This window comes from Microcoleus sp. F4-D5, assembly GCF_036704885.1.
In the GTDB taxonomy this organism is placed as follows: Bacteria; Cyanobacteriota; Cyanobacteriia; order Cyanobacteriales; family Microcoleaceae; genus Microcoleus.
Map to the genome: position 1 here is coordinate 115,344 of NZ_JAUBSX010000005.1, position 54,354 is coordinate 169,697.

At 47.3% G+C, this 54,354-nt stretch carries 42 protein-coding genes, 1 other RNA gene and 2 pseudogenes (1 of these 45 cut by a window edge); 32 read left to right on the forward strand and 13 right to left on the reverse strand.

The genetic code is table 11. The features are described 5' to 3' along the window. A protein-coding gene (locus QUA80_RS04180; RefSeq protein ID WP_333421695.1) for an MAPEG family protein crosses the window boundary here: on the reverse strand, positions 1–318 show its 5' portion. The gene continues 99 nt to the left of window position 1, outside the view; 318 of the gene's 417 nt are visible here — the first part of the coding sequence; it begins with the start codon at positions 316–318; its stop codon lies beyond the left edge, outside the window. Positions 319–349: 31 nt separating this feature from the next. Between QUA80_RS04180 and QUA80_RS04185 the strand changes: the two genes are divergently transcribed. From QUA80_RS04185 to QUA80_RS04195, 3 genes are all read left to right on the forward strand, one after another. Then, positions 350–529 carry a hypothetical protein gene (locus tag QUA80_RS04185; RefSeq protein WP_333421697.1) on the forward strand — a complete coding sequence of 60 codons (180 nt, stop codon included), beginning with the start codon at positions 350–352 and terminating at the stop codon, positions 527–529. Between the two features lie 319 nt (positions 530–848). Continuing rightward, positions 849–1,871, forward strand: a complete 1,023-nt coding sequence (locus QUA80_RS04190) for a DUF389 domain-containing protein (protein ID WP_333421699.1) — start codon at positions 849–851, stop codon at positions 1,869–1,871. Between the two features lie 19 nt (positions 1,872–1,890). Next, entirely contained in the window at positions 1,891–3,456 is a 1,566-nt protein-coding gene (locus tag QUA80_RS04195; protein WP_333421701.1) for a sodium:proton antiporter, read from the forward strand. 38 nt (positions 3,457–3,494) lie between these two features. On the opposite strand, the gene QUA80_RS04200 is transcribed toward QUA80_RS04195, so the two are convergent. Then, on the reverse strand, positions 3,495–5,243 hold the full coding sequence (locus tag QUA80_RS04200) for an ABC transporter ATP-binding protein (RefSeq protein WP_333421703.1): 1,749 nt from the start codon (positions 5,241–5,243) through the stop codon (positions 3,495–3,497). 333 nt (positions 5,244–5,576) lie between these two features. Between QUA80_RS04200 and QUA80_RS04205 the strand changes: the two genes are divergently transcribed. From QUA80_RS04205 to QUA80_RS04235, 7 genes are all read left to right on the forward strand, one after another. Then, a complete protein-coding gene (locus tag QUA80_RS04205) occupies positions 5,577–5,735 on the forward strand; it encodes a hypothetical protein (protein ID WP_333421705.1) in 159 nt (52 codons plus the stop codon). A 30-nt stretch (positions 5,736–5,765) separates the two neighbouring features. Beyond that, the gene (gene groL, locus QUA80_RS04210) at positions 5,766–7,448 is read left to right on the forward strand and encodes a chaperonin GroEL (protein WP_333421707.1); all 1,683 of its coding nucleotides are present in this window, start codon (positions 5,766–5,768) and stop codon (positions 7,446–7,448) included. A gap of 420 nt (positions 7,449–7,868) precedes the next feature. Next, on the forward strand, positions 7,869–12,101 hold the full coding sequence (locus tag QUA80_RS04215) for a PAS domain S-box protein (protein ID WP_333421708.1): 4,233 nt from the start codon (positions 7,869–7,871) through the stop codon (positions 12,099–12,101). 95 nt (positions 12,102–12,196) lie between these two features. Further along, a complete protein-coding gene (gene corA / locus QUA80_RS04220; RefSeq protein ID WP_333421710.1) occupies positions 12,197–13,372 on the forward strand; it encodes a magnesium/cobalt transporter CorA in 1,176 nt (391 codons plus the stop codon). 418 nt (positions 13,373–13,790) lie between these two features. Further along, an RNA gene (gene rnpB / locus QUA80_RS04225) (RNase P RNA component class A) lies at positions 13,791–14,217 on the forward strand. Positions 14,218–14,567: 350 nt separating this feature from the next. Further along, positions 14,568–15,290 carry a ribonuclease III gene (gene rnc / locus QUA80_RS04230; protein ID WP_333421712.1) on the forward strand — a complete coding sequence of 241 codons (723 nt, stop codon included), beginning with the start codon at positions 14,568–14,570 and terminating at the stop codon, positions 15,288–15,290. Positions 15,291–15,553: 263 nt separating this feature from the next. Next, positions 15,554–16,732 (forward strand): Gfo/Idh/MocA family oxidoreductase, encoded by a 1,179-nt coding sequence (locus QUA80_RS04235; protein ID WP_333421714.1) that lies wholly within the window; start codon positions 15,554–15,556, stop codon positions 16,730–16,732. A 31-nt stretch (positions 16,733–16,763) separates the two neighbouring features. Here QUA80_RS04235 and QUA80_RS04240 read toward each other — a convergent pair whose 3' ends face one another. After that, positions 16,764–18,797, reverse strand: coding sequence for an ATP-binding protein (locus QUA80_RS04240; RefSeq protein WP_333421716.1), 2,034 nt, complete (start codon positions 18,795–18,797; stop codon positions 16,764–16,766). A gap of 755 nt (positions 18,798–19,552) precedes the next feature. Between QUA80_RS04240 and QUA80_RS04245 the strand changes: the two genes are divergently transcribed. From QUA80_RS04245 to hemG, 5 genes are all read left to right on the forward strand, one after another. Beyond that, positions 19,553–19,828, forward strand: coding sequence for a class I SAM-dependent methyltransferase (locus tag QUA80_RS04245; RefSeq protein WP_333421718.1), 276 nt, complete (start codon positions 19,553–19,555; stop codon positions 19,826–19,828). A gap of 363 nt (positions 19,829–20,191) precedes the next feature. Then, entirely contained in the window at positions 20,192–21,694 is a 1,503-nt protein-coding gene (locus QUA80_RS04250) for a cryptochrome/photolyase family protein (RefSeq protein WP_333421720.1), read from the forward strand. Positions 21,695–22,193: 499 nt separating this feature from the next. Then, positions 22,194–22,451, forward strand: coding sequence for a DUF2811 domain-containing protein (locus tag QUA80_RS04255; protein ID WP_050813024.1), 258 nt, complete (start codon positions 22,194–22,196; stop codon positions 22,449–22,451). A gap of 73 nt (positions 22,452–22,524) precedes the next feature. Beyond that, the gene (locus QUA80_RS04260; protein ID WP_333421722.1) at positions 22,525–22,650 is read left to right on the forward strand and encodes a hypothetical protein; all 126 of its coding nucleotides are present in this window, start codon (positions 22,525–22,527) and stop codon (positions 22,648–22,650) included. A gap of 25 nt (positions 22,651–22,675) precedes the next feature. Next, the gene (hemG, locus tag QUA80_RS04265; RefSeq protein WP_333421724.1) at positions 22,676–24,136 is read left to right on the forward strand and encodes a protoporphyrinogen oxidase; all 1,461 of its coding nucleotides are present in this window, start codon (positions 22,676–22,678) and stop codon (positions 24,134–24,136) included. A gap of 114 nt (positions 24,137–24,250) precedes the next feature. Here hemG and QUA80_RS04270 read toward each other — a convergent pair whose 3' ends face one another. The 5 genes from QUA80_RS04270 to QUA80_RS04290 all read right to left on the reverse strand — a co-directional run bounded on the left by QUA80_RS04270 (position 24,251) and on the right by QUA80_RS04290 (position 29,565). Then, on the reverse strand, positions 24,251–24,943 hold the full coding sequence (locus QUA80_RS04270; RefSeq protein ID WP_333421726.1) for a response regulator transcription factor: 693 nt from the start codon (positions 24,941–24,943) through the stop codon (positions 24,251–24,253). Positions 24,944–25,048: 105 nt separating this feature from the next. Continuing rightward, positions 25,049–27,388 carry a hypothetical protein gene (locus QUA80_RS04275; RefSeq protein WP_333421728.1) on the reverse strand — a complete coding sequence of 780 codons (2,340 nt, stop codon included), beginning with the start codon at positions 27,386–27,388 and terminating at the stop codon, positions 25,049–25,051. Between the two features lie 406 nt (positions 27,389–27,794). Next, positions 27,795–27,962: a photosystem II assembly protein Psb34 gene (gene psb34 / locus QUA80_RS04280; protein ID WP_333421729.1), complete on the reverse strand. Its 168-nt coding sequence runs from the start codon at positions 27,960–27,962 to the stop codon at positions 27,795–27,797. 78 nt (positions 27,963–28,040) lie between these two features. Further along, positions 28,041–28,847 (reverse strand): thiazole synthase, encoded by an 807-nt coding sequence (locus QUA80_RS04285; protein WP_333421777.1) that lies wholly within the window; start codon positions 28,845–28,847, stop codon positions 28,041–28,043. A gap of 307 nt (positions 28,848–29,154) precedes the next feature. Further along, the gene (locus QUA80_RS04290) at positions 29,155–29,565 is read right to left on the reverse strand and encodes a CdiA C-terminal domain-containing protein (protein ID WP_333421731.1); all 411 of its coding nucleotides are present in this window, start codon (positions 29,563–29,565) and stop codon (positions 29,155–29,157) included. A 208-nt stretch (positions 29,566–29,773) separates the two neighbouring features. Between QUA80_RS04290 and QUA80_RS04295 the strand changes: the two genes are divergently transcribed. From QUA80_RS04295 to QUA80_RS04305, 3 genes are all read left to right on the forward strand, one after another. Beyond that, a complete protein-coding gene (locus tag QUA80_RS04295; protein WP_333421733.1) occupies positions 29,774–30,127 on the forward strand; it encodes a Crp/Fnr family transcriptional regulator in 354 nt (117 codons plus the stop codon). After that, a complete protein-coding gene (locus QUA80_RS04300; RefSeq protein WP_333421735.1) occupies positions 30,117–30,239 on the forward strand; it encodes a hypothetical protein in 123 nt (40 codons plus the stop codon). The genes QUA80_RS04295 and QUA80_RS04300 overlap by 11 nt, the downstream gene beginning before the upstream one ends. 331 nt (positions 30,240–30,570) lie before the next feature. Further along, entirely contained in the window at positions 30,571–31,032 is a 462-nt protein-coding gene (locus QUA80_RS04305; protein ID WP_333421737.1) for a hypothetical protein, read from the forward strand. 85 nt (positions 31,033–31,117) lie between these two features. Here the strand turns inward: QUA80_RS04305 and thiO are convergent, their stop codons facing one another. Continuing rightward, entirely contained in the window at positions 31,118–32,215 is a 1,098-nt protein-coding gene (gene thiO, locus QUA80_RS04310; protein ID WP_333421739.1) for a glycine oxidase ThiO, read from the reverse strand. Between the two features lie 151 nt (positions 32,216–32,366). Beyond that, positions 32,367–32,705, reverse strand: coding sequence for a 2Fe-2S iron-sulfur cluster-binding protein (locus QUA80_RS04315; protein ID WP_333421741.1), 339 nt, complete (start codon positions 32,703–32,705; stop codon positions 32,367–32,369). Positions 32,706–32,822: 117 nt separating this feature from the next. Between QUA80_RS04315 and cimA the strand changes: the two genes are divergently transcribed. The 4 genes from cimA to QUA80_RS04335 all read left to right on the forward strand — a co-directional run bounded on the left by cimA (position 32,823) and on the right by QUA80_RS04335 (position 35,829). Beyond that, on the forward strand, positions 32,823–34,475 hold the full coding sequence (cimA, locus tag QUA80_RS04320; protein WP_333421742.1) for a citramalate synthase: 1,653 nt from the start codon (positions 32,823–32,825) through the stop codon (positions 34,473–34,475). A gap of 192 nt (positions 34,476–34,667) precedes the next feature. Next, positions 34,668–35,048 carry a DUF1016 N-terminal domain-containing protein gene (locus tag QUA80_RS04325; protein ID WP_333421744.1) on the forward strand — a complete coding sequence of 127 codons (381 nt, stop codon included), beginning with the start codon at positions 34,668–34,670 and terminating at the stop codon, positions 35,046–35,048. A gap of 39 nt (positions 35,049–35,087) precedes the next feature. Continuing rightward, positions 35,088–35,351 carry a PDDEXK nuclease domain-containing protein gene (locus tag QUA80_RS04330; RefSeq protein ID WP_333421746.1) on the forward strand — a complete coding sequence of 88 codons (264 nt, stop codon included), beginning with the start codon at positions 35,088–35,090 and terminating at the stop codon, positions 35,349–35,351. Positions 35,352–35,460: 109 nt separating this feature from the next. Next, positions 35,461–35,829, forward strand: a complete 369-nt coding sequence (locus tag QUA80_RS04335) for a PDDEXK nuclease domain-containing protein (protein WP_333421748.1) — start codon at positions 35,461–35,463, stop codon at positions 35,827–35,829. A gap of 177 nt (positions 35,830–36,006) precedes the next feature. On the opposite strand, the gene QUA80_RS04340 is transcribed toward QUA80_RS04335, so the two are convergent. Beyond that, positions 36,007–38,217, reverse strand: a complete 2,211-nt coding sequence (locus QUA80_RS04340; RefSeq protein WP_333421750.1) for a peptidase domain-containing ABC transporter — start codon at positions 38,215–38,217, stop codon at positions 36,007–36,009. 170 nt (positions 38,218–38,387) lie between these two features. Between QUA80_RS04340 and QUA80_RS04345 the strand changes: the two are divergent. Then, positions 38,388–38,543: pseudogene (locus QUA80_RS04345) on the forward strand (transposase); the annotation flags it as partial. An 8-nt stretch (positions 38,544–38,551) separates the two neighbouring features. On the opposite strand, the gene tnpA reads toward QUA80_RS04345, so the two are convergent. Beyond that, the gene (tnpA, locus tag QUA80_RS04350; RefSeq protein WP_333421752.1) at positions 38,552–38,962 is read right to left on the reverse strand and encodes an IS200/IS605 family transposase; all 411 of its coding nucleotides are present in this window, start codon (positions 38,960–38,962) and stop codon (positions 38,552–38,554) included. 625 nt (positions 38,963–39,587) lie between these two features. On the opposite strand from tnpA, the gene QUA80_RS04355 reads away from it, so the two are divergent. The 9 genes from QUA80_RS04355 to QUA80_RS04395 all read left to right on the forward strand — a co-directional run bounded on the left by QUA80_RS04355 (position 39,588) and on the right by QUA80_RS04395 (position 53,684). Next, entirely contained in the window at positions 39,588–41,588 is a 2,001-nt protein-coding gene (locus QUA80_RS04355) for a PatA/PatG family cyanobactin maturation protease (RefSeq protein WP_333421754.1), read from the forward strand. A gap of 96 nt (positions 41,589–41,684) precedes the next feature. Continuing rightward, positions 41,685–41,936: a cyanobactin biosynthesis system PatB/AcyB/McaB family protein gene (locus QUA80_RS04360; RefSeq protein WP_333421756.1), complete on the forward strand. Its 252-nt coding sequence runs from the start codon at positions 41,685–41,687 to the stop codon at positions 41,934–41,936. Between the two features lie 27 nt (positions 41,937–41,963). Next, positions 41,964–42,728, forward strand: a complete 765-nt coding sequence (locus QUA80_RS04365; RefSeq protein WP_333421758.1) for a cyanobactin biosynthesis PatC/TenC/TruC family protein — start codon at positions 41,964–41,966, stop codon at positions 42,726–42,728. A gap of 49 nt (positions 42,729–42,777) precedes the next feature. Beyond that, positions 42,778–45,108 (forward strand): TOMM precursor leader peptide-binding protein, encoded by a 2,331-nt coding sequence (locus tag QUA80_RS04370; protein WP_333421760.1) that lies wholly within the window; start codon positions 42,778–42,780, stop codon positions 45,106–45,108. A gap of 135 nt (positions 45,109–45,243) precedes the next feature. Next, positions 45,244–45,495, forward strand: a complete 252-nt coding sequence (locus QUA80_RS04375; protein WP_333421762.1) for a DUF5837 family cyanobactin class RiPP — start codon at positions 45,244–45,246, stop codon at positions 45,493–45,495. 263 nt (positions 45,496–45,758) lie between these two features. Further along, positions 45,759–47,465, forward strand: a complete 1,707-nt coding sequence (locus QUA80_RS04380) for a DUF5838 family protein (protein ID WP_333421764.1) — start codon at positions 45,759–45,761, stop codon at positions 47,463–47,465. 69 nt (positions 47,466–47,534) lie between these two features. Further along, positions 47,535–48,515, forward strand: a complete 981-nt coding sequence (locus QUA80_RS04385) for a LynF/TruF/PatF family peptide O-prenyltransferase (protein WP_333421766.1) — start codon at positions 47,535–47,537, stop codon at positions 48,513–48,515. Between the two features lie 128 nt (positions 48,516–48,643). Further along, a complete protein-coding gene (locus tag QUA80_RS04390; protein WP_333421769.1) occupies positions 48,644–52,558 on the forward strand; it encodes a PatA/PatG family cyanobactin maturation protease in 3,915 nt (1,304 codons plus the stop codon). A gap of 328 nt (positions 52,559–52,886) precedes the next feature. After that, on the forward strand, positions 52,887–53,684 hold the full coding sequence (locus tag QUA80_RS04395) for a DUF5829 family protein (protein WP_333421771.1): 798 nt from the start codon (positions 52,887–52,889) through the stop codon (positions 53,682–53,684). Between the two features lie 130 nt (positions 53,685–53,814). Here the strand turns inward: QUA80_RS04395 and QUA80_RS04400 are convergent. Continuing rightward, positions 53,815–54,354 (reverse strand): annotated as a pseudogene (locus QUA80_RS04400) (IS630 family transposase); the annotation flags it as partial.

Genomic DNA, 54,354 nt, shown 5'->3' on the forward strand with positions numbered 1-54,354 from the left:
TTTTTCGGCAGCTTGATAGTAACCCCAAGCAAACAAAATGCGTCCAACTATCCAGACTGCGCCGATACCGGCGCCCCAAATTGGGCTGATAAATTGCGAGAACAGCCACAGCGAGGGCAAAAATAGAATCATTTGCTCTAAGGTATTTTGCTGAACTCGCACCACTCGCTCAAAGTCTGGGTTTCCTGTCATCTGCGGGGGAGAAACTTTGTATTTGAATCTAGCTCTGCCGACGTTGATGGTAACAACGAAGTAGAGAATTAATGCTGAAACAGTAATTAGACTAGGCCAAAGTGTCGCGTTTGCTTCTGCGAGCATGATTCGGTATTATTGGGGTGGAGTATATATCTTGATTATAAATCAATTATTGCCGATCGCGTTATTCATCGCCATCCCGTCATTCAAGGCAGGGGATTTTATGCAACTGCTGGGTATTAGTGGCGCGGCAATTGCTTTCGGATTCTGGGACATCCTCGAAAACTGGCTGGCTGGGATTTTGATTCTTTTGCTCGCACCTGCATGCGGATAGCAGCCCCCGACTATTGTCGTGAGTAGCCCAAATTTTAGACTCTTATTCAACCTCCCAGATTCATCTGTGGAGTAAATTGAAAATATCGACTCTAAAATATCGAGTCTAAAATCTAAAATCTAGAATCTAAAATCTAAAATCTAAAATCTAAAATCTAGAATCTAAAATCTAAAATCTAAAATCTAAAATCTAGAATCTAGAATCTAAAATCTAAAATCTAAAATCTAGAATCTAAAATCTAAAATCTAAAATCTAGAATCTAAAATCTAAAATCTAAAATCGTATGACGGATACAAGCCCCTGACTTAAGGAGATTATTTTGCTCAACAATATTCGAGACCGTCTTAAATATTTCACGAGGAGCAGGATTGCTCAAGAGCATTTAAAGCAAATACGAGTTGACTTGTTGGCAGAATCAACCCTAGATATTGACTATATTGTCTTAATTCTCGGTTCCTGTATAATCGCCACCTTTGGACTGCTTGCCAACAGTGCAGCCGTAATTATCGGTGCTATGATTATTGCGCCTCTGATGTTGCCAATCCGAGGGCTAGCATTTGGAGCGGTAGAAGGTAACGTTCTCCTCTTCCGCAAAGGTTTAATTGCATTAGCAGTCGGGACGGTGCTAGCAATTTTTCTAGCTTGTTTTTTGGGCGCTTTGGTACAAATTCCCGACTTTGGGAGCGAAGTTCTAGCTCGTTCTAAACCTACATTACTAGACTTGGGAATTGCGATCGCCGCTGGGGGAATCAGCGGCTATGCGAAAGTTCAGCCCAAAGTTTCTGCTACTCTGGCGGGAACTGCGATCGCCGTGGCTCTCATGCCGCCAATTTGTGTTATTGGTTTAGGCTTATCTCAAGCTAATTGGTCGCTCAGCCTGGGAGCAAGCCTGCTGTATCTTACTAATTTGCTGGGGATTACTCTCTCCTGTATGCTAACCTCTTTAATGGCCGGCTATACGCCCCTGCATCGCGCCGGTAAAGCCCTATTGTGGGCGCTAGCATTGACGACTGTACTTGTGATTCCTTTGGGGGTGAGTTTTGCGGAATTGATCGAGCAAGCGCAACTAGAAGCCAGTCTGAAGCGGGCGTTGCTTAACCGAACTATCACTTTTCAACGAGTGGAACTGATTAAAACTGATACTAACTGGTTGACAAAACCGCCGGAGGTTCGTCTGATTGTTCGCAGCAGCGAAGCTTTGACGCCCAAACAAGTCCAGCTTTTAGAAGCATTTGTCGAAAAAGAAATGGGTCAACCTTTTACCCTAATTTTTCAAGTCAGTCAAGTTGAAGAAGTGCGGCGATCGACGCTGAATAAGTCCCGATCTAAACCGAATCCTTAACTATTTTATTCCTAATTATATGACCCCAGAAACTCTAATTAACGAAGCGACTATTGAGGGAAATCTGAAGAAATTTCTTTTAGTGCTATTAGTTTCCTTAAGTGTGGCGATTCTGCCGCAACTGTGGGGCTGGTTGCGCCAAATTCCCTACACGCTGCTTTTAGTAATTGTCGGGTTGGGTTTGGCTTTTATAGATGTGCGCTTGGTGTCGCTCTCGCCCGAACTGATTCTGTTGATTTTTCTGCCGCCTCTTTTGTTTGAAGCTGCTTGGAATCTGGAATGGTCTAAACTCAAGCGGGATTTAGTGCCGATCGCTCTTTATGCGGTTTTGGGTGTTGTTATTTCCGTTGCTGGCGTGGCTTTTGCTCTCAACCAAATAGCTGGAGTTTCTTTAGGAATCGCCCTGTTGGTAGGAGCTAGTATATCTGCTACAGATCCTGTTTCAGTTATTGCATTGTTCCGGGAACTGGGAGTTGAAAAACGCCTGGCTTTGCTGGTGGAGGGAGAGAGTTTATTTAATGATGGCATTGCTGTTGTTGCCTTTAGTTTTTTGGTGGGATTCTCTTTAGGGACGGATGAAGTTGGCATCCCATTTCTGGTGGGGCGTTTCTTAGCTTTTGTGGGAATTGGGATTACTGTCGGGAGTGCGATCGGTTTTGGTATCTCCTATCTCACCCAGCGGTTTGATTTACCTTTGGTGGAGCAATCGTTAACCTTAGTTTCAGCCTACGGCACTTATATAATTGTTGAGGAATTGGGTGGTTCTGGGGTGATTGGTGTGGTGGTGATGGGCTTGATATTTGGAAATTTCGGCTCTCGTATCGGTATGCAACCCAGTACCAGACTGGCGGTAACACAATTTTGGGATTTTGTGGCGTTTTTTGTAAATTCGATCATGTTCCTGCTGATTGGCGATCGAATTAGTTTTGCTGGTTTGGGAGCGAATTTAGGAATCATTGGCATAACTGTGGCGGCGATGTTTGTGACGCGAGCGATCGCTATTTTTGGTTTAGGATGGTTGAGCAATTGGTTGGCAAAATCTGAAATTTCATTAGCCGATAGAACAGTGATTTGGTGGGGAGGATTGCGGGGTTCTGTATCGATTGCTTTAGCTTTGAGCGTGCCGGATGTTTTTCCAGAACGGGAAAAAATTATTGCGATCGTGTTTGGCGTAGTTTTATTTACGCTGCTAGTACAAGGTTTAACCACCAAGGCGCTGCTGGAAAAATTGGGGTTGTTGAGCAACCAGGAGTTGCGCCAGCAGTATCTGGAGGCGATCGCCCAACGTGTTGCTCTCAATCGGGTTCTCAAGCATCTATCTGAAGTATCGGGCGATCGTAGAATCGAGCCTGAGTTTTCCAATCATCTCGCGAGTCAGCTTCAAGAAAAATTAAACTTGCTGCAAACAGAAATCAATCAAATGTACGATCGCTCTCCTGAACTGCGGCAGATGACTATTGACAAACTCGAAGGGGATTTGGAGGCAATAGAGGCTGATACTTATGCTGAATTTGTGCGATCGGGTCAATTGAATGAGCTCCCTACTTCCGTGTTGCAGGATTTTTTTAAAGCTGGGAAGGACTAAAGTCCTTACTACAAAACTGTTTGATACGATCGCACAAGTCAATGCAGCAATTCCTCTAGTTTTTGCTGGTTCCACAAATACTGATAAAGCCCTGTTTGACCTACCAATTCTGCATGAGTTCCGCTCTGAACTATTTCTCCGTTATCCATCACAAAAATGCGATCGGCACTGGCCGCAGCCGACATTTGATGCGAGATAAAGATGACCGTTTTGCGATCGGTTCCCGTTGCCAAGTTTTGCAAAATATCGGTAGCAGTTTGATTGTCAACGCTGGAAAGAGCATCATCCAAAATGAGGACGGGGGCATCAACTAACAAAGCGCGAGCAAGTGCCGTCCGCTGGCGCTGTCCGCCGGATAAAGTAATGCCGCGCTCGCCGACAACTGTTTTGTACTGTTGCGGAAAGTTGAGGATTTCGGCGTGAATTTGCGCTTGTTTTGCCGCAGCTTCAATCTCGGGCTGTTCGGCTAAAGGATTCCCGTAACGGATGTTATTTTTGATGGTAGTGCCGAACAGAAAACTTTCTTGGGGAACGTAGGCGATCGCCCCGCGCAATTGCGTTAGTTTCACCTCAGTAATATCCTGTCCGTCTACAAATAACTGACCCGGATCGATATCTAGCAAGCGTGGCAGCGCATTAGCTAAAGTTGATTTTCCCGAGCCGATCGCCCCGACAATTGCGATAGTTTCGCCCGGTTTTATGGTAAAATTAACATCTTTAAGTGCGGGTGTCTTAGCACCCGGATAAGTAAAATTTAGATGGCGAGCCGCAATTTCGCCTTTGACTGGAGTTGGCAGTTCAACTGCACCGGCAGCATCTTTAATTTGCGGTTCCACAGTCAGAATTGATTCGATGCGATCGACACTCACTTCTCCCCGCTGGTAAGCAGTAATTGTGAAACCCAACAGCGCCGTCGGAAACACCAAACGCTCGACATAAATCAGCAACGCCACAAAATCGCCAATGCTAATTTCACCCTGAGCAATTGCCCCGCCACCGGCTGAAAGCAGCACCAACAAACTGATGCTTGCCAAACCGCCCAGCAGTGGAAAAATAAAGTTTCTTGTTTTTGCTAAGAGCAAGTTTGCTGATAGCAACTTTTCGTTGGAATTGCGAAAAGCTCGGCGTTCGTTTTCTTCTTGAGCGTAGATTTTAATTACGGAAATCCCGCTCATATCTTCCTGAATTAAATCGCTCATCGCTGACAGTTCCTCTTGCACGGCTAACTGTTGGATGCGAAGTTTGTCGCTAAATAACTGCACCAAAACTAGCATTAAAGGATAAACTGCGATCGCCAACAGCGTCAGCTTTAGATTAATCCCCAGCATCACAGGCAAAGTCAAAGCATAGGCAAATGCCGTATTCGCCAAACTCAACACTGCAAACCCCACCAAGCGGCGAATATTGTCCAAGTCGGAAGTAGCGCGGTTAATTAAATCTCCTACCGTATTGGCAGCAAAATAAGACGGTTCTAAAGTTAATAAATGATTAAATATTTGCTGTTTGAGGTCAAATTCGACTTGGCGTCCCACGCCAAACAGCAAAATCCGCGACGCCATCCGAATCACCCACATGATTGAGGCGAGTACCAGAATCAGCAGCACGTAGTTGAAAACTTGGTCAAATTTAATCGCAACTTGCAGAGTGTCAACTGCATTCCGAATCAGCAGGGGAATGTAAACGCCCACAGCATTGACAACTAATAGCGAAAAAACGCCCCAGAAGGTTGGTTTCCAGTGCGGGCGCATATAAGAGCCGAGTTTTTGCAGTCGAGAATAACGAGCCATGTGTTAGTAGGTAATTTGAGATTGATTGAGGAAAGGAAGAAGGTTCGGCAACGCGCAGTGAATCGGGATTTAACGGATGGATGCTGAAGGAAGAAGGAGTCTTCCCCAAGGTTTTTAGCAATTAAGAACGTCCTAATAGTCTTGGCGGTTGCTATAAAAGGTAGAAGGTCGAAAAAAAAATAATAGAAGTTCTATCGAAAGGTAGATGACGGAAAACACAAGTTAAGAAAATTTTAATAAAATTTCTGCTTTGGGATAACGCGCCATCAAAATTAGGTTTTGGCCTCAACCAAAACCTGATTATATCGATATGTAACAAACCACATTATATCTGTGGCGACACGAGATATGTGGGGACACGGCATTGCCCTGTCCTCAGCCACCCGGAACGATCGCCCACATCTCCAATCCGCCCCCGCAACCCCCCGCACCGTTGGGGCGCGCTACAATCAAAAATCGATCGGTTTAGCACTCAGACTCAGAGAGTGCTAAATTTGCTAATGTAAGCGACAGGAGACAAACATGACCAAAATAGTTGCATTTAGCGACAAATCTCGGCGGGCACTAGAACGCGGCGTCAATCAACTCGCCGATGCAGTCCGCATCACCTTGGGCCCGAAAGGCCGGAACGTCCTATTGGAAAAGAAATACGGCACTCCCCAAATCGTTAACGACGGTATCACCGTTGCTAGGGAGATCGAACTCGAAGACCCCCTGGAAAATGCCGGCGCTCGCTTAATTCAAGAAGTAGCCTCCAAAACTAAAGATATCGCAGGCGACGGCACAACAACCGCAACGGTCATAGCTCAATCCCTGATTCGCGAAGGTTTGAAGAATGTCGCCGCTGGCGCGAATCCAGTTGCGCTGCGCCGGGGTATTGAAAAAACGATCGCCCACTTGGTGCTGGAAATCGAGAAATTGGCGAAACCCGTCGAAGGAAGCGCCATTGCTCAGGTCGCCACTGTCTCCGCCGGTAACGACGAAGAAGTTGGCGCCATGATTTCCCAAGCGATGGAAAAAGTCACGAAAGACGGCGTAATTACTGTAGAAGAGTCGAAATCTCTGACAACAGAATTGGAAGTCGTTGAAGGGATGCAGTACGATCGCGGATATCTTTCTCCGTATTTCGTCACCAACACCGATCGCATGGAAGTTGATTACGAAAACGCTCGCATCCTGATTACCGACAAAAAAATTAGCTCTATTCAAGAACTAATTCCAGTTCTCGAAAAAATCGCCCGCACCGGTCAACCGTTCCTAATTATCGCCGAAGATATTGAAGGCGAAGCTTTGGCAACTCTGGTAGTCAACAAAGCCCGCGGCGTGTTGAATATTGCAGCTACCAAAGCTCCTGGTTTTGGCGATCGGCGCAAAGCTATGCTTCAAGATATCGCCGTGCTCACCGGCGGTCAACTGATTTCCGAAGAAGTCGGACTCAGCATCGATACGGCAACTCTAGAAATGCTCGGTACCGCCCGCAAAATTACGATCGACAAAGAAAACACGATCATTGTTGCTGGCGACGAACACAAAGCAGACGTGCAAAAACGGATCGAACAAATCCGCAAGCAGCTAGAAGCGACGGATTCCGAGTACGACAAGGAAAAATTGACCGAACGCATCGCCAAACTCGCCGGCGGCATCGCTGTAATTAAAGTCGGCGCAGCTACCGAAACCGAGCTCAAAGACCGTAAACTGCGTATTGAAGACGCTCTGAACGCTACTAAAGCTGCTGTGGAAGAAGGTATCGTTGCCGGAGGCGGCACGACGCTAATTCACTTGATTACAAAAATAGATGCGATCGCCAAAACTTTAGACACCGAAGAACAAGTAGGCGCTGACTTGGTGAAGAAAGCTTTGGAAGCACCTTTGCGTCAAATCGCTGATAATGCCGGCGTTGAAGGTTCGATCGTCATCGAACGAGTGCGGGCGAGCGAGTTCAACATTGGCTACAACGCTCTCACCGACGTGTACGAGGATATGATTGGCGCCGGGATTATTGACCCGGCTAAGGTGGTGCGATCGGCTTTGCAGAATGCCGGTTCCATTGCTGGTATGGTGCTGACCACTGAAGCTGTGATTGTCGAAAAACCCGAGAAGAAAAAACCCGGCGGCGACATGGGCGACATGGGCGGCATGGGCGGCATGGGCGGCATGGGCGGCATGGGCGGCATGGGCGGCATGGGCGGCATGGGCATGATGTAGTCTTCCGTCACGAGTCAGCAGTTTTCACCTAAAAACTGCCGGCTGACTGCTGGCTGTTGAGGCAAAAAACCAGTCTGTAGCTTCTGTAGGGTGCGCAGTGCGCACCTTACCCTATCGATCGACTAAAATTTTTCCCAGAAACCGGGTTTCTAAGCGTCTCTTCCCCTCTCCCCATCTCGCTTTTGCCTTGTCTATCCGCTACGTCTCGTTCAAAAAAAGAGCATCTGCTCTCTCTAATTAAGTTATATTCCAAAAAATACTATGTCCTTAAAATTTTTGTATTATAGGGAATTGCACCGAAACTTGTACCAAAAATTGCACCGGGAACCGCCGCAGTAAAGTGTGCAAAAATATTTGAGTGAGTTAAACTAACTTTAGGAAAATTTTAGAGCTTAACTTGCAAGCGATCGAAAAATACCCATGCAGGAAGTTATCAACTCGTTACAGTCTTTTTTCTCTAACTCGGTTGATGCTTTCCTAGAGTGCGATCGACAGCAAAAGTACCTATCGCTCAATCCTGTCGCTGCTGCTTGGATGGGATTGGAACCTGCTGAAATAGTCAACAAAACTCATCAAGAATTATTAAAATTATATCCCAATAATGCTCCTCTCAAAAAGATAATCTCGCAGATCGATCCCTGCCTGCAACAAGTATTTATCACAGGGAAAAAAAGGCTGGCAATTCACGAGGTGACGGCGGCAGACGGCGGGATAAAAATTTACGAAACGGCTTACACGCCAGCGGTAGATGCCTCTAGCAACCAGATGCGGGTTTTCGGCGTTGGTAGAGATATCACCAGGCACTACCGCTGGCAGCAGCAGAAAACTCAAGAGTTGCGAAGATCCAACCATTTACTGTGGTTGAATGCAGCTAACAGTCCCCTGGCAATGGTGGGCTGGGATGAAGATTTTCGCATCGTTCAGTGGTCGAAACGCGCTGAAGAAATCTTGGGCTGGACATCCGATGATATGATGGGCAAGCAGTTCGGCGATTTAGATTTGGTTTGCGAAGAAGATAGAGAGGCTGTAAGCGCGATCGAACTCGAACTAGCCACAGGCAGAGGCAATACTTCAATTAACCGCAACTATACTAAAAGCGGACAGGTAATTTGGTGTCGCTGGTTCAACTCAATTATTCGCAGCGGCGACACTTTTACCGTGCTGTCTTTGGTGGAAGACATCACGGATCGCAAACGGTTGGAAGCGGAAAAAGCCCAAGCTTCTCGCCTCACAGCAATGGTAGCCGATGTCGGTATTGCCCTCACCAAACACCCTCAAGATATCCTGCTTCCCTGCTGCGAGGCAATGGTGCAAAATCTCGATGTCGCCTCTGCTGAAATTTGGATTTTTAACTCTCAACAGAATGTTTGGGAATTGCAAGCCGTCTCGGGAATCTACAGCCGCACAGCCGATCGGGCTAGCTTTATTGAACGTAAAGTTAACTCGATCGCCAAACAGCAAAAAGCGCAATTCGACTGCGGATTTGAACTGAATAATTTTGAACTCCTACAGGAAGAATCCCAAGCAACAGCGGCACACAGTTCCGAATTAGCCACGATCGACAGCCGTCAAAAGCCGGCAAATTGCCCAATCCCCAAGCAAATTTTCACCTTCGCCGGCTACCCTTTAATTGTCGAAGAACGGCTGGTGGGAGTTATGGTAATTATCAGCAGCCAGCCGCTGACACCACCCTTTCAAGAAACTTTAGCATCGGTTGCCGATGTCATCGCTTTAGGCATCGAACGCAAGCGTGCAGAAGCCGAATTAAAATCAGCTAGAGGGTTCCTCAATTCCGTAGTAGAAAATCTGCCGGTGGGTGTTTTTGCTAAAGATGCTTCCTCCCTGAAATTTGTGCTGTGGAATAAAGCGGGAGAAACGATCGCAGGTGTTACCTCTCAAGAGGCGATCGGCAAAAATGACTACGATATTTACCCCAAAGAACAAGCTGATGTTTTCACCGCTCAAGACAGGGAAATACTGACCGGCAATCGCAACCAATCTACTGTTAAAGACATAGCCGAAGAGCCGATTCAAACTCGCCACAAAGGTATGAGAATACTGCACACCCGCAAAGTGCCCATTCTCGACGCCGCAGGCCGTCCCCAGTACGTTTTAGGTATTACTGAAGATATCACCGAACGCAGGCAGGTGGACGAAAGCGTGCGCCTCTACGACCAAATTGTCGAGAATATGCAAATTGGTTTGTACGTCTACCATTTAGAAAATATAGACGATGACAGCACTCTCAGGGCGATCGCCTCTAATCCCGCTGCTACCCTGTTTACCGGATTAGAAATGGCCGACGTTTTGGGCATGACAATCGACGAGATTTTTCCCCACCTGCGATCGAAAAACATTCCCCAGGCATTTGTTTCGGTAATTCGCAGTCAGAAAGCCGTAGAAATTGAAGATATTGACTGCGATGAAAGTGGCAGAATAACTCGCGCTTTTTCTATTAAAGCTTTTCCATTACCCAACAACTGCGTCGGCGTTGCTTTTGAAAACATTACTGCTCGCAAGTGCCTGGAACTAGAACTCCAGGTAGCTTTAGAAAAAACCGAACGTTCCGAACAACTGCTGCGCACAGTTATAGACAAAACCAGCGACTGGATTTTTGCCAAAGACCAAAATTTTTGCTATATTTTGGTCAACAGGAGTTTCGCTCAATCGATCGGCAAAACAGTAGCAGAAATAATTGGCAAATCCGATTTAGAATTAGGGTTTTCAGTAGAGCTAGTGTTTGGAAATTCTGCCAAAAATATCCGAGGCTTCCGCACAGACGACTCTGCTGTACTGGCAGGCGAAATTATCCACAATCCCTGCGATCCGGCCACTGTTGCAGACGGTTCAGTACATATTTTTGATACCCAAAAACTTCCCCTGCGCGACCCTGAAGGCAATGTATTTGCAGTGCTAGCTTTCGCTCGCGATATTACAGAACGTTATGAATCGGAAGCAGCTTTGCGCCGTAGCGAAACCAGATTTAGGTCTTTGGTAGCAAATATTCCGGGAGTGGTTTATCGCTGGCAATGCGATTTTTCGACAAGTTTTATTAGCAATGCGGTTTACTTGCTAACGGGCTACCCGGCTGGGGATTTTATTTCGCCTTTGAACAGGGGAGGTAGGACTTTTGCTAGCATTATTTACCCGGAAGATTTGGTAAAAGTAGAAGCCACTATTCGGCAAGCAATAGAAAACAAACAGTCTTATAACTTGGAATACCGCTTGCTAGCAGCAGACGGGACGGTTAAATGGGTGTGGGATAAAGGTTCTCCTGTGTTCGACGCAGATGGGAACGTTTGCTGTTTGGATGGGGTGATTGTTGATATTAGCGATCGCTACTGGGCCCAAGAAGCATTGCGCCAAAAAACTTCCGAGTTGGAAGCTGTTTTTCTGGCATTGCCCGATTTGTATTTCCGAATCGATTCAGACGGCATTATTTTGGATTACTTGTCAGGAAATTCATCGGATTTGCACCTGAGTCCCGAGTATTTTGTGGGCAAACGAATGATCGATATATTGCCGGCAACCGCGGCCAGCCAATTCGAGCGGGCAATACTTGAGGTTTCCGAAAACAGAACTCCTGTTAATCTAGAGTATTCGCTACCTATGGCGACCGGAGAAGAAACTTATGAAGCGAGATTGCTGCCTTTTAACTCGCATCAAGCGATCGCTATCGCCCGCAATATTACCAAGCGCAAACAGGCTGAATCTCAGTTAAAACATAAAAATCACGAGCTAGAGCAAACATTAAAACAATTAGGAAGGACTCAAACTCAACTAATTCAAGCCGAAAAAATGTCTGGTTTGGGACAGCTAGTAGCGGGAATTGCTCACGAAATTAATAATCCTGTCAGTTTTATATACGGTAATATCATTTATGCTAGCGAGTATGCCAAAAACTTGCTGTATTTGTGCAATTTGTATCAAGAACATTACCCAGAACCTGTTTCTTTGATTGCGGATTTGGCTGAACAGATAGAACTCGAATTTATGAAAGAGGATTTTCCGCACCTACTGAATTCAATTCAAACCGGAGCCGAACGAATTCGCCAAATAGTTCTGTCTTTGCGAAACTTTTCCCGCCTGGAAGAATCCGATATAAAGCGTGTTAATATCCACGAAGGAATCGATAGCGCTCTGTTAATTTTGCAACACAGACTTAAAGAAAATGGCAGAAATCGTAATATTGAAATAGTTAAAAAATATGGAAAATTGCCGCCGATACAGTGCTACGCAGGACAGTTAAATCAAGTGTTTATGAATATTTTAAATAATGCTATTGATGCTTTAGCAGATGTCAGGAATAGGAAGCTGGAATTGGCGACTGCTTCGGAAACAGAACGGCAAGATTTTCCAAGTTTACCTTTAAGTTGCAACTCATTGCCTTCGATTCGGATTCGCACGGAGGTTTTGGATAACAATCGGGTTGCGATCGCAATTTCCGATAACGGTTCGGGAATGGCAGAGTCTGTTAAGTCTCGGATATTTGACCCGTTTTTTACTACTAAACCAGTAGGCAAAGGTACAGGTTTGGGACTGTCTATCTCCTATCAGATTGTGGTAGAAAGACACGGGGGTACCCTGCAGTGCATTTCCGCGCCGGGAGAGGGAAGTGAATTCGCGATCGAGATTCCTATTCGGCAGAGGTAATTGGTAATTAGTAATTGGTAATTGGTAATTGGTAGTAGGACGAGAAAAATGATAATCTAATTCAAGGTTCTAAAAGTCAAGTCAGGAATATGAGCATGGTATACAAAAGCATACATACTTCTAGTGCATTTGCAAAACCAATTAAAGACGATGATGATGATTCCTACGTTGACTATTTTTATGACGATCCGGGGGCTCCGCCGGGAACTCTCGACTTAGAACCCGATGCGCCGCCTCCGGAGATTGTATTAATTGACTACTGCGAGACAGCAGCTACTCGCGCCCACTTGGCAAATCCTCAAGAAGCTGCTGCGTATTTAGATACAGCATCTGTTTCTTGGGTTGACGTGTTGGGATTGGGAAATCAAGAAACTTGGCTTCAAATGGGTCAAGTGTTTGATTTGCATCTTGTGGCTCAAGAGGATGTGGTTAATGTACCCCAGCGCCCTAAAGTTGTACATTACGAAAATCATATTTTAATAATTGCCTGGATGGTGATGGTTAAGCCGAATTCAGATAATTTTCACAAAGAACAAGTTAGTTTGCTTTTGGGTAAACATTACCTGTTAACTGTTCAGGAAGAACCGGACTATGATTGTTTCGATCCAGTGCGCGATCGCATTCGTAAAGGACAAGGAATTATTCGCAAACACGGAGCAGATTATCTGGCTTACACTCTGTTAGATTCCATTATAGATGGATTCTTCCCAGTATTAGAAATGTACGGAGAGCGCATTGAAGAACTAGAGGATGAAGTGGTGGTTAACCCTACCCGCCGAACCCTGGAAAAAATTTATAAAATTCGGCGAGAATTGCTGACGCTGCGCCGCGCCATTTGGCCGCAGCGGGATGCAATTAATGTTTTGATTCGAGATAGCAGTGATTTGATTAGTCCTGAGGTGCGAATTTACCTGCGCGACTGTTACGATCATACGGTGCAGGTGATGGATATGGTGGAAACCTATCGAGAGTTGTCTTCGGGTTTAATGGATGTTTATCTGTCATCGGTTGGCAATAAAATGAATGAAATTATGAAACTGCTGACAGTAATTTCTAGTATCTTTATTCCTCTAACTTTTGTGGCGGGAGTATACGGGATGAATTTCAATACAGAGAAATCGCCTTGGAATATGCCGGAACTGAATTGGTATTTTGGCTATCCGCTTTGTTGGGCGATCATGGTAGCGATCGCCTCGGCTTTAGTTTACTTCTTCTGGCGGCGCGGTTGGTTTGAAAATTTTTCTACTTTGAAAGATGAGTCACTAAAGTAACCGAATTTAAGACTTGAGATTGGAGATTTGAGATAGGGGAGTGAATAATTCAAAATCCTGTTAGGGACAAAGGTTTCCTGTTTCCTGCCCGTAGTTGAAGCCGTGTCATAGATCCAAAAATTTTAAGTTTCCAGATTCATCCGTGATATCAATTCCGGCTGCGCTGGAATGATATAGAGGACACGGCGCCGTACCGTGTCCTGATTTCGGGTAATATTAATTCCGATGCTACCGGATTTGATATGAGCGGATTTAACGAGATTTGCATTGAAATTTAATAGTTGGGCGGGCTTTCCCACCCCCCGTACAAGAGTTTGAATAAACACAAATGTCAAAATTAAGTGGACGACAACTTAAAATCGTAAATCTAAAATCCCAAATTGATTGACGAACGATCGCTTACAATAAATCTGGGGAAAAAGTAGGCGCAGGCGGTTGCGGATTAGCGAAAGCTTGTCTGAGGAAAGTCCGGGCTCCCGAAAAACCAAACTTGCTGGGTAACGCCCAGTGCGAGCGATCGTGAGGATAGTGCCACAGAAAGATACCGCCCCCCGATTTGAGATTTGAGATTTGAGATTGCATCAAAAATCGAGCATCGAAAATCGCAAAATTTTAGGGGGTAAGGGTGCAAAGGTGCGGTAAGAGCGCACCAGCAGCATCGAGAGGTGCTGGCTCGGTAAACCCCAGTTGGGAGCAAGGTCGGAGGGACTATGGTTGGTTTTTTACCAGTTCCGTTTTTTGGTACCGCTTGAGGCGTCTGGTAACAGGCGTCCCAGATAGATAACTGCCCTCGAAAACTGCTTGCAGTTGAGAGAACAGAACCCGGCTTATGTCCGACTTTTTCCCCCCTCAATTTAATTAAAATAGGACTTACGCAAGGAATCATTTTTTAAACTATCTGTAGTTGTAAGATGCGGTGTGCATCGCCCTACAGGTAGAGTCGGTCTGTCCGGGACTGTAAAATTCCCGCTTGGGAATAAGGCCGACAAATCTTTTCGACCTGCCTTATTTTAGGTAAGGTTCGCCACAAGCACCAGGAGAAATATTGAGTTTTTCAATAAATTTTTTTGTTAAAATATGAATTTGAGATCGATTTCAAAAAAGAATGCAACTTTTGACAAGCTTCCAACCCGGAGATTCACGAGTTATTCCCAAATCTAAAATCTAAAATCTAAAATCTAAAATCTAAAATTGTATGATTTATCCGGGTCGCCAAAAGCAACTTGAAACATTTATTCAAAAATTGGGACTGCCAAAGAATGCTGGGATAAAATGGCATCTCCTCGATTTAGCTTTGACTCATGCGAGCGCGTCAGCTAAGGCAAATTACGAGCAACTAGAGTTTGTCGGCGATGCAGTCGTGCGGCTGACGGCTTCGGAATTGTTGTTTGAGATTTATCCCGACTGTACAGTGGGGGAATTTGCTGCTATTCGATCGATCTTGGTGAGCGATCGCATTCTTGCTAAAATCGCTGAAAGTTACGGGTTCGATCGCTATTTAATTGTTTCCAGCAGCGCCGCCTCGGACAAAACAGGCGCTGAACCCCGACTGGCCGATGCTTTGGAAGCGGTACTGGCTGCGCTTTATTTGAGTACCCAGAGCTTAGAATTAATTCGCCCTTGGCTAGATTCTCACTTTCAACGCCTAGCCGCAGAAATCCGCAGCGATCCGGCCCGCCAAAACTACAAAGCTGCTCTCCAAGAATTGACTCAAGGGAAATACAAAACTTTGCCCAAATATAGCGTGCAAGAAACCGGGACAGTGCAGGGCGGGGAAGATCGTTTTACAGCAGAAGTTCTCATTCAGGGAAAGTTGGTAGCAGAGGGAAAAGGTCGATCGATCAAAGCGGCGGAACAAGCAGCGGCTCAGGCAGCTTTCAATAAATTAGTTGGTAGTCAGTTGACAGTTGACAGTTGACAGTTGACAGGTATTATCAGTTATTGGTTATTGGTTAGCGGCTAAGCTGTTGTGCATCTAATTTGAAAGTCAATTTTTCTACAATTATTGTGGAACGGGCACGAAAGTCCGGATCTGGATTCAATTTAAATGCGTAGCAGCTTACCCACAAGCAATAACCAATAACTACTGCCAACACTCAACAGTGATTTTTTTGAATTAAAACATAGATAATAATAACAAAATATGCTATAATTACTGTGCGATTTTTGAAATTATAATCAATGAAAATCGGAATAGCTGTATTGGGTGCAGGCCGCTGGGGAGTTAACCTAATTCGCAACTTTCTCCAACATCCCAACAGCCAAGTTTTAGCGGTCGTAGACCCGAATCGAGATTCATTGGCGGCCGTCCAAAAACAGTTTAATCTCGATGCCTCGGTGATTCTAGCTACCGATTGGTCTCAAGTGCAAGCATTGCCGGGACTGGAAGCTGTGGCGATCGCCACTCCTGCTTCCACACACTACACCCTCGCAGCAGCAGCGCTGGAACAAGGCTACCACGTCTTAGCAGAAAAACCCCTCGCCCTCAACCTGACTGAAGCAATAGAACTCTGTCAATTAGCCGAAAAAAAGCAGCGGCAACTCTTCGTTGACCACACTTATCTGTTTCATCCAGCAGTCGATCGAGGCCAAACAATTATTCAACAGCATCAACTCGGAAAATTGCGCTACGGTTACGCCCAGCGCACGCATTTTGAACCCGTGCGCCATGACGTTGATGCCCTTTGGGACTTGGCCGTTCACGATATCGCTATTTTCAATACTTGGCTGGAACAAACTCCAATTCAAGTAAGCGCGATCGGCACTGTATTTCCGAAGGAATCAGGAAGAGGGAAGAAGGAATCAGGAATAAATAAAGAAGCAACAACAGAAATAGAAAATCAATTTGCTCCTTCACTGCTGACGGTTAATCCAGCAGAAGGACTAGCAGATTTAGTTTGGGTAACGCTCACCTATCCCGACGGATTTCAAGCATTTATTCACCTGTGCTGGCTCAATCCAGACAAACAAAGGCGCTTAACAGTTGTTGGCAGTTTGGGAACCTTGATTTTTGACGAAATGTCGCCAGAAACTCCCCTGATTTTGCAGCGCGGCAATCACAATGACCGGGGCGAAGAGCATAACTCTTTTGAAAGTGCGTTAGCGAACCCCGCCCCTACGGGGGCTGCACCAACGAAGAGGGTCGCACCGCAGAAAACTACTAGCCTCAAAGGTCGCGAAGTGTTGAGTTTAGAAGAAGTAGAACCGCTGCGTCAAGTGTGCGATCGCTTCCTCAACTGCGTGCAAACAAATACGCCCTGCCCTACCTCTTCCGGCTCCGCCTCCGTCGAATTAATCCGCATTCTCAGCGCTTTGAGCAAATCCCTCGAACTCGGCGGACAGCCCCTAATACCATTTTAGATTTTAGATTTTAGATTGGGAAAATCACTCCTCAACTTTTTTCCTTTACTAAGTCCTCGCTCTGAAAATAAAAACTTGACTGCTGATTGACAGGCAAAGAAATCATCACCGTAGTACCTTGATTAACACCCGCGCTGTGCAGGGTAATGCTTCCGATCATAGATTCCATTATCCTTCGGGAGATAGCCAAGCCCAAACCGTTACCGCCAAACCTGCGAGTTGTAGAACCATCAGCCATCACAAAAGGTTGAAACAATTTCTGCTGCTGCTCGGGATCGATACCAATTCCCGTATCTTTAATTGTCACCACCACCCAATCGTTTTGACCGCTGGGGCCGTTCGTAATTTCCGCACTGCCGTTAAAGCTAGCAGAATTATTCCTCGATTCTATCCGCACAGATATCTTAATACTGCCCGACTCTGTAAACTTAACGGCATTGCTCAAAACGTTTAAAAACACCTGTTTGAGCTTCTCCGGATCGGCATGAACAATAATCGGATCGTGAGGTTCGGGCAAACTTAACTTCAAACCTTTTTCTTGAATTTGAGCTGCCTGCAAATCAATCGCGTCTTCCAGTACCTGGGTAATATCAACTACTTCTAATATCATGGAGAACGTGCCTGCTTCTATCTTAGCAATGTCCAAAATATCATTAATAATATTGAGCAATTGCATTGACGAGTCGTGGGCACGCTGCAAGAACTCCATCTCTTCATCTCGGTCATCGCAGTAGCCGTCCCGAACAATTTGAATAAAACCAATAATCCCGTTGAGCGGCGTTCTCAATTCATGAGAAATATTGCCCAAAAATTCATTTTTTAACTGATTGGCCACTTGCGCTTCCTTGGTTGCGACTTCCAATTCTTCAGCCCAGGATCTGAGGCGCTGCACCATGCTATTGAGTGCTTCTGATAGTTGATTGAATTCCCGAATTTGGAAATTTTGGGGCACTGCCTGCGGCGCTTCTGTATCTACTTTCAGCGCGTAATCTCTCAGTTTTTCCAAAGGACGCGCCAAGTCGCGAGAAAGATATAAAGTTGCGATGATACTAGCAGCAACCAAACCTACAATTAAATTAAATAAAACTTGCTGAATTTCTTCCAAACCTGACAGAGCGTAATCTAAACGAGAGACAGCTAAAATAATCCACTTGCTGTTCTCCTGTTTAGTTGAAGGACTCGGGATAGCAGCGTATCCTGCTAGCAACTCTATACCATTTCTTTCAAAGGAAAATAGGTGGAGAAAAGCTTGTCCGCCGGCGATCGCCCTTCTGACAATACTTTTTAGTCGAGCGGCATCTGCCTCTTGGTCAATATTGCGGCCCACGCGATTGATATTCGGGTGCGCCAAAATCGTCCCATCTTGGTCGATCGCCACCGTATAGCCGGCTAGAGAGCCCTTGGGAGCGCTGGTTTGCACTGGCAGGGCTGACTGCAAACTTAAAGCATAACTCAACTGCCTGCTGTTGCCCCGACGAATGTAAACTGGAGCGCTCAACACCAAACTCACTTGGCTGTCGCGGCTTTCTTTACCCGCCTCGGGAAAATCTTCAGCACCCAAAGCCAGCTTTTTGTCGTTTGCTTTCCCCTCTGGCTGCACAGGCCACGACAGACTGATGTAAACGCTCTTGTCGTCCAGCAGCGTTTGCTGTTGCTGCACTTGCGGCCAAAATTTGGCAGGCAGCGACTGAATGGGCTGCTGCCCGCAAGTGCTTGCTATCACTTGATTTGTTTTTAAATTAGTCAATTGCAAGCAATCAACCTGCGCTGGCAACCGCTGCCCTAATTGCGCGATAAACTTTTGATAATCCTTCGGCTCTACAGACTGCAACATCGAGTTTTCCGAAGCGCCGATCAGATTTGACTTCAGCGATTTCGCCCACTGTTCAATAGTTTCTGCTTTTCTGACGGCACTTTCTGTCAAGTTTTGACGAGCAGTTTCCAGAAGCGTCGAGCGTGCCTTGCGATAGGTAACATACTCCCCCACCAGTAGAACAGGTACGCTGAGCAACAAAATCCGCGACAGTAAAATACGGCGAAAGGAGGATTGACCTAACTTAACCATAGGACGTATCTAAATTAAGGTGCAACACCCAACAGCGACCATAGTGCGATAAACCAGACCGACTAGCGAATCTGTCCCGGCTGCTCTGCTGAGAGGACAACACAGCTTCAGAACAACAGTTAAACACAATTATAGAAGCCACTGTAATAATCTCGATTCTAAGTGTCTTGAATTAAAGATGGCTAGCAATTTGTTGGGCAAATATCTGTGATTTAGGTCACAATTTTATCTCAATTGTCGGCTCAACTTGCACCCGATCGCCCTGGCGCAACATCTGTCAGGCTGCAAAAAAGCCTCGGGTTTACAGACGGTAGTTGGTTGAAGGTAAAATCGCAGGGATGCACGCTTGGGCCCGAAGGTAAGAGGCAAAAAGTTCTGTATCCGGCTAGTGTCAGGAGATCGTCCTTGGTCGATCGGACTTTTTCTTTCCGAATGCCTTCGAGAGATGGGCCCGAGATGGGCGATTCGAGATTTTGCACTCTGTGAAAGATTTCTTTTGACCTCCGATTGAGTCGGTGACAATAATTCACCTGTCAAACAAAAAGAATCAGACGATCGAGTCGCCGATCGACTCTCACCACCGTAATATGGCGAACATTGGCCCAAACAGTGTACCCATGCTACGTAAATTTGCGGTCTCGGCAATAATCTCCAGAGCTTAATCGACGAAAAAAAACTCTAGCAATTATAGATATTATTACACAAAAAACCGTCCCAGATATCATCGCGCTGATTGGATATCTCCCCTTTTAGAAATGCTAGCGACAATTCAAGAGGCAAGCCAGAGAAAACTCCGAGTTTTGAACCTCGGCTGCGGCAATGGCAGCCGAGGTCACTTCATCGCAGAGCACGGCGGCGAAGTTGTCGGCGCTGACACTTCTGCACCCAGAATTGCCATTTCCCGTCAAAAATTCCCCGCGCGTCAGCCGATCCAAGGCGATATTTACTTACTTCCGGATACCGATATGCTACACTCATTTGATATTGTCCCAGTCAGTGAAGTAATCGAACATTTACTTTTTCCTAAATAACTGGTAAAAGCTGCCCCGAAAGCACTCCTGTCTGGAGGTAAGCTAATTATTTTCCCGGATCGCAGCTCGTGAAAAAAACTGGCGTTAGCTGTTGGCAACCCTCTATTTTGTATCATTTTAAAAATCAACACTTGAGTGTTTTTGATGTTTGAATTATATTGATATCTGAAGGATATACTAACATAAAATTTAAATTTACCGATCGGTGTTTCTATATTGCAAAATCAATGTTATCCTCTAGTAAGTTCTTTGAAGAACTGAAAAAATATCAGGGCTGGTTGTCTATTCAGCAAACTAAGTTTGTTGAACAGACTACCAGCCCTCATAAAAAATAAAAAAGAAGTTTCACGGAAAAAAAGTAAAATGACTGTTGGCGTTTGGATACTAGGCGATCAACTTTGGCAGAAACAAGCTGCTCTTAACCTCAGCCTTGACGATCGATCTTCCCTACCGGTAATCTTAATTGAATCTCGGCAGCACGTTCAACAGCGCCCCTACCACCGACAAAAATTAGTATTAATTTGGTCGGCAATGCGGCACTTTGCAGAAGAATTGCGGCGCGGCGGCTGTCAAGTCACTTACACAACATCTGGCGATTTTGAAACACCTCTCCAAGCTTGGGTTCAAGCTCAGAATATTACCGAATTACGGGTGATGGTGCCGAACGATCGACCTTTTTTACAGGTTGTTGAAAACTTGCAACTTCCCTGCAAGATAACGCTGATTCCCAACAATCAATTCCTCTGGACAGAAAGCGAGTTCCAAGATTGGGCTTCAAGTCGCAAACGTTTGTTAATGGAAGACTTCTATCGAGCCAGCCGCCAGCGTTTCCAAGTTTTAATGGATGGCGGCAATAAACCTGTCGGAGGCAAGTGGAATTTTGATAAAGAAAATCGCCAGCCGCCAAAAGGCAAACTGAATACACCAAAACCTCTTTGGTTTGAACCGGACACCGTAACTCAAGAAGTTATCGCACAAGTTAAATCTCTATCTTTCCCAACTTACGGAAATATTGAACCTTTTCGCTGGGCGGTTACGCGAGAGCAAGCACTGCAAGTATTAGATAATTTCATAGAACAGCGTCTACCCGCTTTCGGCCCTTATCAAGACGCGATGGTCGCGGGAGAGGAAACAATGTGGCATTCCCTAATTTCTCCCTATCTCAATATTGGCTTGCTGCATCCTTTAGAAGTTATTCAAGCTGCCGAAACAGCCTACCTAGAAAAAAACTTAAATTTAAACGGCGTCGAAGGTTTTATCCGCCAAATTCTCGGCTGGCGAGAATACATTCGCGGTGTGTATTTTTACGTGGATGCTGATTATTTTCAGAAGAATTGGTTCAACCACACTCAGCCGCTGCCGGATTTTTTTTGGGACGCCAGCAAAACTGATATGAACTGTTTGCGCCAAGTTTTAACTCAAGTCGAAGGTAGCGGTTACGCGCACCACATCCAGCGATTGATGATTTTGAGCAATTTTGGTCTAATTGCGGGAATCTCGCCCCAGGAGTTAGAAAAGTGGTTCCACAGCGCGTTTGTTGATGCCTACGACTGGGTAATGCAGACTAATGTGCTGGGCATGGGTTTGTTTGCTGACGGCGGTGTGTTGGCGTCGAAACCCTACGCTGCTTCTGCCAATTACATCAATAAAATGAGCGATTATTGTCAGGGGTGCAAGTTCGATCGCACTGTGCGATCGGGCGAAAATGCCTGTCCGTTCAATTTCTTCTACTGGGACTTCCTCGCGCGCCACCGGGACAAACTTGGATCGATCGGTCGCATGAGCTTTATCTTAGCCAACCTCGACAAAATGCCGCCCCAAGAACTCGAAACCATCCGCCAAAAAGCCGCAGAGTGGCACTTTTGAAGGAAGAAACCACAGGGCACAGCGCACAGGGAGGAAGGCCTTCGCCTTCGGGAATCAAACACCGATTGCCGATTACCCATTACTCCCCTTTGCAATTCTTATTTTTTCCCTGACTTTTACCTAAACATTCCACAGCGTTTCCACAGGCAAGTCTGAGGTTTTCCACAGATTTGAGGAAGTTTTCCACAGAAATTAACGGTACGGTCGGATCTTGCTGCAGAATTGGGGATTTCGTTAACCTGCTGCCAAATCCTTCATAAAAACTCCAAAATATAAAGTTATGTAACAAATAATGAGTCGAAAAGCCCATTATTGCGTAAATCTTTTTTTTACATAAAGGACTTTGTAATATTTCGCAACATTGACAAACCCACCCCCTGATAGCGCACAATGATGCGACCGACATAAAAAAAGCGCTCTGATTTCGGCTGTGCCTGCACCTGTATCCGGCCGAAAGGGGGGTTCTGTTTTCAATTTATTAGCGAGACTAAAAAAAATGATGAACCCAACAGTCAGTATTTTTGCCGAAATTCCCGAAACGCTGCACGATTCCCTCAAAACTTACCTCGAAACCCATCCCGAATGGGATCTAGACCGAGTATTTTGCGCGGCCCTGTCGCTGTTTTTGTTGCAGAATGCCGACAGCGGTACGCCGGAAGCGTCGCGCAGCTACCGCCAAGCTGCTAGAGTTTATCTCGAAACTCTGTTTCAATCTCCTCAAGACCTGCACAGCAACAATGTAACTCCGTCGTCTTAAAGGAGACGGTGAGGGACGACGCGGGGAGACGGAGAGAGGTAAGTCTGCAACCTTCGAGAAGAATAGTTGAAAAATGCGGGAGGGCCTACCAATTCCCGACTCCCCATTCCCAATTCCCGATTCCGAATTCGGTAATCTGAAAGCGGTTTTGCAGTACGTCCAGCAAAGAACGCAAGCCGTGCAAAGCCATGTAACATAAAGATTGCGATATTTTTCTATGTAATATGGAACTTTTAGATACCTTAGTTGTGGGTGCAGGTATTAGCGGTTTGAGTTTGGCGCACGCACTTGAGGCGGAAGCAACGAGTGCACCGCCGCTGAAGATTTTAGTCGCTGAGAGTCAGGGACGTGTGGGCGGGAACATCACAACTGTGATAGCGGGGGGGTTTCTCTGGGAGGAGGGCCCGAACAGTTTTTCGCCGACGCCAGAATTGATGAAGTTGGCGGTGGATGTGGGATTGAAGCAGGAGTTGATTTTGGCCGATCGCAAATTGCCTCGTTTTGTGTATTGGCAGGGGAAGCTGCAACCGGTGCCGATGACTCCACCGGCGATGATTCAGTCTCAGTTGCTGAGTTTTCCGGGGAAACTGCGGGCGCTGTTCGGGGCTTTGGGTTTTGTCCCGCCGGCAATGGGCGCTGGACTTTCGCAGCAGGGTAACGAGGAAACTGTTTCTCAATTTTTCCGCCGTCATCTGGGGACGGAAGTGATGCAGCGGTTGGTCGAACCTTTTGTTTCTGGGGTTTATGCCGGAGATCCGCAACAACTTAGCGCGGCTGCGGCTTTTGGGCGGGTAACGAAGATGGCCGATCTCGGTGGCGGGCTAGTGGCGGGGGCGCTGCTTTCTGCTAGGAAAAGACCGAAGAAAATGCCCGCAGACCCGAATGTTCCTAAAACTAAGCCGGGGGAGTTGGGTTCGTTTAAACAGGGGTTGAAGGCGTTGCCAGAGGCGATCGCCGCTCAATTGGGCGATCGAGTGAAACTCAACTGGCAATTGACTCGCCTCCAGCGCACAGAACGCGAAACTTATATTGCTGAATTTTCCACGTCCGACGGGCCCCAACAAGTTGAGGCGCGCACCGTGGTTTTGACAACGCCGGCTTACGTTACAGCCGATTTGTTGCAACCTCTGGAACCGCAAGTTAGCAGCGCTTTACAAGCTTTTACTTATCCTACGGTTGCCTCCGTTGTATTAGCATACCCGCAGTCGGATGTCAAGGGTAAATTAGTGGGTTTTGGAAATTTAATTCCGAGGGGGCAGGGAATTCGGACTCTCGGGACGATTTGGACATCGAGTTTATTTCCCGATCGCGCGCCTGCTGGGTGGCAAACTCTCACCAGTTACATCGGTGGGGCAACAGACTCGGAAATTGGCAATCTCGACTCAGAACAAATCGTTCGGGAGGTACACCGAGATATGTCTCGGATTTTGCTGAAACCAGATGTGCCACAGCCAAAAGTTTTAACGGTGAAGCTGTGGAAGCGGGCAATTCCTCAGTACAATCTGGGCCATTTCGATCGCCTGCAACAAATCGATCGGGGCTTAAAATCCTTGCCTGGGGTGTATTTGTGCAGCAACTACTTTGGCGGCGTGGCTTTGGGAGATTGCGTGCGCAGGGGTTTTGAGCGTGCGCTAGAAGTGCGGGAGTATTTGCAGAACCAGTCATCAAATACTCGATCGATCTGAATTATTGCGTGGGGAGGGCGGGTTGACAAATATCGACTAGGTGAATCAGAGATATTGGTGAACCCGCGCCTACAGCCTTCTGCCTTCATATCCGCTGCCGAATACCGAATGTTACTAGGTTGTGGGTTCAAACTTGTAACCCACCCCTCGGACGGTTTGAATCATCGAAATTTGATTGGCATCTGGTTCAATTTTGCGGCGAATTTGACCGATATGGACATCCACCACGCGATCGGCTCCTACATACTCGTAGTCCCACACTTCATGCAGCAATTCCGATCGCCTCCACACGCGACCGGGTTTGCTGGCCAAACAGTACAGCAGGTCGAATTCTAAAGCAGTCAAAGCAACTATCTGACTGCCGAGAATCACCTCGCGGCGAACCGGATCTATTAGTAGCTGTCCAAACGTAAGACTTTGTTGTTCGGCGGGAGTAACAATACGCTTGCGCTTTAAAATTGCTGCAACGCGAGCTCCAATCTCTACAAGACTAAAAGGTTTAGTAATGTAATCGTCAGCACCTTCGGCAAACCCTTTCATTTTGTCAGCTTCATCTGTTCGGCTGGTCAGCATCAACACAAACACGCCCGTGCGTCTTTGCATTTCTTGACACAGTTTGTAGCCAGTAGTATCGGGTAAATTTACATCTAGAACTACTAAGTCAGGATTGAGTTGCTCAAATAATTCCAGACCAGTCTGACCGTCCTCGCCAGACTCAACTTGATAACCTTGCTGGCTCAAAAAACGCTGAATTAAATTTCGGATTGCCGGGTCGTCATCAACCACAAGGATTTTTACAGGGGCCATGACCACAACTTTGCTTGAAGAATTAGGCAAGAATATTCAGCCATAATAATAGAAAACTGGATAGAAATCTCGAAAAAATTGAGCTTTTAATAGTTATAGCCATATTTATAACCTACGCAAGATTTCAGGCAATAAATCTCCAGGAACTTTGGATAAGGCTAAATTTTGGCCGGGCAGCCCACATTCACTATAGAAAGCTCTAATCGTTTTGACAATATAGCTCAATGCTGTTTGCCGGGAATCAGCAGCTTGGGAGTTTGCCGGGGCTTGCAGGTTGAGTTTATCCCCATATGTTAACCCTTTGTCCTTGAGATGTTGTCCCCATTCGACGCACACTTGCAACTGGTGGTGCAGTGCTGCTTCTAGATGGCTTGTCTGTGTGGCTTTGTTGACGGAGAAATCGGCGTCTGTGGCTAGTTGATAGTGCGCTAACCCGAGATTGTTGCGGGCGGCCAAGGTGTCAAAGGTGAGTTGGGTGCGATCGAGTTCTCCGGCGATATCCAGGGCGGTTTCGTAGGCGGTAATCGCCTGCTGCAATGATTCCGTCCGCGCGTCTTTCTGCTGGAACTGGTTCGCCAAATGCCAATAAGCGGTACCGAGATTGTTGTAGGTAGCGGCGGCGGCGGCGGGTACTAATTCTCGGGTGCGGTATTTCAATGCTTCGCGGTAAGCCTCAATCGCCGTGACTAGCAGGGGTTCTGAGGGTTCGTGCTGGGCGAGGTTCCAGCAGGCCGTACCGAGGTTGTTTTGCACTCCGGCATAGTTGAGGGGTTCTCGTTCGGGACTGTAGCAGGAGAGGGCTTGGGCGTAAGCTGCGATCGCGCTTTTGAGATATGCGATCGGCTCACCATCTTGGGCTAAATTCCAGTATGCTGTCGCCAAATTATTCTGAGCTGCAGCGTACTGCTGGGGTTCCACGGCGGGGTCTAGATCCAGCAGCGCTTGTTGGTAAGCTGCAACTGCTTGCTGCAAGTTCTCCGTCTTGTCTCGATAGCGGGCTAAATCCGCCGAGGCGATTCCCAAATTTTTGTTTAATCTAACGCGGGTTTGGGGTGCTGTCTCGGCATTTGTTCGCCTCAAACCTTCAAGGTAGAGGGCGATGCTGCGTTCAAGGCAGGATACCGGATCTGAGGCGTTAAGCTGCGTGCGATCCCGCGACAGCATCCAGTAGAGAGTACCGAGATCGTTGAGCAGATCGTCCATGGGCGGTAGGTTGTTGGACTCTTGGGCGTACTTAGTTAAATTTTGTGTCAATTCCGAAATCAGCCGGGCGCATTCGTCGGTTGGTGGTTGATTTTGCTCCGAGTTGGCGTCAAGTTCGAGGTACGCGATAGCTTGTTCGATCGCGCGAATGGCGATTGTCAGGTTCTGCAGGGAATGGTCTCCGCCCAGAATGCGATCGCGGTAGTAATTTCCCAAACTGTGATAAGCCAAAGCCAATGCTTCGGAACAACACTGATGTTCTTGCAGCAGTTCGATGTATTGCAGGGTTTGCAGCGGCAGAAAGTTGTCCTCGGATGCGCCATTATTTTCTGCTTCCAATGCCTCGGAGGAGGCCGCTGCTAGCACCAAATTTGCCAGTTCTACGGACGGGGAATCGGGAATTGCAGATGGAGAATCGGGAATTGCAGATGGAGAATCGGGAATTGCAGATGGGGCATCGGGAATTGCAGATGGAGAATCGGGAATTGCAGATGGGGCATCGGGAATTGCAGATGGAGAATCGGGAATTGGAGATGGAGAATCGGGAATTGCAGATGGAGAATCGGGAATTGCAGATGGAGAATCGGGAATTGGGGATTGTTCAGACAAAGAAGATATTAAAAGTTTGTCGCCGGAGTCTCCCTTGTCCCGCAAGTTTCGGAAGTTTCCGGAGTTCTCCAAGTCCTCAAAGTGCCCGAAGTCTCCCTTAGCTGGAGTTGGTTCGCCTTCAAACTCAAATACTCCGGTTCGCCAGTGCCAAAATTCCGGGGCCGAGTGCTCGATCGAACTCAGCCAGGGCCGCGACACCCACAGCAACACAGTAGACTCGCACATTTGCAGGTGTGCTTCAATGTCCCTCAAATAGCTCAGGAACGACCACTGCACGGCTGCTGAATGCCTGGTCAGGTGTTCTGCCCCGAGAATTTGAAATCCCGGTAAAGGGCTGTAGCTGCCCCTGTTTTGGGGCGGTGGATGTTGGGTCAGCCACGCGGCGATCGAACCCCAAGGATTTGGATCGCTTAAGTCTAGTTCCAAACTGACAAATCGGGGGTAGTCGATCGGGTAGCCTGCGTTCTCTGAGGCTAATTCTGTCTGCAAGCGGGCTGCCAGACAGTCCCGCAACCACAAGTCGTCGCAGGCGGCAATAAAAATTTGACGGCGTAAATTGAGGTCGATCGCCTGTTTCAAGCGTTGGTAGATCAGCTTGTTCGAGCTAGAAACTTTTTGGGAAGGAATAGACATCACGGTCAGCCGATTTTAGATTTTAGATTATAGATTTTGGATTGTAGATTTTAGATTGTAGAGTTCAAATCTCGATCGCTCATAACTCGCAACTCGGCCCGAACGGCCGTCAATCGCATCGGTGATGACCAAAGGATTGTAGATTTTCAATTAGCAAATTTATGTTTGTGACAATCCGTCTGATTAATTGCAACCCAAGTCCCTGAACCCGACGGCAGAGAGGAAAAAACCAAATTTCTGCTTGTCTTATTTAGCTTTCCGGCTCGCTCGGCACGCTTCAGGATTGTCGGAACTACCTGCTTGTATTGAAACACAAAAACCATGTTTCCATTGGTGGGAAAACATGGTTTGCTGAAGGATTATTTAAAATTGCGATTTGAAGCAGCTTTGAGTGTCAGCCCAGTTTTTACACAGAAGCAGCCACAAATACCAAACCGGCGACCAACATGGCTGCTGCAATACCCATGATGATGTAGTTCCGCTGCTGCCGCTTGTTGGGAGGCTCTGCCCCGTACATCTTCGGCTCTTTGGCAAAGTTGTTGAGGCGTCCGTCTTCTTCGGTAGTATAAGGCATGGGCAGCAATCCTCTATATTTTGATTTCCATCACTTTACCAAAAAACGCTATAACAGCGGCGTTAAAAATTGAGGAATTTATTTTGAGGTGATAGTGCCTGTTTGCGGAGAAGAAGCGATCGCGTAATCTTTGATCGGCATTCTTCCTGCTAAATACGCGATCCGCCCCGCTTCTGCTGCCATTCCCATTGCTTTTGCCATTGCCGGGGAATTTTGGGCATTGGCGATCGCCGAATTAATCAACAGTGCATCGGCTCCCATTTCCATTGCTCGGGCTGCTTCGCTGGGCGTTCCGATCCCCGCATCGACTACCACAGGAACATTTACCGTGTCAATAATTATTTGAATGTTGGCAGCATTGTTGATGCCTTGTCCCGAACCGATGGGCGAACCCAAAGGCATGACTGTCGCACAACCGACTTCTTCTAGGCGTTTTGCCAGCAGGGGATCGGCATTGATGTAGGGCAAAACGGCAAAACCTTCTTTGACTAATTGTTCTGCAGCTTCCAAAGTGCCGATCGGATCTGGCAGCAAATATTTAGCATCGGGAATCACTTCTAATTTGACAAAATTATTGTCTTCTTGCCCTAAAAGTTTCGCCATTTCCCTGCCCAAACGAGCTACTCTAATCGCCTCATCCGCAGTTTGACAACCGGCAGTATTTGGCAGCATCCAAATTTTAGTCCAATCGAGAGCCTCTGCCAATCCTTCATGGCCCGGAGCATTTGTTTGCACTCGCCGCACAGCTACAGTCACAATTTCGCACCTGCTAGCGTTGACACTTTGCTGCATTTCTGCAATGCTGCGATATTTTCCCGTCCCCGTCATCAAGCGAGAATGAAAAGTTTTGCCTGCAATTACCAGAGGTTTGTCTAAAGATGGCATTTCTGTATCTACTGGATAGCCAAAAATGCTGTACTCAAGTGCCTCTTCCCACTGTTTTCTGCCACCCATCATCTCTTCAAGCTTCCAACCTTCTTCATTTGTCAGCTCATCGCGCGTAACAGCATATAAAATTTGCCCAATTGTAATTAATTTAGCATCTCGCGGCATATTATTTTTTAAGCCGATTTGTATAGCTTCTTCAAACTCATTAAAAACCTCTTCCATTTTCCCATTCCTCCCTAGTATTTTTTTGAACTTCTTCGCTGTTGAATACTAATACAATCGTCTCAATCTGTTGCATTTTTTCCTAATAAAAAGCTTTTCTGATGCCGTCGTCGATCTTCCAAAACTCGTAATTATCTCGATTTAAATGAACGATCGCGACTGCCGCACCTTGACTTTTTGCCCTGCTGATTCCTTCTTGAGTTCGATATCTGATGTTTTGAGTCTGTTCTGTCAACTCCTTAAATTCGCAAATCTCACCGTCTATCTCAGCGTCTGGCGTTCTCACAGCTTCTGCTGCTTGCTCGCTCAACATTCTAACTCTCTTTCCTATTTTAGCCAAAACTTCAGCAAGAAAGATTTCCGAATTATTAAGATTGTGTTCTTGGTGAATTAGCACAAATCCGCCAGCTATCTCATCAAAATAATATCGCCGATATTCTGGTTCTGCATTTTCGTAGATGGCTCTGCTTGTCTCAATATATTCAGAATTCACCTTTATTATACTCTCAATAGACTCCTATCGGGTAGAGTTAAATGTATGAAAGCAACTGTCGAGCAACTGGCTAAAATTGCAATATTTACCAGCTTAAACCAAACTGAATTAGAGCGATTGCAAGAACATACAGCAATTCGGAGTTACCGACAGGGAGAAGTTGTGATGTATGAGGGCGATCGCATCCCCGAAAAATTATACACCATGATTGAGCGGTTCTTTGCGGGTTGCAAAAACAGCGGCGGCAGGCAAAGAAACAATTCTGGGCACTTTATTTCAGGGAGATATTTTTGCTGCACCTCCTTTACTAGGCAACGGCATTGCCCCCGCAACGGTGACGGCAGAAACTGATGTGCAAGTTCTTACCACAGAACGGGAAGTTTTGCTAGCAGCAATTCGGGAAAATCCTGAGATTGCTTTGCGAATATTGGCGGTTTTTAATCAGCGGTTGCAGCAACTTCACGAGACTGTGGACGGTTTGGTGTCGCAAAGGGCGATCGTGCGGCTGGCCCGATTTATTTATTACTTTGCCGCCCTTGCAAGGTACGAAGATGGCAGATAATAGTATATGTTTAGAAAAACGTTTTCCCTACTATCAAATTGCTCGCAGTATTGAAATTACCTACGAAGAATGCGTGCGGCTGTTTAAGAAACTCAAGCCGTTTGTATCCTAAAGTCGAGGCGGTAAAATTATTGTATTGGATTGGGAAAAATTGGAGGATATCGCCTCTGGAGATGAAATACAGCAATCCTCGCATCATTTGTGAATTTCTTGCGGACTCCCAGCGGGTTCGGGGAGGGTTGGGGTGGGGTAAACAATTTACGACTCTTGCAGGGATTGCCATATCACCTCGCCGGAGTTTTTAGCAAACCGCCTCTCATTTGCCAATTTTGACCTCCTTGAGACGAGAATTTGAGGAACGATCGCAATTGCGTGCGTTTTTTGTGCTCGGAGATAGCTCCGGTTTGCTACAATCTAATCGCACACGCGACTAGAAATGGATTATGACCGAACTATTAGATGAGACACTTTCTATTGAAATGGCTGCTCGCATCAAAAGCAAGCGTAAAAACTGCTTTGACAACGCCTGTAAAGCAGCGTTAGCAACAGAGGGGGCAATCTACGTCCAAGGATTTTTAGCTGTGCCCGGAGCACCGTATAAACCCATCGAGTATAGTTGGATTGAACTCGACGAGCGAATTGTTGACCCAACCTTTCCCCATCTCGGTTTAATCGCTCAAGACATTCATTACTTCCCTGTACAGCGCTTCAGCGTCAAGAAACTCAAAGCAATCCTAGAAGAATCAAAAGAAGATTATCCAGAAGACGACCCACTGCCGATTTATGGAAATCAACCTTATGAATATTACGGCGATTTGATGTTAGGCGGTAGCGATTACCAAAATGCTTACGATTTGGCTGCCGCTAAATGCAGAGAATTGAACCAACCCAAAAAACAGCAATAGAACTAATCACGACTAAGGCAAAAAAATGGTGGGACGCGCTACTTACAGCCGTAAAGTGTGCAGTGCACACCCTACATAGCGAGGTTCAAGTAAGTTCTGAAGCTCCAAACCTCGAACAATCAAAAGCAGCCAATAACGGATCGGATTTCTGATTGCAAATTAAATCAGCCAACAATTTAGCCGTCACCGGAGCCAACAAAATGCCATTGCGGTAATGCCCTGTAGCCAATGTCAAATTCTCCCAAGCACTAGCACCCAAAATCGGCAACTCATCAGGAGTAGCCGGCCGAAACCCCCACCAAAACTCCAGAATCGGATAATTTTGTAATTCTGGATATAACTTAATAGCTCCTGCTAGCAAACTTTGGATTCCTGCAGGCGTATTTCCCGGCGTGAAATCCACATTTTCGCTAGTTGCGCCAATAATAATTCTGCCATCTTGACGCGGCACAATATAAATGCCAGTCCCGAATAAAACGGTTTGCAGGGGCTGGATAACTCCACAATCTTCTGGTACGCATACTGACAGCATTTGCCCCTTTATCGGATAAACAGGAATATCCAATAATTTCTCAGACCAAGGGCCGGAAGCCAAAACATAACGGTCAGCTTGTAATTTTCCTGCGGTTGTTTCAACGCCAAAAACTCGGCTTCCCTGCCGAATAATTTCCCCTGCATTACCTTGAATAATCTCAATCTGCAATTCTTTAGTTGCGGTTTGAAGCGTCCGAAATAAAGCACGGTTGTCAACTTGAGCGTCGTCAGGATACCACCAACCGCCTGTTACTTCTTGACCCAATCCAAACTGGTGCTGGTGAACAGAGTCTCTGTCCAACCATTGATAATTTAGGTTTGATAAAAGTGGCTTTTCTAGAGGATCGTTTTGACACACGGGCGCGAGAATTCCCGATCGCCAATATCCCGTTTTCAATCCGGTAATATCTTCTAGCTGTTCAATCCAGGCGGGATAGAGTGCGCGGCTTTGCAAGCACAAATCCAGCATCGGACTGGGGGGAATTCGTTCGGCTTGGGGGGCAAGCATTCCGGCGGCAGCCCGGGCAGTCGGTTGTTTAGAATCGGCGGTGAGAACAGCGACAGAGGCCCCTCGCAATTTCAGTTCTACTGCTAGCGAAAGGCCAATTATTCCGCCGCCAATAATCAAAATATCTTGAGATGAATTCATTAACTTTTATATGGACTTTCTGGCTTTTTTGACCTCTCGGATTTCTTTATGGTAAGGTGCCCCGCGTGCACCTTACAGTTAGAATTCTTCCACAAGTCTGACAGATTATCTGGCAAGGCGATCGTCCTATCTGCCTTTCTTAACAAAAAATCTAGGCTTGTGGTGTCCAGACAGTTTCAGAGCCCTGGCCCCAGAAACCGTCATATTTTGTCACTTTAATATCGCCTAAAACTTTGGTTTGGCAGGACAAACGGCGGTTGGATGCGGGAGAATGCGGAGGAACCGAAAGTCGGGCTTTTTCACGCCACTGGGACTCGGAAACTTCGCCTTCGACGGTGACAGCGCAGGTGCCGCAAGTGCCGAGACCGTGGCAGTTGATGACTTTGGCGTTGCCGTTGTAGAGATCGATACCGTTTTTGAGCAAAACCTCACGGAGATTGGCTCCGCGATCGCACTCAAATGTTTTTCCTTGCGCTTGTACCTTGACCACAGTAATTTACCCCTGTTAGATTTATGTTAATTTTCATATATATTATCGCATTAATTTCAAATAAATCCATCTAATATAGTAAGTGATATATTACCAAGTTCTCGATCGCAATTTCCCATGACAAATCGGCTCTGGATCTACGATACCACGCTGCGAGACGGTGCTAAGTGCGAGGGACTCTGCTTATCTCTCGAAGATAAACTGCGAATTGCTCGGCAATTAGACAGTTTAGGAATTCCCTTTATTGAAGGAGGCTGGCCGGGGGCAAATCCTAAAGACGTACAATTTTTTTGGCGGCTCAAAGAACAGCCGCTAACTCAAGCCGAAGTTGTCGCTTTTTGTTCGACAAGGCGGCCGGGAACAACGGCAGCAAATGATGAAATGTTGCAGGCTATTTTGTCTGGCGGTACTCGCTGGGTGACACTGTTTGGCAAGTCGTGGGATTTACACGTTATTGAAGGTTTGAAGACGACGCTAGAAGAAAATCTGGCGATGATTCGAGATACAATTGAATATTTGCGGAGTCAGGGAAGGCGCGTTATTTACGATGCCGAACACTGGTTTGACGGCTACAAGCAGAATCGAGATTATGCTATTAAAACTTTAAAAGCGGCGGCGGATGCCGGTGCAGAATGGCTGGTGCTTTGCGATACTAACGGCGGTACTTTGCCTCACGAAGTCAGTCAGGTTGTTCGCGATGTGGCAGAAATAATAGAAAGTTGGGATATTTCTGAACCGGAAATTGACTCCCATAAGCGGGAGAGAAAGTCTAAAATTCAACTGGGAGTTCACACTCACAACGACTCCGGAGTTGCGGTTGCTAATGCTTTGGCTGCTGTACGGGAAGGAGTGACGATGGTACAGGGAACTATTAACGGTTACGGCGAACGCTGCGGCAATGCCGATTTATGTTCTTTGATTCCAAATGTTCAGCTCAAGTTGGGTTATGATTGCATTCAAGACGAGCAATTAGTTAGATTAACTCAAGTAAGTCGATCGGTCAGCGAAATTGTCAATCTTGCTCCCGATGACCGCGCTCCTTTTGTCGGTCTTTCGGCTTTTGCTCACAAGGGGGGAATTCACGTATCGGCGGTTGAGAAAAATCCGCTGACTTACGAACACTTGGAACCTGAAAAAATCGGCAACTGTCGCCGCATTGTGATTTCGGATCAAGCTGGTTTGAGCAATGTTTTGGCGAAGGCTAGGACTTTTGGCATTGAACTCGATCGCAAAAATCCTGCTTGCCGCCAAATTCTGGAAAAATTGAAAGATTTGGAAAGTCAGGGCTATCAATTTGAGGGTGCTGAGGCGTCTTTTGAATTGTTAATGCGGGAAGCCTTGGAACAACGCCCGCCGTGGTTTGAAATTAAGGGATTTCAAGTCCACTGCGATAAGGTTGGCGAAGATTGTATGGCATTGGCAACGGTGAAATTGTCAGTAAACGGTACAAATATTTTGGAAGCTGCGGAAGGAAACGGCCCGGTTTCGGCTTTGGATGCGGCTTTGCGGAAAGCTTTGGTGAACTTTTATCCGGCGATCGCGCATTTTTACTTGACAGATTACAAGGTGCGGATTCTCGACAGCGGTGCGGGAACTTCTGCTAAAACTCGCGTATTGGCTGAGTTTAGTAACGGTCAAGACCGCTGGACGACTGTTGGGGTTTCTGGTAATATTTTGGATGCTTCTTGTCAGGCAGTTGTTGAAGGTTTGGAGTACGGTTTGGTACTAGAAAATCAAGAGGCGATCGCCCTAGTTTGCAGGGTACATTAACGAGGAGAAAATCGCAAAAACCGGGCGGGCAGGATGCCCAACCCCTACTCCCCACAAAAAAACTCACTCTTTGTGGAACAGGCATCTTGCCTGTTCTTGAGCATGGTGCAAAATGTGAGATGAAATAGAGGCAATTTGTGAACAATGCCAAGCTACAGGCGATGACTGGTAAAAATCTGTGGGGGTTGGGGTATGGCGAATAACTTACCAATTCCCCAAGATTATCATGATTTTCTGCGGGAACTTAAGGCACGTATTTTGCAAGCTCAAGTGCGGGCTATGATTGCGGTCAACCCCGAATTAGTGTTGCTTTACTGGCAAATTGGACGGGATGTTTTAAACCGACAACAGCAGCGAGGATGGGGAGCAAAAGTTATAGACAATTTAGCTGCTGACTTGCAAAAAGCTTTTCCTGAGATGAAGGGTTTTTCACCTCGCAATCTCAAATATATCAGAAGTTTTGCGGAAAGTTACCCGGATGAACAATTTGTGCAAGAGGTGCTTGCACAAATTCCTTGGTATCACAATATCGCCTTAATGGAAAAGCTGAAATCGTCAGAGGAACGCCTGTAGTATGCACGACAAACTATCGAGCAAGGATGGAGTCGAAATGTGTTAGTTCATCAGATAGAAAGCGGGCTGTATCGGCGACAAGGGAAAGCTGATACTAACTTCTCTGGCACTCTCCCCAACCCGCAATCTGAACTGGCGCAGCAGTTGTTGAAAGATCCTTGTAATTTTGATTTTATCAGTTTAGGGAAGGAAGCACAAGAGAGAGAATTAGAGAAGGCTTTAATCGATCGCATCCGCGCTTTTTTGCTGGAGTTGGGGATGGGGTTTGCTTTTGTGGGCCGTCAATCGATTGCGCGATTTTAGATTTTAGATTTTAGATTAAAGAATTGAAGCATTGACCCCACGGATAAATTCGGGGGATCCTTTATCGGATACAGGTTTTTTATTTCTGGGTCCTGAGTCTGCTTTCGGAATGAATCCGGGGGCTTGTATCCTGAATGCTTTCGGTCAGTATCATCTGGAGGTTGAAGGGGAAGATTTTTATATTGATTTATTGTTTTATCATTTACGTTTGCGGTGTTTTGTGGTAATTGATTTGAAGGTGGAAGCGTTTAAGCCGGAGTTTTCTGGGAAGATGACTTTTTACGTTTCGGCGGTGGATGATTTGCTAAAACACCGGGATGATATGCCGACTATTAGAATGATTTTATGTAAAAATAAAAAGCAGAAGATTGTCGAATATGCTTTGCGGGATATGAATCAACCGATCGGCGTTTCGACTTATCAATTGCGGGAGGCTTTGCCAGAACAGTTACAGGGAAGTTTGCCGACTGTTGAGTAGTTAGAAGCTGAGTTAGAGGCGGTAGAATTGGAGATTGAGGAGGAACGATAAAAGGAGATCGCTACATTAAACCGCTAGATTAATGTTAAAAATGCCCTTAAATGCTATCAAAATAATTTTTAGTAAATTTGTCAGGTAGGTTCTAGAATAACGCACCGTACAAATTTACTAATTTGTTTAAGGATGCAAAAACTCTAAATGGTCTCCTGGAATCGATCGCAATTTTGCAGCCGAGCCTTGCACTTTCAACCTGCCGCGTTCTAACATGATAATCCAGTCGGCGCGATCGATCACTCGCGGCCTGTGACTGATAAAAATCGTCGTTTTCCCCTGCCGGTACATCAACAAATTTTCTAAGACTTCCGCTTCGCTTGCGGGGTCAAGCCCTGCGGTAGATTCGTCTAAAATCAATACGGGCGGGTTGTTGAGAATGGCGCGGGCGATCGCCAATCTCTGTCTTTGTCCGCCAGAAATATTCGCTCCAAACTCCCCTAAAACTGTTTGATATTTATCCGGCAATTGGCTGATAAATTCATCCGCACCCGCAATTTTGCAGACTTTAACAATCTGTTCAAAGCTGATATCGGGACTGCCCAATCGAAAATTTTCGAGAATCGATCGGCTCCAAAAATGCGCTTCTTGAGGAACCAAAACCACCTGCTGTCTCAGACTGTCGAGAGACAAATCCTGCAAGTTGTAACCGCCAATTCTAATATTACCAGATTGCAGCGGATACAGACCGGCAATTACTTTAGCTAGGGTACTTTTTCCGCAGCCGGAATAGCCGATCAAAGCAATTGCTTGACCGCCGGGAAACGTGACGGAAAAATTTTCCAGCAAGTCGAGTCTGCCGGGGTAGTGAAAACTCACACCCTTGCAAACAATACCGTCGCGATCCTGAACGGTTACAAAAGGTTTATTCGTATCGTTTTTAGTTTCCGGTTCAGCGTCGATGACTTCCGAAAGCCTTTGAGTTGCTGTCTGGACGCGAGTCATTTCATCCGAAAATCCGACTAAGGAGTTCACCCAAGTAGTAACGTTTTGATTCATGCTAATAAACGCTAGCAACTGACCGATACTCAATACCTTGTCAATCACTAAACCGCTCCCAAGCCACAGCAGAGTAATGCTGCCAGCCGAAGCAACAAAACCCGAAAATATATTGTTGAGAATGCCAATTTGTGTAGTGCGAAAAGTGAGCTTTGCTAAGCGACCGAAGCGGGTTTGAAATTCTTCCCAAAGTTGCTGACCGCTGCTAGTAGTTTTGACGGTCAGCGCGCCTTTAAAAGTTTCTACTAAAACGCCTTGAGTTTCTGCTTCTAGGACAAATAAACTGCGCGTTTTGTGCTGCAATACGGGCAGAAACACGACTGTAGAGGCAGTCATTAGCACAGCAATTACTGTAGCTGCCAGCGTCAGTTCCTTGCTGTAAAACAGCATAAAAATAAAAGAAACTACAGCTATAAAAAATTGACTGGGCAAGCTGATAGCGACTTGAGAAACTAATTTATTGATTTCTTGGATATCTTGTAATCTACTGACGATTTCGCCGCTGCGTCTGGTTTCGTAAAAACTCAAAGGCAATCGCAGGAATTTGCGCGCAAATTCCATCACTAATCCCAATTCTAAACGCTGGGAGAATTGAGCGATCAAGTTGGACTGTACCAATCCTAAACTGCTGCTAAACAGGTTCATAACTATAACTGCGATCGCCACGCTCGCCAGGAGTTGTCTGTCGCCCCGCACCAGGATGTCGTCGGTGAGCAGTTGAACTAGAAAAGGCGAAGAAATCGACAGCAAGCCCAACACTGCATTCAGCAAAAATGCTTCCATTAAAATCTGGCGGTAAATCCCAATCCGGCGCATCCATTTTTGTAAGGAATTGGCGGGGGGTTGACCGTCTGCTGCGGCAAAAAATCTTTGCGGATCGGGTTCTAGTAGCAAGCACAGCCAATCTGTCCAAGCTGCTGCTAATTCTGCTTTAGAAACGTAGCGCACACCGACAGCCGGATCGCCGATCGCATATTTGTTGCCCTGTTTGCCGTACAAAACAACCCAGTGATAGCCGTTCCAGTGAATAATCATCGGTAGAGGGGCATCATCGAGCTTGTCTAAAATTGCAGCGGCTGCTCGCACAGATCGAGCATTAAAGCCGATCGCCTCAGCACCTTGTTTCAAGCCCAGTAAAGTCGTCCCTTGCTGGCCCGTACCGACCAATTCTCGCAAGCGGCTAATTGTAAAATTCTGTCCGTAAAATTTGGCGATCGAAGCCAGACAAGCCGCACCGCAATCTTCTTCGCTCTGCTGGAGCACAACCTGATATTTCAGAGAATTATTTGTTTTTCCGTAGAATGGTATTCCGGGGAAAAATGGGATGTTTTTTAGCATTTTTTCAAATGAGTAGAGCCTAAAGCACAATACCCACCGCCGCCTGGCCAATCAGCAAAAAGCACCCATAAAATTATGGGCGATCGCTTTCTTCACAGTTCTCTAAATGAATTAACGGAACTTAAACAAAAAATGAGTTCGATATCGGGGAAGAACTAGGGCGTGTTTTCTTGCCTCGTTGTCTTCTAGATACGGGCGATCGCAGGCAGGTGTGTTTTTGCCACAACCCCCGCATTCAACAGCAAAAACTCTTCAAACGGATTGCAGCCAGAGGAAAGACTTCTGTAGATTGGTTTTTTGGCTTCAAACTCCATCTGGTTTGCAATGACGGAAATTAACGGGATTCAAGCCTCGCCCTTCTAAGGCGATTTTCGTCTTTGATGTACTGCTTCAAAACTTCAATTGGTGCGCCTCCCACAGAAACGGTAAAGTAACTGGGACTCCACAAAGATTCTGGGTGGGGCTTCTTGTATCCAGCTTGTCCGTAACGGCGACTAGATACGCATTTGAGGGCGTTTACTATTTGTGAAACAGACAGCTTGGGCGGGTATTCAATCAGTGCGTGAACGCGATCGCCTTCGCCGTTGAATTCTAATATCTGAAAATTCATCTGTTGAGCTACTTCTCGGAAAGATTTTTCGACCAAATCCAGCCCATCGTCCGTGAATACGGGCTTTCGATATTTTGTTACGCAGACCAAGTGAATCCTCAAGTCTGTAACGCTATGCCTTTCCCTTCTATACATGGTTTTCGTTTATGCAGACCAACCTGTAATACCAAATAAATACTAACTAAGTTTAACAGGATGAAGGCACGATAACAGGATAATTTTTATCTCAATACATAATAAACAAAATGTGTAGCACCACTTGCATAAATATTTTGTTACGCAGACCAAGTGGATCTTCAGGTCTGTAACGCTATGCCTTTGCCTTATATACATGGTTTTTGTTTATGCAGACCAACCTGTAATACCAAATAAATACCAGCTCAGCTTAACAGGATGAAGGCACGATACCTGTACAAACTTTATCCAAATAATAAGAAATGTGTAGAACCCCTTGCATAAAATCTGTTCAGTATGTTTTTATGACTTTCAAGTTCTTGGTATAGCCGTACACAACCAGCAGCTAGCCAATTTAAACGATCGCCGGTCATCCTAAGTTCCCTAGTTTGGCAAGCATAGGATTGTGCAGTAATACAACTAATCCCTAGGGTTCAACAAACTGTCCAGCTCGTTTTTTTTCAAAGACTAAAATTCAAGCAGCCTGCTTGTCATACCTCATATTAAAGGTGAAAACGCAGCTATCAATAGGTGTAAGAAAACAACTCTATGCTGATTACTGTTTGGATGGAATAAATACGTTTAAATGCTAGATACATTAAGTACGCTCTCCCAGGGAGATAGTAGTATTTGTATTGCCGTTTTGGATGGTCCTGTTGACCAAAATCATCCTTGCTTTCAAGGCGCAGACCTAACGTATCTGCCCACCTTAGTTAAAGCGGATGCCCAGATCGGTGGCAATATGTCCACCCACGGAACCCACGTTGCCAGCATTATCTTTGGGCAACCGGGCAGTCCGGTGCAGGGGATAGCTCCCAAATGCAAGGGGATAATTGTGCCAGTCTTCGCCGACGATCGCCTCAAAACTTCCCAGCTAGATTTGGCTAGGGCGATCGAGCAAGCAGTCAATGCCGGCGCCCACGTGATCAACCTCAGTGGCGGTCAACTGACCGACTATGGCGAGGCCGATGGCTGGTTGCAGAATGCCGTCCGTCTGTGCCGAGAGAACAACGTCTTGCTCGTCGCTGCGGCTGGCAACAATAGTTGCGATTGCTTGCACGTACCCGCTGCGTTGCCCTCTGTGCTAGCGGTCGGAGCGATGGATGCTAATGGCAAACCCCTAGACTTTAGCAACTGGGGCGAAGCCTACAAAGACCAAGGCATCCTTGCCCCAGGTAAGGACATCCTGGGAGCTAAACCGGGCGGTGGCACCGACCGCCTGAGCGGTACGAGCTTCGCCACTCCGATTGTCTCAGGTGTAGCAGCCGTGCTGCTGAGTCTTCAGCGGGAGCAGGGAGAAACCCCCGACCCCCAAAAAATTCGTCAAGTGTTGTTGCAGAGTGCCTTACCCTGCGACCCTGACTTGCCAGAAGAAACCCGTCGGTGTCTGGCGGGCAGACTGAACATCCCTGGAGCCATAACGTTATTAAAAAAAGGAGGAAATATGTCTGAGAATTTCGCATCGGTGGGTGCATCAGAAGTAGAAGCAGCAGGCTGCGGTTGTGGTGGCGGCTTAACCAACGCCAGTGAAACAACTGCCGCCGCCGATGGAGGGCAACCGGCTCCTAGTTTGGTTGCTGCTGGAGCCAAGCCAGGAGCGGCGGAGGCTGTCCCTAGCAACACCCCCAACTTGCAAAACTTGATGCAATCGTTTCCTACACCTGTAACCCAACCACCAATGATGCCCAACTTCACTGCTAACTCCGTCACCGCCAGCCAAGCCCCCAGCGAACTTCCGGAGCTCGGTCAGATTGTTTATGCCCTAGGAACCCTCGGCTACGACTTCGGGAGCGAAGCCCGCCGGGACTCGTTCAAGCAACTGATGCCGCCGTTTGACATAGGGGGAGGGGTGATGGTGCCGGCGAACCCCTACGACGCCCGTCAGATGGTGGACTACCTGGGCGAGAATATTTCTGAGGCGCGATCGCTCATTTGGACGCTTAACATTGAACTGACTCCCGTCTATGCGATCGACCCCACCGGACCCTTCGCCGCTGAGTCCTACCGCGCTCTCCACGAACTGCTATCCGGTCAAATCCAACCCGAAAACGATGCCGAATACGTTGAGCGCGTCAGCATACCGGGCATCTTGACCGGGCGCAAAGTCAAGCTCTTCTCCGGTCAAGTTGTCCCGGTAATTGAACCCCAAACCACCCGCGGCATCTACGGTTGGAAAGTCAACAGCTTGGTCAGCGCAGCGATGGCAGCGGTACAAGCTGAAGACGGCACTGCTGACGAAGACCGCATCCGCAACACCTTAGATGGCTTCCTCAACCGCATCTACTACGACCTCCGCAACTTGGGAATCACCTCCCAAGACCGCGCCCTCAACTTTTCCGTCACCAACGCCTTCCAAGCCGCCCGAACCTTCAGCGAAGCGGTTGCCGTCGGCATGGAACTCGACAGCATTACTGTTGAGAAAAGTCCCTTCTGTCGCATGGATAGCGACTGCTGGGATGTGAAGTTGAAGTTCTTCGACCCTGAAAACAACCGCCGTGCTAAGAAGATTTTCCGCTTCACCATTGATGTCAGCGATCTGATTCCGGTCACGTTGGGCGAAGTTCGTTCTTGGTCTTCACCGTATTAAAGGGCAATAGAATTGGGGTGAGAGTGCCACAACAAAATGCACTCTCGCCAAGACATCTAGATTTGTTCACCCTATCTATACGGAGAATCCTCAACCATGCGACTTCCTATATTGTCTCCCCCCGTCAAACGGCCTCATTTCATCCAGCCTGCGCTGTGCGTGGATGTGGAAGATGGTCTTACCGAGGATTTGGTGCATATTCGGATGGATCTGCTCCATGGCGCTAACTATAACGATCCTTCAGCCTATGCCAACCGCAGTTTCAACCAAGTGATGCACTCTAGTGCCAGCCAGAGTGCAGCCAGCCAGGGCTGGGGCGGCTTTGGCGGCATGGGACGATTTTATTAATGAGCCACTGATAAGCCCCCAATCACGATGCCTCAGCAAACTGAAACCCTATGGCAAATTGGTCAAGCTGGTAAAGGAGGTCAGGAGTTTTCGCAGGTAGGCGGCTGGCAAGAGGAATTTACCTACGTTGTTGGGTCAGATCCAGACCCGATTAACCAGCCCCAGATGCCATCGTTGCTCGTGGTTCCCGGTCGCAAGACCAAACCGCAGAGCAAAGGAAAGCAGCTTTTTTCCACCGACAAACTGAATATCCAATTCACCCTTGCCCAAAGCTACAGCACAGGCGAACTTACGCTCTTTTACAACTTTTTTGGATCTCAAGTTGACACCCTCTGGGTTGATGGCGAGCCAGTGACCGAACTCGTCGGGGTCGGGTCAGGCAAGCCAACCAAAACCCAGATTCCCTTGCCAGCCCTCAGCGCTGGGCAACATACCCTGACCCTGACTACCGATCGAGGGTTGGGAGATGGTGCACACCGGATCGACTACCTCAAGTTAGAGGGAGTTGTGGCCCCCCAGCAACCGCAAACCCTCCAAACACCCGAAACACCCAAGGAAACTAAGGAAACTAAGGAAACTATGGCTAATGAGAAAAAGGAAACGGTGGCTAAGGAGAAAACAGAAGTAACACCCTCGGAAGTCTCCCCCACCCCTGAAGAGAAAAAGTCTTACGTGCCTACTTCCCAGACAGGGCTTTCAGATTATGCCTTCTGGTGCGAGTACGCCGAGAAGCAAGCCAAGAAGTCACAGAAACACCCTAAACCCTTCCGCCGGGGCCGCATCTGGACCTAATCCCTAGCCTGTCTTGTTATCGTCCACTTCATGACTGACTGTTCGCTCTATGCAATCCACCACACTCCTCCAAATTAAGCCCCACTTTCATGTCGAGGCGATCGAGCCAAAGCAAGTCTACCTGCTTGGCGAACAGAGCAACCACGCCCTCACCGGGCAACTCTACTGCCAAATCGTGCCTCTGCTGAACGGGGAACACACCCTGGAGCAGATTGTCGAAAAACTTGATGGGGAAGTCCCGGCGGAATACATTGACTATGTGCTCGATCGCCTCGCAGAGAAAGGCTACCTAACCGAGGTAGCCCCGGAACTATCCTCGGAAGTGGCGGCATTTTGGAGCGAGTTAGGGATTGCACCCCCCCTTGCCGCGCAGGGGCTACAGCAGCCGGTCACGCTGACAGCGGTGGGCGACAACATCAGTGAAGTAACCCTTGCTGCCCTGGCAACTGCCCTGCGGGACATGGGCATTCCGGTGCAAAACCCCACAGACGCGGATTCCTCAGCGGCGCTCAACATCGTTTTGACCGATGACTATTTGCAGCCGGAACTAGCTGCCATCAACAAGCAGGCTCTGGAGCGCCAGCAAACTTGGCTGCTAGTCAAGCCGGTGGGCAGTGTCCTCTGGTTGGGCCCAGTGTTTGTTCCCGGAAAGACAGGGTGTTGGGGCTGTCTGGCTCATCGGCTGGGGGGCAACCGCGAAGTTGAGTCGTCGGTATTGCGGCAAAAACAAGCCCAACAGCAGCGCAACGGTCAAAACGGGAGTGTATTGGGCTGCTTGCCCACAGCGCGGGCGACACTGCCTTCGACCCTGCAAACGGGGTTACAGTTTGCCGCGACTGAGATTGCCAAGTGGATTGTCAAGCAACACGTCAATGCCACTGCACCGGGAACGGCGCTCTTCCCCACCCTGGACGGCAAGATTATCACCTTCAACCAGACAATTCTGGACTTCAAAAGCCATATCTTGATTAAGCGGCCGCAATGTCCGACCTGTGGAGACCCCAAAATTTTGCAGCGGCGAGGGTTTGAACCGCTGAAGCTGGAATCGCGCCGCAAGCAGTTCACCCGTGATGGCGGTCATCGCGCCACGACGCCAGAACAGACGGTGCAGAAATACCAGCACTTGATTAGTCCGGTGACGGGAGTCGTAACAGAACTGGTGCGGATTACTGACCCAGCTAATCCCCTGGTGCATACCTACCGAGCGGGGCACAGCTTCGGCAGCGCCACCACCCTGCGGGGACTGCGCAATACCCTGAAACACAAGAGTTCTGGCAAGGGCAAGACCGATAGCCAATCTAAAGCGAGTGGTTTCTGTGAAGCAGTGGAGCGCTATTCTGGCATCTTTCAAGGAGACGAACCCCGCAAGCGGGCAACCCTGGCGGATCTAGGAGACTTGGCGATTCATCCAGAGCAAAGTTTGTGCTTTAGCGATGAGCAGTATGCCAACCGGGAGAGCTTGAACGCGCAAGCAACGGTGGCTCACGATTGGATTCCCCAGCGGTTTGATGCGAGTCAAGCCATTGACTGGACTCCGGTGTGGTCGTTAACAGAGCAGACCCATAAGTATCTGCCTACAGCGATGTGCTACTACCACTATCCCTTGCCCCAAGAACATCGCTTCTGCCGGGGTGACTCCAACGGTAATGCTGCCGGGAACACCCTCGAAGAAGCTATTCTGCAAGGGTTTCTGGAACTGGTGGAGCGCGACAGTGTGGCGCTGTGGTGGTACAACCGCTTGAGGCGTCCGGCGGTGGACTTGACGAGCTTTGATGAGCCGTATTTTGTTCAGTTGCAGCAGTTCTACCGGGAAAATGACCGAGATCTGTGGGTGCTGGATTTGACTGCCGACTTGGGAATTCCAGCTTTTGTCGGGGTGTCGAATCGGAAAACGGGAAGCTCGGAACGATTGATTCTCGGCTTTGGGGCGCACCTCGACCCCACTATTGCCATCATCCGCACCCTCACAGAGGTTAACCAAATTGGCTTGGAACTGGACAAAGTGCCAGACGAGAACCTGAAAAGCGACGCAACGGATTGGTTACTCACTGCGAAGCTGGCGGATCATCCCTATCTGGTTCCTGATGCCGCGCAACCCCTCAAGACGGCCCAGGATTACCCCAAGCGTTGGAGTGATGATATTTACACCGATGTCCTCACCTGCGTAAACATTGCCCAACAAGCGGGACTGGAGACCTTGGTCGTGAATCAAACCCGACCGGACATTGGTTTGAATGCGGTCAAGGTGACAGTGCCAGGAATGCGGCATTTTTGGTCGCGGTTTGGGTCGGGGCGGCTCTATGACGTGCCGGTGAAGCAGGGGTGGCGAGATGAACCGCTCGCTGAGGCGCAGATGAACCCCACACCGATGCCATTTTAAGTATTTTTAAAGTTTGCGGGCGACTCGCTTTCGCTACGTACCGGATGTCGCCCGACGAAGCTTCTTCTCACGAAGAAGGGGACTGGCCCACCCCAACGGGTCAATAAACTCAGCAACAAAATGAGGATTATTCCCATGAATAAGAAGAACATCCTGCCTAAACCAGGCAAACCCGTGATCCGTGGCATCAGCGGTAAACTCCCCAGCCACTTGGCTGAACTCTCTGAGGAAGCTCTCGGTGGCGCTGGTGCGGAAGCATCTATCGTCCCCTGTATTTGTTCCTACGATGGTGCGGAAGCATCTATCGTCCCCTGTATTTGTTCCTACGATGGTGCGGAAGCATCTATCGTCCCCTGCATCTGTTCCTACGATGATGGTGATGCCTAAATCTCTCAGATTTGCGAATCGCCAGCAGATCGCGTCTAGAGCCTAGTCCAGATTCGGTAACATTGCAGTTTACTGTCCTAAATACCAGAACTAAAGGGTGCTAGGCTTTAGGCTAGAGACGAGGCCCAAGAGGTTTAGATAGCAAACTTTTTATAAAGTGTTGTGTTCCTTCTTCGGTCTCGTCTTTTGTGTTCAAGATGCACTCAAGCTCCTAACCCAGTCATTCAGATTTTTCTTTGTGCGAGTTATCTTTATCGAAAACCATGCAGAATAATTCAATTAGTCCTAGTGTTCCTACTAAGTCCAACCTGACACCCGAAGTCGAAAACGTTCGTGCTTTTTATAACAAAAATTCTATCAACTTCAGTCGGATGGTTCCCGATCCGGTAGCTAGATCGCATAACCTTAGCCTAGCGGCTCGTATGGGGATACAGCCCGGAAACTATATCTTTGATGCTGGTTGTGGTGCGGGAATCCCTGCGATTCATATTGCCCAGTCGTTTCCGGGCACGCGGATTGAGGGGATAACGATTTCTGAGGTGGAAGCGGCAGAAGCTCAAATTCGGATTGCCCAAGCCAACTTGGTCGATCGGGTACGGGTGCAAGTGGGTGATTTTCATGCGCCACCGTTTCCCGACGAAGTTTTTGATGTGGTGTTTTTCAACGACAGCATCAAGTATTCTAATCGAGTACCTCAAGTCCTTGCCGAAGCCAAGCGCGTGCTGCGTCCGGGGGGAACCTTATACATCACAGGTTTGTTTGTTAAAGAGCCACCTCTTTCTCCGCTAGAGCAACGATCGTTTGATGAAATCAACCAGCAAGAAATGCAAGGCAGCCATGTTATTCCTCTGAAGAACTTGGTTGAGTTGGTCGAGCAGGCGGGTTTCCAAGCCATTGAATATGACGAAAACCAAACGGTTAAGATGCCAGCACTCGGTTTGCGCCTAGCTTCTGCGAATTTATTGCACCCGCATCTACCTGTATTTTTTGGTGATATTAAAGCGGTAAAACCTGCAAGAGCGATCGCTCAAAATCGAAGACAACCTTCTGGTGTGACCTCCAGTCTTACTCGGAATCGTCATGAAGAAAATTTACGTTACATTGAAGATCACAAACAAATTTTTGACATTGAAAATTCCTATCTATTAAATTTATTTGAAGAATTTGTCGGAAAACAACAGAAAGATCAAGGTGGTTCTATTGCCTGCGGTTGCAATATTGAAAAAGATCGTAGTTATCCAGCTCGCTTTTATTACTGTTTTGAAAGTTTACCCTCTAATCCAGCAGCGAAATTACTCGATTTGGAAGCGTTTCTATCCTTCTGTAATCACATAGAAAAAAGACCAGAATTTAGGATTAATCGTTGGTTACTTCAGCAGTTTTTAGCTACAGGCCTAGATCCTTCTAAGATACTGAATATGAGTTTTGGTATCGATGTTCGTCCAGAACCAAGGCATTCACGGATTAAGTTGTATCTTCTCATCAGAGATTATCCTGAAAAGATAGCAATTGCGACAGCACTTTGTGGAGAACTGCGCGATTGGGAGAAACTAATTGTCAATGGGACGTTATTGGTTGGATTTGACTTTTTCTTTGACAATCGAGCTGCTGTAGAAGTTTATCCCACGTTCTACCCAGCCGACCTCCAGCGCCCAGATGTTCAAGCGTATTTAACTTCGACACTGCCTGCAAAAGCACTTACCCTAATTGATCAGAGTAAGTGGTTTCAAATCGGTATTAGCGACGAGAACGATAGTGATGTTCTCTATTTCAATTCCGTCAAGTCTCCCAACAGTTTTGTTGGCAAACTGGGGAATGAGATGGTTAAGCAAGTTCAGGCTCACTATCAAAATCGAGTCTTTCACGATCTCTACATTGGTATTCCTGAATCTGAGTTTTCTGGTGAGTCAATTCAGAGAGCTAAGATGTACTACATGATGAATGACTTGATGAACAAGAAGGGAGCGTGATGAAGATAGACTCTAGATCAACTCTGAATGAGTTCATATACTTCGCATTAGATACTTACAAACTGTTTCATGATAAATATGAATATGACGATCAATTCTGTGTTTTCACATGATTATCTACGAGAGCAGCGCCTTCGGTTCATGCGGACTCATCGAGATGCTTTCGATGTAGAACCTAGTTTTCCGATCCCTCTCTTTGAAGAAGCTGTTCTTGCAATAGAAGGTCCCTGTGGTGTTGAGCCTACTTGCAACGTTGAAGGCGATCTCTTATTCGCAGGAGATTTTCAAGTCTCTAACTACGGACATACTTGGCCTAGATCGCTGATCGATGCCTCAAATTTTTTAGATAAAGTTGAACGCAGAATAGACGTTAAAATCAATCGTGACTTGCTCGATCGGTTTTCAGTACTATATATCGGCTCTAGCAAAATCGAAAATAACACTATAGGCATTGACTTACGTCCGACTCTTCAGGATTCTGCGATCAAGATATATATGCACATTAATCATGGGGAAGGTAACGAAGATTTAGTGCTGAGTGCGATCGCACTTGATGGTGCTAAATATTCGGCTGAGTTGACAGAAGTCTTAATTAAAGATGTTGTTGTGATTGGATTTAATCTTTTCTTGGATGGTCGTAGTAACATAGAAATATTGGCGGGCTCTCCAGGAGAAAAATATCAACTTCAAGGAAATTTCGGAAGATATCTCGATGCCTACATACGCAAAAATTTTTCACGTAAAGTAAATTATATGTTTAATGTTTCAGATTTCATAACGGCGAGTTTTTCTAGACAAAAGATAGATCCAGCCTTCCATTTTCACTTTTTTGATATCAAAGACATACCAAAATATTTTGCGTTCAATAGCTTGGGCGATAAGATTTATGACTTTTGTCAGAGTCAGGACTGCGTTACCTATGCTGGTGTAACGGCCAAAGAGAGAGATTTGGAAAATAGTCGATTGGAAAACTATAGTTTTTTTTACAACCAAAGTGATACATGTCAACGGGATATAGAAAGAGGTCAATTGGCGAAATTTGCTTCGTAAAGTGAGTCATTTGTGCTTGTCGATCCTGCTGCGACTAATCTTCAAACAAAATACCGATCCCGATCGCTTCACCGATCGCTGCTGTCATTGATTCACTGCCCAATCATCGTTTCCCATTATCCACTACCATGATTGCTCATCCCTTCGCTGTTTCCCTCAACCCCAATATCCAAGTTGAAAGTACCGACGACCACTACACCCTGCACTCGGCAGAATCCGATCCGACTGCTTTGCTAACCCTAGCCACAACGCCCGGAATCGGTATTGCTCTCGATCGTCTCAAGGCAGGCAACACCACCCCCGACTCACTGGTGCAAGGGTTAGCCGAACTCGATGGTCGGGCAGCCGGGGAACAGTTCGGGCGGATGCTACAACAATTGGATGAGCGGGGTTGGTTGAGTTACGCCGTGTTGCCGCTGGCAGTGGCGGTTCCGATGGTGGACTCTGCCGAGTTGAATCTGACCGAACCCTACTGGACACAAACCCGTCTCACTCTCTCCCGCTTTGCCTATCAGCATTCCTACGACGGCACTATGGTGCTGGAGTCCCCCCTCTCGAAGTTTCGGATTAAACTCCTCGACTGGCGGGCAAGTGCGCTGCTGGCTCAACTCGCCCAGCCCCAATCCTTAGCGACACTAACGCCACCGCCCTACCTGGGACCAGAAACCGCTTATCAGTTCCTCAACCTGCTGTGGGCAGCGGGATTTCTGACGGCTGACCCTGAACCCTCCTCGCTCCAGCTTTGGGACTTTCACAACCTGCTGTTCCACAGCCGCAGCCGCTTGGGTCGCCATGACTATCCAGGAGAAGATATTAACATTGAGCAGTGGTCTGATTTTCCGGTGGTCAAACCGGCTATGAGCGATCGGATTGTGCCGCTGCCGCGTCCGAACTTGGCAGCGTTGATGAGTAACGATGCTACGTTAACAGCCGCGATCGAAACGCGGAAATCGATTCGAGAATACGACGAGGCACATCCAATCACCATAGAACAACTCAGCGAACTGCTGTATCGCAGCGCCCGTGTCAAAGACATTCTTCGAGTGGAGGAGTGGTTTGGTGAAAATTGGCGGGAAAAAATTTGTTTTGATGCGGATATTAATTATGGTGAGTTGAGCCGTCGTCCTTATCCTGGCGGCGGAGTAATGTATGAGCTAGAAATTTATCCGGTGGTGCGGCGATGTGAAGGCTTAGATACAGGTTTATATCACTACGACCCATTGAACCATCAACTCGAGCAGATTATTCCGGCAGAAAGCGATATTTTCTCTCGGTCAGGTTATGAGTTTCTCAACAACCTACCAAGCTTTTGGGGAAAACCACAAGTCCTTCTCGTGGTTACAGCGCGGTTTGGACGGCTGTTCCGCAAGTATCGCTCCTTTGCCTATGCGTTATTGCTGAAACACGTCGGAGTGTTGCAGCAAAATCTCTATCTAGTGGCAACGAATATGGGTCTGGCTCCCTGCGCGTTGGGGGCTGGAGATAGCGATGGTTTTGGACAAGCAGCAGGTTTGGATTATGTGGAAGAGTCGGCGGTAGGTGAGTTCATGTTGGGCTCGCTGCCGAAGCGGGATGTGCAAGCGAGTGGAGTTGAGTCAGTTCAAGAAGTTGACCCCTCCGATGAGTCTGCGGAGGTAGCAGTCTCGGAGAGTACGGTTGAATCGGATAGGGGTGAGGCGGAACCTGAGCCTGCTGAGGTTGGGTTTCGTTCCTCAACTCAACCTACATCTGAACAAGATGTTGGGTTTCGTTCCTCAACCCAACCTACAGAATCGACGGAGGCAACAGAGGCAGCGGTTTCGGTGAGCGAGGCTGAATCTGTATCCCAGACAACGACTGAAGTCATGGACTCAGAGGCTTCCGAGAGTGAAGTGGAATCGGATGTTGTAGTGAATGAAACTGAATCAGCGGCTATTTCAGCCAGTGGGGTTGAGAGTTCAGCAACCCAACTCCCGGCAGCGCTCCATCCTCACGACCTTGACGATCGCATCCCTGGACTCGCCCACCTACGCAACCAAACCCTAGGCGATCCCCGCATCACGATTGTGGTGATTGAAGGCAACCCCGACCACTCCCTGTCCTGTTTCCAGAGCCCTGAAATTTCTAAAGTCTTTCCTTACTGGGAGGATGCTCCAGAGCCGATTTCCGCAGAAGAGTACGCAACCTTCCGAGCCATTGAGGATAGCGATCGCCCGAAACAGGAAAAAGAAGCAGCACTCAAAGAGGCTTTTTCGGAACCGCTTAGAGGCCGTCTTAAAATCGATGACCATACTTCCCACGTCACCAGCATCATCGTAGGTCAAGAGAACACCCCTTCTGCTGGTATTGCTCCCCACTGTCGCCTGATTAATCTGCCGCTTAACACCACAGGGATTCAGGAAGAATTTATCTCTCCCCTAAACCTAGCTCGTGCCTTTGAGCTAGCCCTAGATTTGGGGGCAAATATCATTCACTGTGGAATCTGCCGCCCCACCCAAACCGGCGAAGGGGAAGAGCTATTCGCTCAAGCCGTAAAGAAGTGCTTGGATAACAACATTCTGGTCGTCGGGCCAGCGGGTAACGGTTTGGGTGAATACTGGTGTCTGCCGGGTGTATTGCCAGGAACCCTGCCTGTAGGAGCAATGGATCTAGGCAGTCCACCCGCCCACTACAGCAACTGGGGAGGCAATTATACCGAAGAGGGGATTATGGCTCCTGGTGACGACATTTGGGGAGCGCAACTGGCAACCGAGAAACCCAGACTCAGAACGGGAACCAGTGGAGCCGCCCCCATCGTGACCGGAATCTCGGCGCTGCTGATGAGTTTGCAACTGCAAGAGGGCAAACCCGTCGATGCTGAAGCCGTCCGAACGGCACTGCTCAAAACCGCAATTCCCTGCGACCCAAAGGTTGTAGAAGAACCGGAACGCTGTCTGCGCGGCTTTGTCAATATCGGCGGCGCAATGAAGCTGCTGTTTGGGCGACCCTCCTTCACCATTTCCTTCGCGGGCGATCGAGTGACCCGCACGGAACGGGCCGGCTATGCCATGCCTACCGCTACGGTTGCCCCGACAAGCATCGCAGCCGCTATGACAGACACTGCCGTTAGCCCAGCCCTGCAACCCGCCACCCCTGCCACACTAACCGAGGCATCCGTCACCGCCGCCGCGACTCCCGCAGACACAGGCACTGTCGAAGCCAGCACCGCCTTCTCTGGCAACGTTTACGCCCTAGGGACGATCGGCTACGACTTTGGGGATGAAACCCGCCGCGACACTTTCCAACAACAGATGGCTCCCGCCGAAGTCAACGGCATTATGGTGCCGCCAGACCCCCACGATCCTCGCCAGATGGTCGAACACCTCGATCGCAACCCCGATGAAAGCCGTTCCCTGATCTGGACATTGAACCTCGATGGAGACACGATATATGCCCTAGAGTCAAAGGACGGGGATGTCTACGAGATGTTTGTGCTGATGTTGGCGGGGCAACTGGAGCCAGAAGCCAGCGATGAATTTGTAGAACGGATCAGCATACCCGCCCGACGCACCAAGCGCACGGTAGAACTTTTCTCCGGTGAGGTTGTGCCTGTAGTGACGGTACCTAACGTGCGGGGAATGTACGGCTGGAAAGTCAATACCCTGGTGAACTCGGCGATGGCGGCAATCTCCCGTCAGGTGGACGAAGCCCAAGAACCCCTCGTGCGACAGGCTCTGATAGCCTTCCTCAACCGAGTCTACAACGATCTTCGCAATGTGGGGCAGACTTCGCGCGATCGCGCCCTCAACTTCGCCGCCACCAACATCTTCCAAGCCGCTGTGACCTTTGCTCGGGCGATCGTCGATCGTCGTCAACTCGACACCATTAACGTCGAAAAAAGCCCGTTCTGTCGCCGAGACAGCGACTGTTGGGATGTCAAGCTGGTGTTCTACGACCCGGAAAGCAGTAGTCGGGCGCGCAAGGTCTTCCGCTTTACCCTTGATGTGGTACAAATGATGCCGGTGACTTTGGGTCAGGTGAGGAGCTGGTCAATCCCTGGTAAAGTGAGTTCAACGCACCGGTGACGGACTCACGCCACAAGAGTCGGTATGGCGTGAGCTTCTGGGCAATTCCAGAATTTCCTTGAACTGAGATCTTGCACCATTCTCAATTAGCCTTTCATGGGCGGGCGGGACGCCCAACCCCTACTCCCCACAAGAAAACTCACTCTTCGCTTCACAGGCCGGAAAGCCTGTGAAGCGAGAATGATGCAATATATCAGTTCAACGTACTCGTAATTTTATGAATAATCCTAATACCTTGGCGCGACTTAAGTTAAAGAGTTTTTATGAACAGGCATCTTGTCTGTTCCACAACCACAATTTGTATTACTAAGGCTCAATCAGTAAAAACATGGGAATAGAATTTAACCATTTATATGTTACTCTCGACACAGAAACGCTAGAGTCGATCGCCAAATCAGAGTTCATCAGCCAAGAATTCTGCACAATATCCAGAGATACCGTAGAAACTGATAAAGAGAGTTGGGCGGGAACTTATCTCAGGGGAAAACATAGCTATATTGAGCTTTTTGCTCCTGGGGGTGTGGAAGGGTTTAGGGAAGGTTTTTCGGGTATAGGTTTCAATAGTAAACAAGCAGGACAGATTGATATTGTAGATGAAAAGCTAAAATCCTTAGTAGCCCAAGAAACGTTTTCTGGTTTGCAAGTTCGTCAAACCGAAGATAGAAAAGTGCCCTGGTTTCATTATTTGGCGCTCCAATCAGAGACAGAACCCTTCAATGCGTGGTTGATGGAATTCCATCAGGATTATTTAGACTATAAAAACATCAAGCTTACCAGTGCTGGTTGCTTTGACCGTGCTGCTTATCTGAAAAACATTGCTACTTCCGAAACTTCTTTGTTTGACGACATTTCAGAAGTTCATCTGGAATTGACTTTAGCGGAACACGAGCAACTAGGATTACTACTTCGAGTCTTTGGCTGTGACTCATCTTGCGTAGCAGATATTACTACCTATCGTTCTCATGGTTTTACTTTACAAGTATCTCAGAAAGTTGCTCCCAGTTATCGAATTCGCAAGGTTGTTTGCACGATGAAGGCTCAAGTTCATCAGGAAAGAAAGTTCACTTTCGGTGATAATGCACGGTTAAATGTGGGTGGAGAGTTGGCAGTTTGGGAGTTTGGATAACTGAAGAAATAAGTTAAAAATTAAGGCTTTCTTAGACTAAACATGATACAGCATTTTTAGGTAAGTGAGGTACATAGCAAAGATAGAGGACAGTGGTTAATATTAATTCCAATGCTAAGCTGTTGCACATTTAAACTGTGATACAAGCATTGCCCTTATTTTTGATTTTGCGACCCCATTTAATTATTAATTGCCCTTCATTTAAGAGGCGGTGCAATAAATACTCTAGCTCTTCAATAGATGTAAAAAGTCGATTGGCAATATATTCTTTTGCCGAATGCCATACTAATTCAATTAAGTTATAGTCTGGGCTGTATTCGGGGAGGAATTCTATCCGGAAGATTAGGCATTTCTGTTCCAATTATTTTCAGGTACTCTTCTTTCTTATGAAAACTAGCATTATCCAGAACAATCACTATTTTTGCTCCTTTTTCAGCAAATTCTGAGGCTCGATCTCCTGCTGATACCCATTCATTGATTAGCTCTTTATAAAAGAGTTTTAGCACTAGATGAAAATTATATGAATTGCCTTTTTTGAGGAATTCTACCCACCTTTTTTTATCCGAATTCCTCACTCCTCCCATTACATTAACTCTGCCTTTTCTTCGGTCTCCTCTGACCTTTTTTCGGCTTCCTTTTTTACACCAGTTCTTTCTTCTGGTGACTCTTA

Bases quoted from the DNA above. Each gene is read 5' to 3' on its own strand.
- QUA80_RS04195 (WP_333421701.1), top strand. From the start codon at position 1,891: ATGACCCCAGAAACTCTAATTAACGAAGCGACTATTGAGGGAAATCTG.
- QUA80_RS04200 (WP_333421703.1), bottom strand. From the start codon at position 5,243: ATGGCTCGTTATTCTCGACTGCAAAAACTCGGCTCTTATATGCGCCCG.
- groL (WP_333421707.1), top strand. From the start codon at position 5,766: ATGACCAAAATAGTTGCATTTAGCGACAAATCTCGGCGGGCACTAGAA.
- QUA80_RS04215 (WP_333421708.1), top strand. From the start codon at position 7,869: ATGCAGGAAGTTATCAACTCGTTACAGTCTTTTTTCTCTAACTCGGTT.
- corA (WP_333421710.1), top strand. From the start codon at position 12,197: ATGGTATACAAAAGCATACATACTTCTAGTGCATTTGCAAAACCAATT.
- rnc (WP_333421712.1), top strand. From the start codon at position 14,568: ATGATTTATCCGGGTCGCCAAAAGCAACTTGAAACATTTATTCAAAAA.
- QUA80_RS04235 (WP_333421714.1), top strand. From the start codon at position 15,554: ATGAAAATCGGAATAGCTGTATTGGGTGCAGGCCGCTGGGGAGTTAAC.
- QUA80_RS04240 (WP_333421716.1), bottom strand. From the start codon at position 18,797: ATGGTTAAGTTAGGTCAATCCTCCTTTCGCCGTATTTTACTGTCGCGG.
- QUA80_RS04245 (WP_333421718.1), top strand. From the start codon at position 19,553: ATGCTAGCGACAATTCAAGAGGCAAGCCAGAGAAAACTCCGAGTTTTG.
- QUA80_RS04250 (WP_333421720.1), top strand. From the start codon at position 20,192: ATGACTGTTGGCGTTTGGATACTAGGCGATCAACTTTGGCAGAAACAA.
- QUA80_RS04255 (WP_050813024.1), top strand. From the start codon at position 22,194: ATGAACCCAACAGTCAGTATTTTTGCCGAAATTCCCGAAACGCTGCAC.
- QUA80_RS04260 (WP_333421722.1), top strand. From the start codon at position 22,525: ATGCGGGAGGGCCTACCAATTCCCGACTCCCCATTCCCAATTCCCGAT.
- hemG (WP_333421724.1), top strand. From the start codon at position 22,676: ATGGAACTTTTAGATACCTTAGTTGTGGGTGCAGGTATTAGCGGTTTG.
- QUA80_RS04270 (WP_333421726.1), bottom strand. From the start codon at position 24,943: ATGGCCCCTGTAAAAATCCTTGTGGTTGATGACGACCCGGCAATCCGA.
- QUA80_RS04275 (WP_333421728.1), bottom strand. From the start codon at position 27,388: ATGTCTATTCCTTCCCAAAAAGTTTCTAGCTCGAACAAGCTGATCTAC.
- psb34 (WP_333421729.1), bottom strand. From the start codon at position 27,962: ATGCCTTATACTACCGAAGAAGACGGACGCCTCAACAACTTTGCCAAA.
- QUA80_RS04285 (WP_333421777.1), bottom strand. From the start codon at position 28,847: ATGCCATCTTTAGACAAACCTCTGGTAATTGCAGGCAAAACTTTTCAT.
- QUA80_RS04300 (WP_333421735.1), top strand. From the start codon at position 30,117: ATGGCAGATAATAGTATATGTTTAGAAAAACGTTTTCCCTACTATCAA.
- QUA80_RS04305 (WP_333421737.1), top strand. From the start codon at position 30,571: ATGACCGAACTATTAGATGAGACACTTTCTATTGAAATGGCTGCTCGC.
- thiO (WP_333421739.1), bottom strand. From the start codon at position 32,215: ATGAATTCATCTCAAGATATTTTGATTATTGGCGGCGGAATAATTGGC.
- cimA (WP_333421742.1), top strand. From the start codon at position 32,823: ATGACAAATCGGCTCTGGATCTACGATACCACGCTGCGAGACGGTGCT.
- QUA80_RS04325 (WP_333421744.1), top strand. From the start codon at position 34,668: ATGGCGAATAACTTACCAATTCCCCAAGATTATCATGATTTTCTGCGG.
- QUA80_RS04335 (WP_333421748.1), top strand. From the start codon at position 35,461: ATGAATCCGGGGGCTTGTATCCTGAATGCTTTCGGTCAGTATCATCTG.
- QUA80_RS04340 (WP_333421750.1), bottom strand. From the start codon at position 38,217: ATGCTAAAAAACATCCCATTTTTCCCCGGAATACCATTCTACGGAAAA.
- tnpA (WP_333421752.1), bottom strand. From the start codon at position 38,962: ATGTATAGAAGGGAAAGGCATAGCGTTACAGACTTGAGGATTCACTTG.
- QUA80_RS04355 (WP_333421754.1), top strand. From the start codon at position 39,588: ATGCTAGATACATTAAGTACGCTCTCCCAGGGAGATAGTAGTATTTGT.
- QUA80_RS04360 (WP_333421756.1), top strand. From the start codon at position 41,685: ATGCGACTTCCTATATTGTCTCCCCCCGTCAAACGGCCTCATTTCATC.
- QUA80_RS04365 (WP_333421758.1), top strand. From the start codon at position 41,964: ATGCCTCAGCAAACTGAAACCCTATGGCAAATTGGTCAAGCTGGTAAA.
- QUA80_RS04370 (WP_333421760.1), top strand. From the start codon at position 42,778: ATGCAATCCACCACACTCCTCCAAATTAAGCCCCACTTTCATGTCGAG.
- QUA80_RS04375 (WP_333421762.1), top strand. From the start codon at position 45,244: ATGAATAAGAAGAACATCCTGCCTAAACCAGGCAAACCCGTGATCCGT.
- QUA80_RS04380 (WP_333421764.1), top strand. From the start codon at position 45,759: ATGCAGAATAATTCAATTAGTCCTAGTGTTCCTACTAAGTCCAACCTG.
- QUA80_RS04385 (WP_333421766.1), top strand. From the start codon at position 47,535: ATGATAAATATGAATATGACGATCAATTCTGTGTTTTCACATGATTAT.
- QUA80_RS04390 (WP_333421769.1), top strand. From the start codon at position 48,644: ATGATTGCTCATCCCTTCGCTGTTTCCCTCAACCCCAATATCCAAGTT.
- QUA80_RS04395 (WP_333421771.1), top strand. From the start codon at position 52,887: ATGGGAATAGAATTTAACCATTTATATGTTACTCTCGACACAGAAACG.